Origin of the sequence: Mesorhizobium sp. WSM4308 (genome assembly GCF_002294905.1) — a bacterium.
Lineage (GTDB): Bacteria > Pseudomonadota > Alphaproteobacteria > Rhizobiales > Rhizobiaceae > Mesorhizobium.
In genome coordinates this window covers 112,604-169,287 of sequence record NZ_NSFW01000011.1, presented here as the reverse complement: position 1 = coordinate 169,287, position 56,684 = coordinate 112,604, and the positions used below count along the sequence as shown (strand labels likewise).

General features: G+C 63.2%; 52 protein-coding genes and 1 pseudogene (2 of these 53 running past the window's edge). 25 read left to right on the top strand and 28 right to left on the bottom strand.

The genetic code is table 11. The features are described 5' to 3' along the window. On the bottom strand, positions 1-206 hold the beginning of the coding sequence (locus CK227_RS21360; protein ID WP_095772945.1) for an NAD(P)-dependent oxidoreductase. 715 nt of this gene lie to the left of the window's left edge; the window shows 206 of its 921 coding nt (coding positions 1-206); its start codon is at positions 204-206; its stop codon lies off the left edge, out of view. Between the two features lie 153 nt (positions 207-359). On the opposite strand from CK227_RS21360, the gene CK227_RS21355 reads away from it, so the two are divergent. The 6 genes from CK227_RS21355 to CK227_RS21330 all read left to right on the top strand — a co-directional run bounded on the left by CK227_RS21355 (position 360) and on the right by CK227_RS21330 (position 5,059). Continuing rightward, positions 360-935, top strand: a complete 576-nt coding sequence (locus CK227_RS21355; protein WP_095772946.1) for a DUF4893 domain-containing protein — start codon at positions 360-362, stop codon at positions 933-935. Between the two features lie 86 nt (positions 936-1,021). Then, a complete protein-coding gene (locus tag CK227_RS21350) occupies positions 1,022-1,804 on the top strand; it encodes a formyl transferase (protein ID WP_095773113.1) in 783 nt (260 codons plus the stop codon). Between the two features lie 201 nt (positions 1,805-2,005). Next, a complete protein-coding gene (locus CK227_RS21345) occupies positions 2,006-2,308 on the top strand; it encodes a virulence factor (protein ID WP_095772947.1) in 303 nt (100 codons plus the stop codon). After that, the gene (locus CK227_RS21340) at positions 2,301-2,915 is read left to right on the top strand and encodes a methylenetetrahydrofolate reductase C-terminal domain-containing protein (protein ID WP_095772948.1); all 615 of its coding nucleotides are present in this window, start codon (positions 2,301-2,303) and stop codon (positions 2,913-2,915) included. The genes CK227_RS21345 and CK227_RS21340 overlap by 8 nt, the downstream gene beginning before the upstream one ends. After that, positions 2,912-4,003, top strand: coding sequence for a methylenetetrahydrofolate reductase (locus tag CK227_RS21335; RefSeq protein ID WP_095772949.1), 1,092 nt, complete (start codon positions 2,912-2,914; stop codon positions 4,001-4,003). The genes CK227_RS21340 and CK227_RS21335 overlap by 4 nt, the downstream gene beginning before the upstream one ends. A gap of 81 nt (positions 4,004-4,084) precedes the next feature. Beyond that, the gene (locus tag CK227_RS21330) at positions 4,085-5,059 is read left to right on the top strand and encodes a methyltetrahydrofolate cobalamin methyltransferase (RefSeq protein ID WP_095772950.1); all 975 of its coding nucleotides are present in this window, start codon (positions 4,085-4,087) and stop codon (positions 5,057-5,059) included. A 79-nt stretch (positions 5,060-5,138) separates the two neighbouring features. Here CK227_RS21330 and CK227_RS21325 read toward each other — a convergent pair whose 3' ends face one another. After that, the gene (locus CK227_RS21325) at positions 5,139-5,399 is read right to left on the bottom strand and encodes a hypothetical protein (protein ID WP_095772951.1); all 261 of its coding nucleotides are present in this window, start codon (positions 5,397-5,399) and stop codon (positions 5,139-5,141) included. A 71-nt stretch (positions 5,400-5,470) separates the two neighbouring features. Between CK227_RS21325 and CK227_RS21320 the strand changes: the two genes are divergently transcribed. The 3 genes from CK227_RS21320 to CK227_RS21310 all read left to right on the top strand — a co-directional run bounded on the left by CK227_RS21320 (position 5,471) and on the right by CK227_RS21310 (position 9,102). Further along, positions 5,471-7,540 (top strand): ASKHA domain-containing protein, encoded by a 2,070-nt coding sequence (locus CK227_RS21320; protein WP_095772952.1) that lies wholly within the window; start codon positions 5,471-5,473, stop codon positions 7,538-7,540. Positions 7,541-7,728: 188 nt separating this feature from the next. Further along, positions 7,729-7,914, top strand: a complete 186-nt coding sequence (locus CK227_RS21315) for a hypothetical protein (protein ID WP_027046953.1) — start codon at positions 7,729-7,731, stop codon at positions 7,912-7,914. A 231-nt stretch (positions 7,915-8,145) separates the two neighbouring features. Next, a complete protein-coding gene (locus CK227_RS21310) occupies positions 8,146-9,102 on the top strand; it encodes an alpha/beta hydrolase (RefSeq protein WP_095772953.1) in 957 nt (318 codons plus the stop codon). A gap of 21 nt (positions 9,103-9,123) precedes the next feature. On the opposite strand, the gene CK227_RS21305 is transcribed toward CK227_RS21310, so the two are convergent. Continuing rightward, positions 9,124-10,023, bottom strand: coding sequence for a LysR substrate-binding domain-containing protein (locus tag CK227_RS21305; RefSeq protein WP_010910020.1), 900 nt, complete (start codon positions 10,021-10,023; stop codon positions 9,124-9,126). Positions 10,024-10,253: 230 nt separating this feature from the next. On the opposite strand from CK227_RS21305, the gene CK227_RS21300 reads away from it, so the two are divergent. The 3 genes from CK227_RS21300 to CK227_RS21285 all read left to right on the top strand — a co-directional run bounded on the left by CK227_RS21300 (position 10,254) and on the right by CK227_RS21285 (position 12,196). Beyond that, a complete protein-coding gene (locus CK227_RS21300; protein WP_095772954.1) occupies positions 10,254-10,439 on the top strand; it encodes a hypothetical protein in 186 nt (61 codons plus the stop codon). A gap of 337 nt (positions 10,440-10,776) precedes the next feature. Continuing rightward, positions 10,777-10,911 (top strand): hypothetical protein, encoded by a 135-nt coding sequence (locus tag CK227_RS37840; RefSeq protein ID WP_080512035.1) that lies wholly within the window; start codon positions 10,777-10,779, stop codon positions 10,909-10,911. Positions 10,912-11,194: 283 nt separating this feature from the next. Further along, positions 11,195-12,196 (top strand): GlxA family transcriptional regulator, encoded by a 1,002-nt coding sequence (locus CK227_RS21285; protein ID WP_095772955.1) that lies wholly within the window; start codon positions 11,195-11,197, stop codon positions 12,194-12,196. Between the two features lie 8 nt (positions 12,197-12,204). Here CK227_RS21285 and CK227_RS21280 read toward each other — a convergent pair whose 3' ends face one another. The 15 genes from CK227_RS21280 to CK227_RS21210 form a co-directional block, all read right to left on the bottom strand. Next, positions 12,205-13,002 (bottom strand): ABC transporter ATP-binding protein, encoded by a 798-nt coding sequence (locus CK227_RS21280; protein WP_095773114.1) that lies wholly within the window; start codon positions 13,000-13,002, stop codon positions 12,205-12,207. Continuing rightward, positions 12,999-13,772 carry an ABC transporter permease gene (locus CK227_RS21275; RefSeq protein ID WP_095772956.1) on the bottom strand — a complete coding sequence of 258 codons (774 nt, stop codon included), beginning with the start codon at positions 13,770-13,772 and terminating at the stop codon, positions 12,999-13,001. The genes CK227_RS21280 and CK227_RS21275 overlap by 4 nt, the downstream gene beginning before the upstream one ends. Positions 13,773-13,859: 87 nt before the next feature. Next, positions 13,860-14,810, bottom strand: coding sequence for an ABC transporter substrate-binding protein (locus CK227_RS21270; RefSeq protein ID WP_095772957.1), 951 nt, complete (start codon positions 14,808-14,810; stop codon positions 13,860-13,862). Positions 14,811-15,021: 211 nt separating this feature from the next. After that, positions 15,022-15,870 (bottom strand): DUF1194 domain-containing protein, encoded by an 849-nt coding sequence (locus CK227_RS21265; RefSeq protein ID WP_095772958.1) that lies wholly within the window; start codon positions 15,868-15,870, stop codon positions 15,022-15,024. 94 nt (positions 15,871-15,964) lie between these two features. After that, positions 15,965-18,526, bottom strand: a complete 2,562-nt coding sequence (locus tag CK227_RS21260; protein ID WP_095772959.1) for an FAD-dependent oxidoreductase — start codon at positions 18,524-18,526, stop codon at positions 15,965-15,967. A 163-nt stretch (positions 18,527-18,689) separates the two neighbouring features. After that, the gene (locus CK227_RS21255; RefSeq protein WP_095772960.1) at positions 18,690-19,760 is read right to left on the bottom strand and encodes a glycoside hydrolase family 19 protein; all 1,071 of its coding nucleotides are present in this window, start codon (positions 19,758-19,760) and stop codon (positions 18,690-18,692) included. Positions 19,761-19,972: 212 nt separating this feature from the next. Further along, positions 19,973-20,731: an FkbM family methyltransferase gene (locus CK227_RS21250; RefSeq protein ID WP_095772961.1), complete on the bottom strand. Its 759-nt coding sequence runs from the start codon at positions 20,729-20,731 to the stop codon at positions 19,973-19,975. Continuing rightward, positions 20,728-21,960, bottom strand: a complete 1,233-nt coding sequence (locus CK227_RS21245) for a glycosyltransferase 87 family protein (RefSeq protein ID WP_095772962.1) — start codon at positions 21,958-21,960, stop codon at positions 20,728-20,730. The genes CK227_RS21250 and CK227_RS21245 overlap by 4 nt, the downstream gene beginning before the upstream one ends. A gap of 25 nt (positions 21,961-21,985) precedes the next feature. After that, a complete protein-coding gene (locus CK227_RS21240) occupies positions 21,986-23,416 on the bottom strand; it encodes an aspartate aminotransferase family protein (protein WP_179296437.1) in 1,431 nt (476 codons plus the stop codon). A 100-nt stretch (positions 23,417-23,516) separates the two neighbouring features. Then, positions 23,517-24,524 carry an NAD(P)-dependent oxidoreductase gene (locus CK227_RS21235; protein WP_095772964.1) on the bottom strand — a complete coding sequence of 336 codons (1,008 nt, stop codon included), beginning with the start codon at positions 24,522-24,524 and terminating at the stop codon, positions 23,517-23,519. Continuing rightward, positions 24,521-24,955, bottom strand: coding sequence for an EamA family transporter (locus tag CK227_RS21230; protein ID WP_095772965.1), 435 nt, complete (start codon positions 24,953-24,955; stop codon positions 24,521-24,523). The genes CK227_RS21235 and CK227_RS21230 overlap by 4 nt, the downstream gene beginning before the upstream one ends. Before the next feature lie 124 nt (positions 24,956-25,079). Further along, the gene (locus CK227_RS21225) at positions 25,080-26,429 is read right to left on the bottom strand and encodes an FAD-binding oxidoreductase (protein WP_095772966.1); all 1,350 of its coding nucleotides are present in this window, start codon (positions 26,427-26,429) and stop codon (positions 25,080-25,082) included. Positions 26,430-26,431: 2 nt separating this feature from the next. Then, positions 26,432-27,865: a UbiA family prenyltransferase gene (locus CK227_RS21220; protein WP_095772967.1), complete on the bottom strand. Its 1,434-nt coding sequence runs from the start codon at positions 27,863-27,865 to the stop codon at positions 26,432-26,434. Positions 27,866-28,091: 226 nt separating this feature from the next. Beyond that, positions 28,092-28,355: a hypothetical protein gene (locus CK227_RS21215; protein WP_027145877.1), complete on the bottom strand. Its 264-nt coding sequence runs from the start codon at positions 28,353-28,355 to the stop codon at positions 28,092-28,094. Between the two features lie 218 nt (positions 28,356-28,573). After that, positions 28,574-31,063: a mechanosensitive ion channel family protein gene (locus CK227_RS21210; RefSeq protein WP_095772969.1), complete on the bottom strand. Its 2,490-nt coding sequence runs from the start codon at positions 31,061-31,063 to the stop codon at positions 28,574-28,576. A 204-nt stretch (positions 31,064-31,267) separates the two neighbouring features. On the opposite strand from CK227_RS21210, the gene CK227_RS21205 reads away from it, so the two are divergent. The 4 genes from CK227_RS21205 to CK227_RS21190 are packed head-to-tail and all read left to right on the top strand — an operon-like array spanning position 31,268 to position 36,418. After that, positions 31,268-32,527, top strand: a complete 1,260-nt coding sequence (locus tag CK227_RS21205) for a sarcosine oxidase subunit beta (RefSeq protein WP_095773115.1) — start codon at positions 31,268-31,270, stop codon at positions 32,525-32,527. Between the two features lie 24 nt (positions 32,528-32,551). Continuing rightward, complete coding sequence (locus CK227_RS21200) at positions 32,552-32,848, top strand: sarcosine oxidase subunit delta (RefSeq protein WP_095772970.1); 297 nt, start codon at positions 32,552-32,554, stop codon at positions 32,846-32,848. Continuing rightward, entirely contained in the window at positions 32,845-35,838 is a 2,994-nt protein-coding gene (locus CK227_RS21195) for a sarcosine oxidase subunit alpha (RefSeq protein ID WP_095772971.1), read from the top strand. Before CK227_RS21200 ends, CK227_RS21195 begins: the two co-directional genes overlap by 4 nt. Next, the gene (locus tag CK227_RS21190; RefSeq protein ID WP_095772972.1) at positions 35,831-36,418 is read left to right on the top strand and encodes a sarcosine oxidase subunit gamma; all 588 of its coding nucleotides are present in this window, start codon (positions 35,831-35,833) and stop codon (positions 36,416-36,418) included. Before CK227_RS21195 ends, CK227_RS21190 begins: the two co-directional genes overlap by 8 nt. A 21-nt stretch (positions 36,419-36,439) precedes the next feature. On the opposite strand, the gene CK227_RS21185 is transcribed toward CK227_RS21190, so the two are convergent. After that, on the bottom strand, positions 36,440-36,850 hold the full coding sequence (locus tag CK227_RS21185; RefSeq protein WP_095772973.1) for a VOC family protein: 411 nt from the start codon (positions 36,848-36,850) through the stop codon (positions 36,440-36,442). Beyond that, positions 36,847-37,359 (bottom strand): annotated as a pseudogene (locus tag CK227_RS21180) (DMT family transporter). The gene CK227_RS21185 and the pseudogene CK227_RS21180 overlap by 4 nt, the downstream one beginning before the upstream one ends. An 86-nt stretch (positions 37,360-37,445) precedes the next feature. Here CK227_RS21180 and CK227_RS21175 point away from each other — a divergent pair. Then, positions 37,446-38,342: a LysR family transcriptional regulator gene (locus CK227_RS21175; RefSeq protein ID WP_095773116.1), complete on the top strand. Its 897-nt coding sequence runs from the start codon at positions 37,446-37,448 to the stop codon at positions 38,340-38,342. A gap of 165 nt (positions 38,343-38,507) precedes the next feature. Continuing rightward, on the top strand, positions 38,508-39,950 hold the full coding sequence (locus CK227_RS21170; RefSeq protein ID WP_095772974.1) for an MFS transporter: 1,443 nt from the start codon (positions 38,508-38,510) through the stop codon (positions 39,948-39,950). A gap of 35 nt (positions 39,951-39,985) precedes the next feature. Here the strand turns inward: CK227_RS21170 and CK227_RS21165 are convergent, their stop codons facing one another. Then, positions 39,986-40,690 (bottom strand): nitroreductase, encoded by a 705-nt coding sequence (locus tag CK227_RS21165; protein ID WP_179296433.1) that lies wholly within the window; start codon positions 40,688-40,690, stop codon positions 39,986-39,988. Positions 40,691-40,894: 204 nt separating this feature from the next. Between CK227_RS21165 and CK227_RS21160 the strand changes: the two genes are divergently transcribed. The 5 genes from CK227_RS21160 (at position 40,895) to CK227_RS21140 (ending at position 48,530) form a co-directional block, all read left to right on the top strand. Beyond that, positions 40,895-41,458 (top strand): XRE family transcriptional regulator, encoded by a 564-nt coding sequence (locus CK227_RS21160; RefSeq protein ID WP_095772976.1) that lies wholly within the window; start codon positions 40,895-40,897, stop codon positions 41,456-41,458. A 97-nt stretch (positions 41,459-41,555) separates the two neighbouring features. After that, complete coding sequence (locus CK227_RS21155) at positions 41,556-44,009, top strand: FAD-dependent oxidoreductase (protein ID WP_095772977.1); 2,454 nt, start codon at positions 41,556-41,558, stop codon at positions 44,007-44,009. Further along, complete coding sequence (locus CK227_RS21150; protein WP_095772978.1) at positions 44,006-44,905, top strand: homocysteine S-methyltransferase family protein; 900 nt, start codon at positions 44,006-44,008, stop codon at positions 44,903-44,905. The genes CK227_RS21155 and CK227_RS21150 overlap by 4 nt, the downstream gene beginning before the upstream one ends. Continuing rightward, positions 44,905-46,086 (top strand): pyridoxal phosphate-dependent aminotransferase, encoded by a 1,182-nt coding sequence (locus tag CK227_RS21145; RefSeq protein WP_095772979.1) that lies wholly within the window; start codon positions 44,905-44,907, stop codon positions 46,084-46,086. The genes CK227_RS21150 and CK227_RS21145 overlap by 1 nt, the downstream gene beginning before the upstream one ends. After that, positions 46,083-48,530, top strand: coding sequence for an FAD-dependent oxidoreductase (locus CK227_RS21140; protein ID WP_095772980.1), 2,448 nt, complete (start codon positions 46,083-46,085; stop codon positions 48,528-48,530). The genes CK227_RS21145 and CK227_RS21140 overlap by 4 nt, the downstream gene beginning before the upstream one ends. A gap of 213 nt (positions 48,531-48,743) precedes the next feature. Here the strand turns inward: CK227_RS21140 and CK227_RS21135 are convergent, their stop codons facing one another. Genes CK227_RS21135 through CK227_RS21105 form a run of 7 tightly spaced genes read right to left on the bottom strand, consistent with a single transcriptional unit; the run spans position 48,744 to position 55,346 of the window. Further along, positions 48,744-49,331 carry an NAD(P)H-dependent oxidoreductase gene (locus tag CK227_RS21135; protein WP_095772981.1) on the bottom strand — a complete coding sequence of 196 codons (588 nt, stop codon included), beginning with the start codon at positions 49,329-49,331 and terminating at the stop codon, positions 48,744-48,746. After that, positions 49,331-49,912, bottom strand: coding sequence for an NAD(P)H-dependent oxidoreductase (locus tag CK227_RS21130; RefSeq protein WP_095772982.1), 582 nt, complete (start codon positions 49,910-49,912; stop codon positions 49,331-49,333). Before CK227_RS21130 ends, CK227_RS21135 begins: the two co-directional genes overlap by 1 nt. A gap of 48 nt (positions 49,913-49,960) precedes the next feature. Further along, the gene (locus tag CK227_RS21125) at positions 49,961-51,364 is read right to left on the bottom strand and encodes an FAD-binding oxidoreductase (protein ID WP_095772983.1); all 1,404 of its coding nucleotides are present in this window, start codon (positions 51,362-51,364) and stop codon (positions 49,961-49,963) included. Next, complete coding sequence (locus CK227_RS21120) at positions 51,364-52,665, bottom strand: cytosine deaminase (protein WP_095772984.1); 1,302 nt, start codon at positions 52,663-52,665, stop codon at positions 51,364-51,366. Before CK227_RS21120 ends, CK227_RS21125 begins: the two co-directional genes overlap by 1 nt. A 4-nt stretch (positions 52,666-52,669) precedes the next feature. Continuing rightward, complete coding sequence (locus CK227_RS21115; protein WP_095772985.1) at positions 52,670-53,518, bottom strand: ABC transporter permease; 849 nt, start codon at positions 53,516-53,518, stop codon at positions 52,670-52,672. After that, the gene (locus tag CK227_RS21110; RefSeq protein ID WP_095772986.1) at positions 53,505-54,329 is read right to left on the bottom strand and encodes an ABC transporter ATP-binding protein; all 825 of its coding nucleotides are present in this window, start codon (positions 54,327-54,329) and stop codon (positions 53,505-53,507) included. The genes CK227_RS21115 and CK227_RS21110 overlap by 14 nt, the downstream gene beginning before the upstream one ends. 12 nt (positions 54,330-54,341) lie before the next feature. After that, positions 54,342-55,346 carry an ABC transporter substrate-binding protein gene (locus tag CK227_RS21105; protein WP_095773117.1) on the bottom strand — a complete coding sequence of 335 codons (1,005 nt, stop codon included), beginning with the start codon at positions 55,344-55,346 and terminating at the stop codon, positions 54,342-54,344. Positions 55,347-55,611: 265 nt separating this feature from the next. Here CK227_RS21105 and CK227_RS21100 point away from each other — a divergent pair, with 265 nt between their 5' ends. Further along, positions 55,612-55,995 carry a RidA family protein gene (locus tag CK227_RS21100; RefSeq protein WP_095772987.1) on the top strand — a complete coding sequence of 128 codons (384 nt, stop codon included), beginning with the start codon at positions 55,612-55,614 and terminating at the stop codon, positions 55,993-55,995. A 54-nt stretch (positions 55,996-56,049) separates the two neighbouring features. Beyond that, positions 56,050-56,684, top strand: the 5' portion of a protein-coding gene (locus tag CK227_RS21095) for a creatininase family protein (RefSeq protein WP_095772988.1). It continues 169 nt past the right edge of the window; the window shows 635 of its 804 coding nt (coding positions 1-635); the start codon lies at positions 56,050-56,052; its stop codon lies off the right edge, out of view.

Here is a 56,684-nt window from a genome sequence, read left to right as displayed (position 1 = left end):
TGCAGCGCGCCGCTGTGAATGATGGCTTCGATTCGGTTGTCCCCGACCGCCCGCATGACCAGATTGCGGTTGGCGATCGAGCCGATCATCTGCGTTTCCACCGAAGGAACAGGGTCGAGGCCAATCACCTCATGGCCAAGCGCGCGCAGGCGCGGCGCCAGCGCGCTGCCCAGCCAACCCGACGATCCCGTGAGCAAGATTCGCATGCGTCACACCATGATTTCTGACGGCGACGCTGTTAAGCACGGATGACAGGCGCGGGCGACCCGATAAAATCAGCCATCGACCGGCAACGGCGCCGCTCCAGACATTAACTGCCATTTTTGTCGACTGCATTTTAGAGACTCAGGGAGTTCCAGATGATCGTTCGTCCCCTTTTTGCCGCCATCGGCCTGCTCTGCTGCACCCTGCCCGCTCTTGCCGACGGCCAGGTGCAGAAGCTGATCACGCCTGCCGACAAGGTCCGCCTCGACGAATATGGCGAGACGCGCAAGGCGGCGCTCGCCGAGGCGAAAGCGGGCGGCCCGGCCGAGGTCAAACAACTCGATGCCTTGCTGGCCAAGCCGCTGGTGTCGTTCTCCGACAAGGACCTGACCGGCAACTGGAAGTGCCGCACCATCAAGGCAGGCGGTTTGAGCCCGCTCGTCATCTATGGCTGGTTCAAGTGCAAGGTGACCGACGATGGTTCCGGCTGGCGGCTTGAAAAGATCAGCGGCTCGCAGCGAACCCAGGGCCGCTTTTTCGACGATGGCGAGCAGCGCGCCATCTATCTCGGCTCCGGCTCCGTCAACAATGATCGGGCAAAACCTTATGGCAGCGGTCCGCAAACCGACCAGGTCGGCTATGCCTTCCGCACCGGTGCCAGCGAATGGCGCGTCGAACTTCCCGCGCCCTACTACGAATCGAAACTCGACATCATCGAGTTCAAGCGCTGAGCGTGGTCATCAAGATTTAACCCCATTCCGGCACAAATCCGGCCAGCATGCGGCAGCCGGCCGCGTGCAAGGCAGGAAAGCGGGCCATGTCTTCACCGGTTGGAGCCAGCGCGTCGATCGTCGTCGTGACCGGCGGCGGCCAGCATGTCTGGGCCATGATCAACGCAATTGCCGATCGCGTTGGTCCTGTCAGCGTCATCCTCGAAACCCCTGAATCCAAAAAGCAATTGCTGCGTGGTCGGGCTCGCCGCCAGGGCTGGGTCTCGGCCATGGGCCAGCTTGGCACGATGGTGCTGAGTAGGTTGGGCAAGCGGCTGCGGGCCGGCCATAGCGCGCGATTGATTGCCGAGGAGAGACTGGAGGTTGAGCCGCGACCAGGCCAGGAGATCATCCAGGTGGCCTCGGCCAATGGGCCTGAGTGCCTGCAGGCGATCCAGAAGATCCAGCCAGGCGTCGTGCTGCTTAACGGTTGCCGGCTGATCTCGGCTGAGATGCTGCGCAAAATGCCCTGCCCGGTGCTCAACTACCATGCGGGCATCACGCCGAAATATCGCGGCATGAATGGCGGCTATTGGGCCCTGGCATCAGGTGATGTGCAGAATTTCGGCACGACCGTCCACCTCGTCGACGCCGGCGTCGACACTGGCGGCGTGCTGAAGCAGGCACGCGGCAGACCGGAAAAAGGCGACACCATCTCAAGCCACGCGCTGCGCCAAACGGCGTTCTCGCGCGATATCTGCATCGAGGCGGTCAGCGATGCCCTGGCCGGAAAACTTACGACTTTCGATCCCGGCCTGCCTTCCAAACTATGGTATCATCCGACGATCTGGTTCTACCTCTGGACCGGCCTCAGAACCGGAATCTGGTAGGGTCTCATCAGCACGGAGCCGCACAGGGCTAGACGGCTTTTCGGCACGCCGACGCTCCGCCGCTGCGCCCCGCGAACGAATTAACACGCCTTTCATTTTACGACATTGCAATGCGTCGCTTTTGAATGCGCGCGCGTCGTCCCATAACAAGCGGGTCCATTGCGCATCCGGCAATGCTCTGAGATCGAGGAGCGAGAATTCATGGCCGATCTTATCGTCGTCTACTGGCGCGACATCCCTGCCCAGGTCATCGTCAAGAAGGGCCGGCAGAATGCCAAGCGCGAGCTGCCGCTGCGCTTCACCGAAGCCATCGACATGTGCGCCATGCGCACCGGCGCCGGCGGCACCGACGACTATCTGGCCGAATGGCGCAAGGCCGATCCGGTTCCTGTCGGCGACGATCTCGAAACCGAGGTCGAAAAGGCTTTCCAGGACCTCGATACGAAATATGACCGAGAGAGATTGGTCGCTCTGGTCAAAGCGGGCGGCAAAGAAAATGTCTGAGACCACTCCTGTCAAAAACGATGGGCCGACGGTTACCCAGGCCACCCTGGTCAAGAAGGCAGCGCCGAAATCCGACTACAAGCCGGCCGACGTGTCGCCGCAGCGGCGCGTGCAGCGCTCCTTCGCGGTGAGACTATGGTCGATCCGGCATTCGCGCCTGCTCGAATGGTTCTATTCCCGTTTCGCCGACATGTTTCTGCTCCTCCACCCTCTGTGGAAAGGCATCGGCTACGGTCGCGTCGAGGCCCCGATCAAATTCGTCGAGAAGCGCGTCAAGGGTTTCATGTTCGACTGCCGCATGTGCGGCCAGTGCATCCTGTCTTCGACCGGCATGTCATGCCCGATGAATTGCCCCAAGCAACTGCGCAACGGCCCCTGCGGCGGCGTGCGCGCCAACGGCAATTGCGAGGTCGAGCCCGATATGCCCTGCGTCTGGGTCAAGGCCTGGGAAGGCTCGCAGAACATGGTCAACTCCGACAAGATCCTGGCCGTGCAGAAGCCTGTCGACCAGTCGTTGCGCGAGACCTCCGCCTGGCTGCGGGTCACCGCGCAGGCGGCCGCCGCCCGTGAGACCGCGGCCGCGCCAAAGACCGGAGCCGCCACATGAGTGCCCGTCAGCGCGACGAGAACCCGGCCGGCATTCACCTGCCGCTCGACCCCCTGCCCGGCCATTCGTCCCGCGGCCGCCTCGAGCGCGTGTTGCGGCGCGGTGAATTCGCCGTGACGACCGAGCTCAATCCTCCCGACAGCGCCGATCCCGAGGACGTCTACAACAGGGCCAAGATCTTCGACGGCTGGGTCGACGCCATCAACGCCGTCGATGCCTCCGGCGCCAACTGCCACATGTCCTCGGTCGGCATCTGCGCGCTTTTGACCCGCATGGGCTATGCCCCGATCATGCAGATCGCCTGCCGCGACAAGAACCGCATCGCCATCCAGGGCGACGTGCTGGGCGGTGCTGCCATGGGGGTCGCCAACATGCTGTGCCTGACCGGCGACGGCGTGCAGGCTGGCGACCAGCCCGGCGCCAAGCCGGTGTTCGACCTCGATTCCATGTCGCTGCTCGAAACCATCCGCATCATGCGCGACAACGGCAAGTTCCTGTCCGGCCGCAAGCTGACGACGCCGCCGCAGGTCTTCCTCGGCGCTGCCGTCAACCCGTTCGCGCCGCCCTTCGACTTCCGCCCGATCCATCTCGGCAAGAAGATCGCCGCCGGCGCGCAGTTCGTGCAGACGCAGTATTGCTTCGACGTGCCGATGTTCAAGACCTTCATGCAGAAGGCGCGCGATCTCGGCCACACCGAAAAAGTGTTCGTCCTGTGCGGCGTAGGCCCGCTCGCCTCGGCCAAGACCGCCAAGTGGATCCGCTCCAACGTGCCGGGCATCCACATCCCGGATGCCGTCATCAAGCGGCTGGAAGGCGCGCAGGACCAGAAGAAGGAAGGCAAGCAGCTCTGCATCGACATCATCAACGAGGTGAAGGAAATCCCTGGGATCTCGGGCGTCCATGTGATGGCCTACCGCCAGGAGGAATATGTCGCCGAGATCGTCGATGAATCGGGCGTGCTCAAGGGCCGCCAGCCCTGGAAGCGCGAAATCCGTCGCGACGACCAGATGGTTGCCGACCGGCTCGACCACATCCTGCACGACGAGATTACCGAAACCCAGGTGGATATGGTCAAGACCGCGCATTGATCCGCGCGGAGGACCACCATTCGCTTGATCGAGAAGAGATAACGATATAAAGAACTCTTTATATCACGACGGAGAGATTTCATGACCCGGACCATCGTTGCCTCGGCGACACGAGAAATCATCATCGGCTTCGACCAGCCCTTCTGCGTGATTGGCGAGCGCATCAACCCGACCGGCCGCAAAAAGCTCGCCGCCGAGATGGTGGCCGGCAATTTCGAGACCGTCATCAAGGACGCGCTGGAACAGGCCGCCTGCGGCGCCACCATGCTCGACGTCAATGCCGGCGTCACCGCCGTCGACCCCAACGCGACCGAACCGGCGCTGCTGGTGCAGACGCTCGAGATCGTCCAAGGGCTCGTCGACCTGCCGCTGTCGATCGATAGCTCGGTCACCGCGGCGATCGAGGCGGCGCTCAAGGTCGCCAAGGGCCGCCCGCTGGTCAATTCCGTCACCGGCGAGGAAGAAAAACTCGAAGCCATCCTGCCACTGATCAAGAAATACAACGTCCCGGTCGTCGCCATCTCCAATGACGAGACCGGCATTTCGATGGATCCGGACGTGCGCTTCGCCGTCGCCAAGAAGATCGTCCAGCGCTGCGCCGATTTCGGTATTCCCGCGCACGACGTCGTCGTCGACCCGCTGGTCATGCCGATCGGTGCGCTGGGTGACGCCGGCCGCCAGGTATTCGCGCTGCTGCGCCGCCTGCGCGAAGAGCTCAAGGTCAACACCACCTGCGGCCTGTCCAACATCTCCTTCGGCCTGCCGCACCGCCATGGTATCAACGCCGCCTTCATCCCGATGGTGATCGGCGCAGGCATGACGAGCGCCATCATGAACCCGGTGCGTCCGCAGGAAATGGAAGCCGTGCGCGGCGCCAATGTGCTCAACGGCACCGACGAGAACTGCACCAACTGGATCAGGACCTACAAGGACTACAAGCCGGCCGAAGGCGGCCATGCGGTCGCGGCGCCGACGCAGGTCAATGCGCCGGGCGACGGCGCTGCCAACGGTGGCCGCCGCCGCGGCGGCCGTGAAGCCCGCATGGCTCGGGGGTAAGCGCGCAATCGTGAACCGGACTGCAAACCACGCTGGACCGATCGCATCATCGATGCGGTCGGACGCGCCTGCGTTGCGGTCAGGCGACGCCCAATATGGCGTCGAACAACGCCATTCCCGCCCACGATCCGAATATGCCTGTCACGCCGCCTATGACGAAGTCATCGTCATAGGCGGGCCACAGCCCGTGCAGCAGCAGCACCGCGACGATCGCGCCGAGAATTCCGGTGGCCAGATATTGCGGATTGCGCAGCCACGGCCCCTTCAGCACCCGCACCATGGTAAAGGCGGTAAATATGCTGGACAGCAGGAGATCGGACATGATTGGCCTCTGGACCATCAGACACTCCGCCCAATAATGAAACGATCCGTTAAACGGTATCGACAATCCCTTCCGAGACACGTGTACGCATGAACTCGCCTGCCAACATTACCGATCCACTCGTGCTGTTCATGCCGTCGGGCAAGCGCGGGCGGTTTCCTGTCGGCACGCCGGTGCTTGATGCCGCGCGCCAGCTCGGCGTCTATGTCGAGAGCGTGTGCGGCGGCCGCGCCACATGCGGGCGCTGCCAGATCGAGGTGCAGGAAGGCAATTTCGCCAAGCACAAGATCGTCTCCTCCAACGACCACATCTCGCCCAAGGGACCGAAGGAAGAGCGCTACGAGCGCGTGCGCGGCCTGCCTGAGCGGCGCCGCCTCTCCTGCTCGGCGCAGATCCTCGGCGACCTCGTCATCGACGTCCCGCAGGACACCGTCATCAACGCGCAGACCATCCGCAAGGATGCCGACACCAGGGTGATCGCCCGCGATACGGCGATACGCATGTGCTATGTCGAGATCGAAGAGCCCGACATGCACAAACCGCTCGGCGACCTCGACCGGCTGAAGATCGCGCTGATGAAGGATTGGGGCTTCAAAAACCTCGAATTCGATTTCTACCTGCTGCCGCAGGTGCAAGGCATATTGCGCAAGGGCAACTGGACCGCGACCGCCGCCATCCACAAGGATGCCGACAGCGACATCGCGCGCGTCATCGCCTTGTGGCCTGGCCTCAAGAACGAGGCCTACGGGCTGGCCTGCGACATCGGCTCGACCACCATCGCCATGCATCTGGTGTCGCTCCTGTCGGGCCGAGTCGCCGCCTCGTCCGGCACCTCGAACCCGCAGATCCGCTTCGGCGAGGATCTGATGAGCCGCGTCTCCTATGTGATGATGAACCCGGACGGCCGCGAAGGCATGACGGTGGCCGTGCGCGAGGCGATCTCCAGCCTCATCGACAAGGTGTGCGCGGAGGGCAATGTCCAGCGCAACGACATTCTGGATTCCGTATTCGTCGGCAATCCGATCATGCACCATCTGTTCCTCGGCATCGATCCGACCGAACTCGGCGGCGCCCCCTTCGCGCTCGCCGTCTCGGGCGCGGTGCGGATCAAGGCCTCCGACATCGGCCTCAAGCTCAACCAGGGTGCGCGCCTCTATATGCTGCCCTGCATCGCCGGCCATGTCGGCGCCGACGCGGCGGCGGTGACGCTGTCGGAAGGCCCGCATCGCCAGGACGAGATGATGCTGATCGTCGACGTCGGCACCAATGCCGAGATCGTGCTCGGCAACCGTGCGCGGGTCGTGGCGGCCTCCTCTCCGACCGGTCCGGCTTTCGAAGGCGCCGAAATCTCCGGCGGCCAGCGTGCCGCGCCCGGCGCCATCGAACGCGTGCGCATCGATCCCGACACGCTGGAGCCCAAATACCGCGTCATCGGCTCGGAACTGTGGTCCGACGAACCGGGCTTCCTGGAAAGCGTGCAGGCGACCGGCGTCACCGGCATCTGCGGCTCCGGCATCATCGAGGTGGTGGCGGAAATGTATCTTGCCGGCATCATTTCCGAGGACGGCGTGGTCGACGGATCGCTGAGTGCACGCTCGCCGCGCGTCACCGCCAATGGCCGCACCTTCTCCTATGTGCTCAAGGAAGGCGAGCCGAAGATCACCATCACCCAGACCGACGTGCGCGCCATCCAGCTCGCCAAGGCCGCACTCTATGCCGGCACCAAGCTGTTGATGGAAAAGCAGAATACCGACCATGTCGACCGCATCCACTTCGCCGGCGCCTTCGGCTCCTTCATCGATCCGAAATACGCCATGGTGCTGGGCCTGATCCCCGATTGCGAGCTCGACAAGGTTTCCGCCGTCGGCAACGCCGCAGGTGCTGGTGCGCGCATGGCGCTCTTGAACCGCGGCTATCGCCGCGAGATCGAGGAGACGGTGAGCCAGATCGAGAAGATCGAGACCGCGCTGGAGCCGAAATTCCAGGAGCATTTCGTCTACGCCATGGCGCTGCCCAACAAGATCGACCCGTTCCCGAAACTGTCGGCGGCCGTGAAACTGCCGCCGCGCAAGACGGTGAGCGAGGACGGCATCGCCGGCGACGCCACGCCGCGCCGGCGCTCGCGCGAAGGCCACGCGGCGAGGCGTGGCCGCGAATAGACGCGACCTTCACAGGCCGTCTCCAACCTCAAACTCATTTGCATGCAAATGTTTCCGGATCGACCGATCCGGAAACCGAAACACTGTTTTCGCGAAATCCATCCGATACATGGCAGGCGCATTTACCCCGCATCGAACGGCGGCCGAAGATATTCCTCGGTCGTCGCCGTTCTTCAAGGGAGATGAAAATGTCGATGTTCGAAAATCTCGGCCGCTTCGGCGTGACCATCAGGCAGAACCACGCCAGGAACAAGGCGATCCGCGCGCTGAACAGCCTGCCGGCGCATGTGCAGAAGGACATTGGCTGGCCGGCATCGCCGCCCAGCGATCCGCAGGCCGCGCTCACGTCGCTGCTTCTGGGCACGGCGCGCTGATGACCTTTGCCGACAAATGCGAATTGCTCGGCAGGCGCCGGGGATCTCGGAAATCCCCCGTCGCCACCAGCAACCGGCTGCGCGCGGCCCTTTTGCCGCGCCGCTGACGGCGGCGCGGATCACACCGCCGTGTGGACAGAGCGCAAATCTTGACATTTCGGGCGAGCGTACGATCTTCGGAAATAGTGGAGGTTTCTCTTAGTCGGCTGCAGCCGAAGTTCGTGTATCCGCATGCCAAGTTTCAAAAGCCACATCGTGTCCTTCGTGCTCAGGTACAGCCGCAAGAAGGCGTTTGCCAGCCCGGAAAACCTGAAGCGCTGGATCGCGGCCGCACGCAAGACCGAGGATCACCATCCGCCGGCCTCGCTGCATCAGCGTTTCGACATCCAGACGCGCACCGTCGACGGCTTTCCCGTCTACGAAATCGCCCCAAGAGGTGACGAGCAGAAGCGGATTCTCTACCTGCATGGCGGGGCCTATGTCTTTGAAATCACGCCCTATCACTGGCACCTGATTGCCGACATGGCCGACCGGCTCGGCCATGGCATCACGGTGCCGATCTATCCCATCGCCCCGGAGCACGATTTCCACGCCATGTTCGGCATGGTCGGCGACGTCTATCGCCAGATGCTCGACGAGACCGAGGCGGAAGACATCGTCTTCATGGGCGATTCCGCCGGTGGCAACATGGCGGTGGTGCTGACCATGATGGCCGCGGAAGAAGGCTTGCCCCTGCCCTCGCACCACGTGCTTATCTCGCCCGGCCTCGACATGTCGCTTTCCAACCCCGATCTGTTCGAGGCCGAGCGCAACGATCCCTGGCTCGGTATTCCCGGCGGTCTCGAAGCGATCCGGATGTACAGCGCCGGCATCGATCGCAGCGACTGGCACATCAGCCCGATTTACGGCGACCTGTCGGTGCTGCCGAAAACGCTGCTCTTGACCGGCTCGCGCGATCTCTTGACGCCCGACAATCTGATCTTCGCGCAAAAGGCGCGGGAAGCGGGTGTCGAGGTTGATGTCGTCCACGAGGAAGGCATGTTCCACGCCTGGCCGTTGATCGACATGCCGGAATCGCGACGTGCGCGACAGCGCATCGTCACGTTCCTCGGCGAGAGCCGCTCACCGGTCAGGCAAGACAGGAAAACGAGGTCTCAAGCGCCCTCCGCCGAGGCGGCGGCGGAGTAGCGCTTTCGATCCGGCGACAGATCAGAACTTGCCGGTTTCCCGGAACACTTCGAAGGTCGCGCGGATGTGGTCGGCGACGGCCTTGACCGGCGCGCTGGCGTCCGGCGCCACCACCATGGCGAGGTTGTAGGTGCCGATATCGGGCATGCCGTCCTTCGGGCAGAGTTCGACCATATCGTTGCCGAGGAATGATCGCGGCAGCGGCGCGACCGCGAGGTCGGCCATGATCGCGGCACGCTGGCCTGCCGTATGCGCGCTCATATAGGCGACGCGGTAGTTGCGGCCCTCGCGTCCCAGCGCTTCGAGCGCGCCGGCACGCCAGGCGCAGCCCTCTTCCCACAGCGAAACCGGCAAGGGCTCGCGCAGATGCGCGCAGCCGCCCTTGGCGCCTGCCCACACGATCGGCTCGGTCAAAAGCACTTCGGCGCCGAGTGCGCTGGTCTTGTAGGAGTTGGTCAGAAGCGTGATGTCGAGCGCGCGGTCGTCCATGCGCCGGCGCAGATTGCTGCTCTGGTCTATGGTGACGTCGACGGCGATCGAGGGATGCGACTGCGCGAAACGCTTCAGCACATGCGGCAGCACGCGCTCGCCGTAATCATCCGGCGAGCCGAGCCGCACCACCCCGACAATCTCGGGAATGATGAACTTCGACACCACCTCGCGGTTGATCGACAGCAGCCGGCGGGCATAGCCGAGCAGCATCTCGCCGTCCGTGGTCAGCGATACGGAACGCGCATCGCGCGCGAACACCGAACGGCCGAGAATGTCCTCCAGCTTCTTGATCTGCATGGAGACGGCGGACGGTGTGCGGAAGACGGCATTGGCGGCGGTGGTGAAGCTGCCGGTCTCGGCAATCGCCACGAAAGTGCGCAAAACGTCGAGATCGAGGAGCGGCAGCGGATGATTGAGCGGGGCGTTCATGGGAAGCGACCTTCAATTTTTCTGATACAAAGCATCATTCCATTTCGTTTGATTGAACACCGGATCAGGAGGATAGTCAACTCCATCGATTGAGGTTGCTGCCACAAGCAGCCATGAAACGACCATGTCACAGGCCTGCAATCGACATGAAATGGGGTTGAAACACGCCGCGTGTAAGCCCCCACATCAAAGGCCGGAATGTCTCCGGCCCGGCACCTAAGGAGAATGAAATGTCTATCCTCTCGTCCCTCGGTCGCATCGCGACTGAATTCAGCGCGGCACGCGCCCGCTACCAGACCGAACGCGCCATCCATTCCCTGCCGATCGAATTGCAGAAGGATATCGGCTGGCCAGAAGCCGCCGACACCAAGACCGGCATTCGCAACGGCGTCGGATCCTGGGCTGGAGCAAAGTAAATCGTGTGTACCCTGTGCTGAAGGCCTGCCGCGCAGCCCGCCGGCAGGCCTTTTCTATTTTATTTGCGTTCAAATGATTTCCTAAGCCATGCCGCCGCTGCATGGCGCATATGAACAAGCCGCATAGCGGCCTGTTTTCGAACTAACTTCCTGTAAACAATCGCAAATCCTAGGCACCTTGCCCAAATTTGTCGCAATCCGTGTCGCATTTCATATCAAGCGCTTCGTTTTTGCGATTTAGTTTTACACAACACAAGCCTATATCACCGCCAGCAAACGAGCTGCCCCACTCCATCAAGCGAAGGCGACCCGTCTGAGCAACCGATAGGAGATGATGATGAAGCTTTTTGCCCGCCTCTTTACCCGCCGCGAAATGAACCTGACCACCGCTCTCGAGCGCCAGCGCCTTGCCAACACCATGCCCGGCCAGACCGGTGCGATGGCTGCGGCGCGGCTCGGCTTCGTCGCCTGACTATTTTCCAGGCAGCGTCTCCCTGCCGCTGCTTCAAGAACTGTAACGCCGCCTGGCTCCAGCCACGGCGGCGTTTTTTGTCTTGCCTTTGTACATTTTGCCTGTCGCGTGAACAGTTGATGCAGCTCCCCTGAGCACTGCCGCACACTGATTGCCCATTTGCGACCCATGTCGCAAATTTTGTCTCACTGAGGCAGCGCAGACGATTGACAGCCAAGGTTTTTCCTGATGTCGCTATGCTATTCGCGACATCCTGTTCGCGCCATGGCCAGGTGAGGTTCCCGTGAACGCCATCAAGCATCCGATCAAGCGATCGTTTGTCTTTTTCCTTGTCCCCGATTTCACCATGATCGCTTTTGCGACCGCACTCGACCCGCTGCGCTCCGCCAACCGCATGCTCGGCTACGAGGCCTATCGCTGGCGGCTGGCCAGCATCGACGGCAAGCCGGTGCGCGCCTCGAACGGCGTCGAATGCGCGGTCAACACCTCGCTGGAGGAAGAGCGCAAGAAGATGGCGGGCCCCGACCGGCCCAACATGGCCATCGTCTGCAGCGGCATCGATGTCGAGCGCTACCATAACAAATCGGCCTTCGCCTGGCTGCGCGAGGAGTATAATCGTGGGGTCGCCGTTGGCGGCCTGTGCACCGGCGCGCACATCCTTGCCGCCGCCGGCCTCCTGTCCAACAAGCGCTGCGCCATCCATTGGGAAAACCTGCCGGGCTTTTCCGAGGCGTTCCCGAAGGCCAATGTCTTTGCCGACCTCTTCGAAGTCGACCAGAACATCTATACCTGCGCCGGCGGCACCGCCGCGCTCGACATGATGCTGAAGCTGATCGGCGACGATTTCGACGAGAGCCTCGTCAACCGGGTCTGCGAACAGGTGCTGACCGATCGCGTGCGCAGCCCGACCGACCGCCAGCGCCTGCCGCTGCGAGCCCGTCTCGGCGTGCAGAACTCGAAAGTGCTGACCATTATCGAGCTGATGGAAGGCAATCTCTCCGAGCCGCTGTCGCTGATCGAGATCGCCGACCATGTCGACCTTTCGCGTCGCCAGATCGAGCGCCTGTTCCGCACAGAGATGGGTCGTTCCCCTGCCCGCTACTATCTGGAGATCCGCCTCGACCGCGCCCGGCATCTGCTGATCCAGTCCTCAATGCCGGTGGTCGAGGTGGCGGTCGCCTGCGGCTTCGTCTCGGCCTCGCATTTCTCGAAGTGCTACCGCGAGCTCTACGCCCGCTCGCCGCAGCAGGAGCGTGTCGACCGCAAGCAGTTGCTGGCGGCCTGATCGCCGGATCAGGCCTCGGCCGGCTGCGTCTGTGCCGTGCGCATCGCCTCGACCCGGATGTCCTCGGTCAGCCGCGCTTTCAGCGCCGAGAATTCCGGGCTGGTCTTCAGCGTGTAGTGGCGCGGATGCGGCAGGTCGATGGCGACATCCGATTTGATGCTGCCGGGCCGCGCCGTCATCACGATGACGCGCGAGGCCATGAAGATCGCCTCCTCGATATCGTGGGTGACGAACAGCACCGTCTTCTTGCGCCGCTCCCAGATGCCGAGAAGCAGCTCCTGCATCAGCCCGCGCGTCTGGTTGTCGAGCGCGCCAAACGGCTCGTCCAGCAACAGGATCTCGGGATCGTTGGCGAGCGCACGGGCGATCGCCGTGCGCTGCTGCATGCCGCCGGAGAGTTGCTTCGGCCAATGATTTTCAAATCCCCTCAGCCCGACCAGATCGACATAGGAGGCGACGATGTCGTCCCGCTCCTTCGGCGCCATGCCGCGTTCGCGCAGGCCAAAGGCGATGTTCTCAGTCACCGTCAGCCACGGGAACAGCGTGTAGGACTGGAAGACCATGCCGCGATCGGGTCCCGGCCGCGTCACGGCCTTGTCGTCGAGCAGCACGCGGCCTTCACTGGGCGCCTCCAGGCCGGCGACAATTCTAAGCAGTGTCGACTTTCCGCAGCCGGACGGCCCCAGAATGGTGATGAAGTCGTTGGCGGCGACCGCCAGATCGATCGGCATCAGTGCCTTGACCGGCGGTCCGCCACGCACGCCGGCAAAGGTGCGCGAGACGCCCTCGATGAGAAGCTTGCTCACGCCAGGCTCCATGGAAAGAGCCAGCGGTTGAACGCCTTGAAGGCGAAGTCGGACAACAGCCCGATCAGCCCGATGACGATGATGCCGAAAATGATCTGTCCGGTCGCCAGCCGCGACTGGCTGTTGATGATCATGTAGCCGATGCCGGAGGACGAACCGATCAGCTCGGCGACGATGACATAAGTCCAGGCCCAGCCGAGCACCAGCCGCAGCGTCTCGGCGATTTCGGGCGCGTTGGCCGGCATGATCACCCGTTTGACGATGCCGTTGCTCGTCGAGCCCAGCGTATAGGCGGCCTCGACCAGATCGCGCCGCGTCGAGCCGACCTTGACGGCGATGATCAGGATGATCTGGAACACCGAGCCGACGAAGATGACCAGCAGCTTTTCCAGTTCGCCTATGCCGGCCCACAGGATCAGCAGCGGAATGAAGGCCGAGGCCGGCAAATAGCGGGCGAAGGAGACGAAGGGTTCCAGGAACGCTTCCACCGGCTTCCAGGCGCCCATGGCGATGCCGATCGGCACGGCGACGACCGAGGCCAGCACGAAGCCGCCGAAGACGCGCCAGATGGTGATCAATATGTCGAGCCAGAAGCGGTCCTCGACCAGCAGCCGCCAGCCATCCCTGAGCATTGATAGCGGATCGGCGAGGAAGATGCGGTTGACGTGGCCGCCAAGCGTGATCCAGGCCCAGAAGGCAATAAACAGCACGAAAAAGGAAATGCCGAGCACGGTTCGCAGGCTCGGCGAGACTGGATGCAAGGGGCGCATCTTCACATCGTCCCCATCAAATGGTCACGTGTCGAGGAAAGAGCGGCGGCGCCGGACGCCGCCGCACGATGGGCAAAGGCCTGACGATCAGTTCGCCACCGCGCTGGTGTCGGCCAGCGTGGCGACGTCGGGCGCTTCCTTGATCAGCCCCATCTGCAGCAGCAACTCGCCCGCGGTCTTGGAAAAATCCTGGAATTCCTTGGTGAAGAACTGCTGGTTCTCGGCCTTGTCGGCCCATTTCAGGTACTTCGCCGAATCCTCGAATTCCTTGGCCGACTGCTTCACGTCGGCGCCCATGATCTCATAGGATTTCTGCGGGTCCTTCTTGATCAGGTCGAGCGCCTCGAAATAGCTGTCGGCCAGCGCCCTGGCGGCGTCGGGATTGGCCTTGAGGAATTCGGGCGTGCAGCCGACCGTGTCGAGCACCATCGGATAGTCGAGCGTGGTCGCCAGTATGTGGCCCTGGTCGGCCTTGTCGCGCACGGCCGAGATGAACGGCTCATAGGTGACCGCCGCATCGTTCTGGCCGGCGAGGAAGGCTTGCGCCGCCGCGTCCGGCTCCAGATTGACTACCGTCACGTCCTTGGTCGACATGCCGTTCTTGTTCAGCACCCAGGCGAGCAGGAAATAGGGCGACGTGCCCGGAGCCGAGGAGGCGACGTTCTTGCCCTTGAGATCGGCGACCGTCTTGATGTCGTTGCGCACGACGATGCCGTCGGCGCCATAGGATTTGTCGAGCTGGAAGATCTGCTTGGTGGTCACCCCGCTGGCGTTCCACACCAGCCACGTCTCGACGGTAGTGGCGGCGCATTGCAGGTCGCCGCTGGCGATGGCCAGCGGACGGCTGGCCTGCGGCACCTTCTTCAAGGTCACGTCGAGGCCGTGCTTCTCGAAGAGGCCCGCCTGCTTGGCGAGCGTCAGCGGTGCGAAGCCGGTCCAGCCGCTGATGCCGATGGTGACCGATGTGGCGGCCATCACCGGCGCGGACAGACCGGCGGCAAGCGTCAAAGTCGCGGCGAAAACGGCGATTCTGTTCATGTCGGTTCCCCTTTTGTTTCTCTGGGCGAAATTGTTCACAGACGCCCGTCGGCTTGTCAATCAACAGGAACGTGTCGGCTGCTGCCAGCAGGCTCGCCTCACCACTTGCGTTGGACAGAATTGAAGCCCTGCCCGTGGACAGTCGCCGCAACGGCGCTCGGCCGAAGAGCTGCGATCGGGTCGGTCGTCACCGTTGGTTGGCTCGCTCGGCTCAGCGGCTGTCGAGCATCCAGTTGCGGTTTCGCCACATTTTCTCGCCGATCTGGCAGTCGGCGGCGGGCTTGTCCTGCGCCAGCACCACCGGCGGATGATCGGCCTCCTCCGCCGCCCATTGCGGTGAGGTCGGGCCGGCAAGCTCCAGCACCAGTTTGCGGCGAATGGCTTCGGGAAATTGCGTCCAGTCGTTGACCGGGATCATGAAGGCGCCCGGGCCGCCGATGACGCAGTCGCTGTAGTAGCGGTCAAGATCGTTGACGTCGTAAGCGCCGGAAAGGCCACCCCGGGTCATCAGCGGCAGGCCGTTGATGACGATGCCTTGTCTGACCACGCCGTCGCGGGTGAGATTGACCGGAGCGCCCTGGTTGTTGGGCCCGTCGCCGGAAATGTCGATGACCCGCTTGGTCCCCTGGTAGCCGCTTTCGGCGAACAGATCGCTGCCGAATTCCAGCGCGCCGGAGATCGAGGTGCGCCGCGCGCTGTTCGGCGGCTGCGCCGACAATTGCGCGACCACCCGCTCCGCGTCGGCTCGGGTTGCGATGACAGTCCATGGCACGATGACGCGTTGCCATGTGGTGCCGGCCCATTCGACATAGGTGACGGCGATCTTGCCATGGGCGCCATCGGCGATCGCCTGCAGCACATTGTCATGCGTCAGCGCCGCCGCGTAGCCATGGCGCTGGATCTCGAGCTCGTCCGCCGACATCGACAGCGAAACGTCGACCGCCAGCACCAGCTCGACATCGACCGGCTCATCCGCGCGGGACCCCGGCGTCAGCGAAAGCATCAGAGCCAGCGCGGCGCAGCCGGAAAGCAGATGTCTCGCGCGCGATAAAGCAGACATGCCGCAAGGGTAAGCGAAAACCGCCCGCTTAAAAAGACAAAAGCCCGGCTCGCAGCCAGGCTTTTGCAATAAGTCCCGTGGTCCGCCCGACCGATCAGCTGCGCGGCTTGAGGTTCTCCGGGTCATAGAGCGGCTTGTAGCCGACGCCGGCGACCTCGACCGGATAGGTCTCGCCGAAATATTCGACCTCAAGCTTGCGGCCTTCCTGCGCATATGAATGCGGCAGATAGGCGAGCGCGATGTTCTTGCCGATCGTCGGCCCATAGGCGACCGAGGTGGTGAAGGAGCGGCGGCCGAGCTCGTCGACCAGCGTCTCACCGGTAGCCGGATCCAGCACCGGCATCGTGCCAACGGGATAACGCGCCACGCCCTTGGAATCGGTGTTTTCGGTCATCACCAGCGTGCACAAAGTCGCCGGCTGGTACTCGCGGGCGCGGTATTCAACATGCTTGGCCTTGCCGCAGAAATCGTTCTCCTTGACCTTCGGACGCGCGAGGTCGGCTTCCAACAGATTGTACTCGGTCAGAAGGTCGGCATTCTGCAGGCGCAGGCTCTTTTCCATGCGGCGCGTGTTGGCATAGGTCTCGACGCCGAACGGCATGACGCCGGTCGAGCGCAGTGCATCCCAGACGGCGAGGCCATCCTCGTAGCGCATATGCAGTTCCCAGCCCTGCTCGCCGACATAGGAGATGCGGAAGGCGGTGACATCCTTGCCGCCGATCCTGACCGGCTTGATCGCCGCGAAGGGGAAATTCTCCAGCGAAAGGCCCTCGGGATTCTCGACCACCTTCTGCAAGGTGGTGCGGGCATTCGGACCCCAAATGCCGATGGTGACGTATTTCTCCGTCACATCGGTGACGGTGACGTCAAAGCCTTTGTCCTGCGCTGTGCGCTGCATGTAGCGGAAGTCGCGCGGGCCGGCATCGGCGCCGTCGATCACGCGGCAGCGGTCGGCCATGCGGATCACGGTGAAGTCGGCGCGCACCATGCCTTCCTCGTCGAGGAAGTGGGTGTAGATGCCCTTGCCGATGTTGTTGTCGCCGCCGATCTTGGCCGCGCACAGCCATTCCAGCAGCGCGACGTGGTCTGGCCCTTCGACGTCATACATCGAGAAATGCGACAGGTTGACGATGCCGCAATCCTCGCTCATCGCCAGATGCTCGGCATTGGAGACGCGCCAGAAATGGCGGTTGTCCCACTCGTTCTCGCGTACGGGAACGCGATTGCCATACTTCTCCAGCAGGTGCTCGTTGGCGGCGTAACCATGAGCACGCTCCCAGCCGCCCAGTTCCATGAAATAACCGCCGAGTTCCTTCTCGCGTTCCCAGAATGGCGAGCGCCTGATGTTGCGGCCCTTGGAGAACGGTTCGCGCGGATGCACAGCCGGATTGTAGACCTTCATCGCCGTCTCGGTGCAGCGATCCCAGATGAACTGTTCCTTCGTCTGGTGCGGATAGAAGCGCGCATAGTCGATGGCGTGATGGTCGATCGCGGTGCGGCCGTCCGTCATCCAGTCGGCTATCAGCTTGCCCATGCCGGGGCCATCCTTGACCCAGATGGCGACGGCATACCACAGCCCTCTCACCTTCTGGCTTTCGCCCATGGACGGGCCGCCATCGGCGGTCACCTGCAGCAGGCCGTTGAAGGAATGGCTTTCGTTGTAGCCGAGTTCGCCCAGGATCGGCGTCAGCTCCATGGCGCGTTCGAGCGGCGCCAGGATCTGCTCCATGTCGAGGTCGCGCTGCGACGGCGACAGCCGCGCCTCATGCTTTTCGAGGAGGTCGCGCGGATGGCAAAGGCGCGGGTTGTTTTCTTCGTAATAGCCCCACTCGATCTGGCCGCCCTCGGCTGTCTTGGGGTCGCCGGTGTCGCGCATATAGGCCGAATTGCCCTGGTCGCGCAGCAGCGGCCAGCCGATCTCCTTGCCGGTGCCGGCGAATTCGTTGTAGGGGCCGAAGAAAGTCAGGGGATGGTCGATCGGCATGACCGGCAGGTCCTCGCCAACCATTTCGGCGATCAGCCGGCCCCAGATGCCGGCGCACACGATGACATAGTCGGCCTCGATCGTGCCGCGATCGGTCACCACGGCGCTGATGCGGCCGTCCTTGACCACGAGCGACTTGGCCGGCGTGTTGGCGAAGGATTTGAGCTTACCCGACGCTTCCGCCTGGTCGACCAGCTTGCCGGCGACGGTCTGCGAGCGCGGGATGACCAGACCTGCGTCCGGATCCCAAAGGCCGCCCTGCACCATCCCCTCTTCGATCAGCGGGAACTTCTCCTTGATCTCGGCCGGCTCGATCAGGCGCGCGCGCGTGCCAAAGGCCTTTGCCGAGGCGATCTTGCGCTTGATCTCGTCCATGCGGCCATCGTCGCCGAGGCGAGCCACTTCGAGGCCGCCGATGCGGGCGTAATGACCCATCTTCTCGTAGAAATCGATGGAATAAAGTGTCGTCCAGCAGGACAGGAAATCGTGGCTGGTGGTGTAGCAGAAATCGGAAGCGTGCGCGGTCGAGCCGATATCGGTCGGGATGCCCGATTTGTCGATGCCGACAATATCGGTCCAGCCACGTTCGATCAGGTGATGGGCGATCGACGCGCCGACAATACCGCCAAGGCCAATGATAACGACCTTCGCCTTTTTCGGAAACTCTGCCATTGCCCGCGACTCCAAAGTGATAAAGCGGGCGGACTATAGGGCGGAGCGATAGCGCTGATGAAGCCTGTTTGCGACATTGGCAAAAAGCCGAGCGACCAGACAGCTGCGGACAAGGCGATTTGTCGCCAGTGGCAACTCAAACGCATTGGGTCGTTCGAAGGCGCTACGGCTGCGAAGCCTGCGCGGATTGATCTCCCACGGTTTCGCGCAGGATTGCCTCAAGCTTGACTGCAGCATCCGCGATATCTGACGCGTGGCCCAATCCACCCACAACATGCCGGGCGTTATAATAGTCTGCTTTGTCGGCGGTGATGTAATCCGCAAGCTTCTTGCCGGTAAAGCGGCCATCGAACATCGCCAGGGAAGTGATGCGATAGGCTATTTGCGGATCGACCGCGAGTTCAGGATGGTCGACCAGATCGATGTTCAATGCCGAGCCCATGAATTGATAATTGTTTCGGCCGGTTATTTGAAGATAGCCGCGCCCCCTGTATCGGGCACCATCGCCAGGTGAAGTGTTGCCGAGGGCGGAACCAAAAGGCGAATCCGGTCCATACTTCCCTTCCAGCGAAGCATCCGTCCCCATCTCGGTAACCGTCGAAAAAGAATTGGCTGTTTCAAACCTGATGGTTGCCAGAACGTATGCCACCTGGCGGATGTCTTGGGCTGACACGTCCTTTGAAATGTCCTGGAAAAGCTGGGTCAGATTGTCAACGGTGCGTTGCGTGATGGTTCCGAATGCCTGTTTGTAACGCTCAAAGAAAACCTTCATGTCGCTCGCGCTTACTGGAACAACGGGACCGCCAGGACGTGGCAGAAAAGGCGCATCTTCAGACGTGAGTTTGCCGATCACGCCTGTCGGATCATCGATGAGCTGAATTTTCGCCAGAAACTGCAAATTCCTGAGCGAAACCGCTGGATCGCCTGTTTCCCACGCTTTGAGAATAAGGGACCCTTTGCTCTTCTCGCGCTCCAACGCCAGATTTGCGCTCGCCTGCATGGAATTCGTCACCTGCGTGACCACAAATCCTGCAATGGCAGTTATCAGAACTGGCGTCAGCGGTGCTGATAGGAATCTATACCATGCCCTTTTCTCAATGAGTTCTGCTTCTTTCAGCTTTATGTCGGCGCTCTTCAGGCCAAGATCCGCCTCCTTCAACCGGTCATCAATCGCGGGCTGGAGTCCTAGGCCAAGGGGATTGCTGGCAGGCTTCTTCGCCGCGGCTTTGACCATCTTTGCTCACGTCCAGTATTTCGTGTGCCAAGTTTCGCTAGAAATCCGAGAAACAACCGAACCAAGAGAGCCACAGAACAGCCTAAACAATATCCGCGCGGAAAGCAGCTGTCCACGCCCCATTGGCGGCTCTTCACCCCAAGATAACGCCAAATAAAGAAATATCGGCGGCATTGCCCGGGCCGATTCATTTCCATCCGGTCGCCGATGTCTTACGCGAAGGCCCAGATATCCTCGGCCTGGAAACCAACCTGGTAGCCCGCCGTCTTCAGCTTGACCACGACCTGGCCGATCTCCGCCGCCGGCAGCGCGCCGACTTCGACCTTGATCATGCCGGGACGATAGCGTTTCAGATCAAGCTGTTCGAAGACGATCCAGTCCGCACCCTCGCAATCGACGAGGAAGGCGTCGATATGGCTGATGCCGTTGCGGTCGAGCAGCGTCTGCAGCGTTTCCGACGGCACCTCGATATCCCTGAGGTGCGGTGCGAACTTGTTGAAATTGGCGTCGGCCTCGCCCCAGGCGTTCTTGCCCGACATCAGATTGGTGTCGGTGAACGAGGAGCAGCCGATAAACTCGATCGGCAGCGTGCCGGCCTCGAGCGCCGCGGCATCGAACGTGTGGACGGTGATCGTGCCCCTGGTCCTTGTCACCGCCACCGGCTCGATGATGAAGCGCTCCGTATCGGGATAGTTGGCGCGCAGGCGTTTCTGGTTGTACGGGATCGGCTCGACCAGCATGGCGCGGGCGCCGGCAATCCTGTGCAGCCACGGCGTCACATCGTCGAACAGCGCGCCGTCGCAGGCGCCGACATTGACCATCTGGAACGGCTGCCCTGCCCCGCCGAAGCGCGCTTTCAGCGCCGCCTTCGCCAGGAATTTCGTGCCACGCAGCGACGGCCCGCGATCGAGCAGGCCCGAGGGAAGGCCGAGCGACAAGGCGATGCGCGCCAGGCTGGATAGCGAACTCATGGCTTGTCTCCCGGAATGACGTGCAAGGCCGCGCGATGCTGGCCGCGGGCCGATGCTGCCCACAGCGCCATGAACGGCGTTGCCAGCAGCAGGAAGGGCGGCATCAGATGCGGGAAATAGATACGCGTGTCATGGATCGGAAAGACCGTGAACTTCGCCAGCGCACCCAGCACCAGCGCCGCGAACAGGATGCCTGCACGCCGGTCGAGCCTAAAACCGGCGCGGCTGGTGGCAAACCAGCCGGCCAGCGCCAGCACCGAAACGCCGACCCAGCTGTTCAAATTGACGGCGCGCAGCAGCGATGTGGCAAACGCCCTGAGATAGGCGGTGACCGAGAACGCCGGCTCGAACCCGTCCATATTGTAGTGCTGCTCGATGCTCGAGAACCACAGATGCGGCCACCAGCCAGGATGCTGGGCCCAGTGCGAAATGGCGAAATAGGCGATGAAGGACGCGGCAAAGCCGGCCAGCGCGCCCCACGCCTTCTGCCGGAACGCGACCAACAGCACCGAGAATATGGCAAGGAAAACAATATTGTCCGGCCGCACCATGAAGGCGAGGAAGAGCAGGATCGCCGTCGCCGGCTCGCGGCCTCTGACATAGGCGTAGAGCCCGCCGAGCAGCAGCGCCGACGTCAGCAGGTCCGGCGTCGAAGCGCGCGCCGCATCGCCGAAATCAGCCATGATCAACACCGCGCCGATCACCGGCGCCAAGGCCAGGGCCTTTTCCCTGTGCAGCCAAAGCAGCGCGATCGCACCGAACAAAAGCACCGAAAACACCTGTACCAGCCGCATCGCCTCGACCGGCGACATCACCGCGCTCAGCGTCGACAGGATCTCGGCATAGAGGAATTTTATCCGGTACATGCCGAGCAGCGAATGAAAGTCGCCGGCATTCTCCGTCATGTGGCTGCGGAAGCCGCCGCCATCATCGGTCAGCGCCTTGTAGTCACCCGCCGACACGCCTGCCTTGACGGTGCTGTAGGCATAATCATGCAGCGCCCGCGCGTCGGGGTAGGTGCCCTCTTCGGCGATGGCAAGGTAGGGCAGCATGTCCCAATTGGCATCGGGCATCACCCACGCCGTGAATGCCGTCTGAAGGATGTAGAGCGCGAAGGCTACCGCGCCGATGGGTGCGGCCAAGCGCGCATAGGTCCCCTCGCCCCACGCCAGACCGGTCTCGGTGAGCCGGTCGAGCGGGTTTTTCGCAGCGGGAGACTTGGTCAGCATCTTTTTGTGCTCAACGGACTCTCTTCTAACGGACCTGGCTTTTGACGAAGTCCTTCACGATAGACACGATCCCGCGCGACAGCAGGCTGTCGAAGGCATCGGCGAAGTGGTCGACATGCTCGCGCTGGCAGATCAGCGGTGGCTCGAGTCGGATGACGTTGCGGTTGTATTCGGTAAAGGCGACGAGCACGTCGTAGTCGCGCAGCAGCAGCGCGCCGACAAAGCCTGACAGCGAGCCCTTCAGCTTGTCGTCGAGCATGCTGACCACCGGGCGCAGCACCATCGGCAAGGTCTGCGAGAAATCGTGGAACTCCAGGCCGACCATAAGGCCTTTGCCGCGCACGTCCTTGATGATCTTCGGGTACTTTTCCTTGAGCGCCTGCAGTCGCTGCAGCAGATAGTCGCCGGTGACCGCGGCGTTGTCGATCAGCCCCTCGTCATAAAGCACGTTGAGCGCCTCGATCGAGGTGACGCAGGCCTCGCCCATGCCGCCAAAGGTTGCCATGGCATGGATCATCGCCGTTTTCGGCGTGCCATAGGCCTTCATGTAAACGTCGCGCCTGGCGATCATCGCGCCGACAGCCGCCTTGCCGCCGCCGAGCGACTTGGCCAGCGCCGTCACGTCAGGCACGACGCCGTAATGTTCGAAGGCATAGAAGCGGCCCGAGCGGCCATAGCCGCACTGCACTTCGTCTGCGACCCACAGCACCCCATACTGATCGCAGAGCGCGCGCAGCTTCTGCCAGTATTGCGCCTCTGCCTGGATGATGCCGCCGCCGCCCTGGATGGTTTCGAGCACGATGACGCCAACCTCCGGATCCGAACGAAACAGGCTCTCGACCGCCTCGATGTCGCCGAAGGGAATGCGCACTGTATTGTCGGCCACCTTGAAATCGGCGCGGTAGAGCTGGCCGTCGGTGATGCCGAGCACGCCCTTGGTCTTGCCGTGGAAGGAATTCTCGGCATAGACGATCTTCGGCCGCTTCGGGCCGGCGGCGCGTTCGGCGAGCTTCACCGCCGCTTCCATCGCCTCCGAGCCGGACGAACCCAAGAACACCATGTCGAGATCGCCGGGCGAGCATTTGGCGAGGTTGTGCGCGAGCGCTGCCGCATATTGCGACATGAAGGCGATGGCGATTTCCTGGCGCTTCTCCTCCTGGAATTTTTTGCGTGCATCCAGGATACGCGGATGGTTGTGGCCGAAGGCCAGCGAACCGAAGCCGCCGAAGAAGTCGAGGATCTTGCGGCCGTTCTGATCGATGTAGAACATGCCTTCGGCGCGCTCGATCTTGATCTTGTGGAAGCCGAGCAGCTTCATGAAGTGCAGCTGGCCGGGATTGAGATGCGCCTTGAACAGGTCGGTCATGCGGGCGACATCCATCGCTTTGGCCTGCTCGACACTGATCAGGTCGGGCTTGGCTATTGCTGCGGGCGACAGTGCCGGCGCGCTCACCATGGTGCCCGCATTCGTCTGTTCGGGCTTGGCCATGACGGTCATTTCAATCTCCTGTCCGCGCTACGACCAGCGTCGCGCCATGAATTGCTTGGCGGGACCGCTATTCGGCGGGCACATGTTTGGTGGCGACAGCAGGCCCGCCCTTCTTGGCGCGGTATTCGCTGTAGGCGGCGATCAGCATGTCCTCGTCGCGATATTGCGGCACCCAGCCGAGCTGACGCTCGGCCTTGGACACGTCGAGCACGCATTCCTCGTCGGCGATCAGATATTGTTCGGGATCCATGATCGGCATGTTTACGAGATCGAGCAGGTCGAGCGTGCGCTTGACCGCCCAGCCGGGCGTCGGCAGCAGCATCGACTTCGAGCCGGCATGGCGGATGAGATCGCCGAGCAATTTCTTCACCGGCGGCGGGTTGAGCGAGCCGAGATTATAGGCCTCATTGGGCACACCGGCCTTCCAGGCCGCGCGGGCAGCTTCCGCGCAATCGAAAACAGAAATGAACTGATAGGGGTTCCTGCCGGAGCCGATCATTGGCACTGGAAGGTTCCAGTCGATCAGCTTGAACAGTTTTTCGAGGATGCCGAGCCGGCCTGGGCCGATGATCAGGCGCGGCCGGAACAGCGAGATCGACATGCCGCGCTTGCGCCATTCGGCGGCGAGTTCCTCGGTCTTCTGCTTCGACCAGCCATATTCGCCGAGCGGCGTGACGGGGTGCTCCTCGGTCATCGGCTGGGTGACCGTGTGGCCGTAGATCATGTCCGTCGTGTAGTGGACGAGCCTGGGCGCACCAGCCTTGTCCATGGCCTGTATGATGTGCTCGGTGCCGTGGAAATTCACCGGGAAGAAGAAGTCGTGCCGTTTGGCGCGCACCTGGATCGGCGACAGCATCTTGGCCGACAGATTGTAGACCATGTCGTCGGCCTTCAGCCCGACGGCGGCGACCGACGCCGGATCGGTGACGTCGCATTGGACGAACCGGACGTTGCGGTAGTGCGCAAGGTCGCTCCTGGCGATGTCGGCGACGATGACCTCTTCGCCATCCGCCACGAACTTGGGCGCAAGGTGGCGGCCGACAAAGCCGTCACCGCCGAAAATCACATGTCTCATCGAACGGTCTCGTTTGCAGGGATCTTGTCGGGCGTGATGGAAGCGGTCTGGTCCTCATGCCCTCGCCCGCTTTGCGCGATCAGCACCGTGCCGACGCAGATGAAGGCGATGCCGGCGATGCGCCAGCCATTGAGGTCCTCGCGAAAGACGAAATAGGCGAAGATGGCGACGGCGACATAGGCGAGGCTGAGGAAGGGATAGGCAAAGGAAAGCTCGACCTTGGACAGCACATAGAGGTGCGAAGCCATGGAAATCACGAAGGTGCAGAGCCCGAGGAACACCCAGGGGCTAAAGACGATCTGCAGCAGCTTGACGAGCGGATTGACGGCCTCGAACGAGATCGGCCCAAGCGACATCATGCCTTGCTTCAGCATAAGCTGCGCAGCGGCATTGGTCATGACCGTAAAGAGAATAAAGACGATATATTTCATGCTCGCGCGCCAACCCCGTGATTTCCACTAATACAAAGCCCAAAAGATTTCGTGAACTCACAAGACTGTTTTGAGTAAATCTTGCGATTAACCGTTCGATAACCACGATTCATTCCATTTTTATCTATTCGGCAGCCTCCACGCCGCGCCGCCGCAGGTCGATGTCGCCGGCCGTGCGCGCCCAGAAATCGGACATGAAGGCAGGATCGCGCAGCGCTTCCAGCCTCGGCCAGTCCGCGAAGGAAGCAGCAAAGATTGCCGCGCCCATGCGCGCATCCTTGTAGGGATTGACCGCCCCGCCGGCCGCAACCGTGATGCGGTCGAGGTCGCCAAGCAAAGCAAGCGTCGCCGCTCCCTTGTTGGGGAAATCCAGCGTCAGCGTGTAGCCGGGCCGCGGGAACGACAGCAGCGCCGGCGAGCGGATCGAACCGAAGCGCTTCAGCACGGTGAGGAAAGATCCTTGCCCGGCTCGCCGGGCCGCCGCGAGCAATTCCGGCACGACGCTGCGCGCCACCTCCTCCGGCACCACGCTCTGGTGCTGGAACAGCCCATTGGGACCATAGAGCCGGTTCCAGTCGCGCACGCCGTCGAGCGGAAAGAAAAAACCGTGGTAGCCGGTCTGACGCGGCGCGGTCGCATGACTTTTATTCCACCGGTAGGCGGCGTTGAAAGCGGTCAGGAACGGCCGGTTGAGCACATTGAAGGGCGGCTGGAACGGCACGGAAAGATTGCCGCCGGCGCGCGCGGCCGCGTGCGGGCCGTGCTCGGCATGGTTGCCGGTGAACAGCAGCCCACGCCCGCTGTTGCGGCCGCCGGCGAGCTGGTCGATCCAGGCCACCGCATATTCATTGGCCTGGTCGGCCGCCTCGGCCAGATCGAAGAATTCGCCGAGATCACGAAACGGCGTCGTCTTCTCGACGATGTCGAGCGAAGGCACCCGCATCAGCCGGATCGAGGCCGAGAGCATCAGGCCGGTCAGACCCATGCCACCGATGGTGGCCCGGAACAGGCGCGGATTGTCGGTGGCCGAGCAGCGATAGGTCTTTCGATCGGACCGCAGCAGCGTGAAGCTTTCGACATGGCAGCCGAACGTGCCGCGCCGATGGTGGTTCTTGCCGTGCACGTCATTGGCAATGGCGCCGCCGAGCGTGACGAACTGCGTGCCCGGAACCACCGCCGGGAAGAAACCGTAAGGTGCGGCGTGCGCGATAATATCGGACAGCAGCACACCGGCATCCGCTTCGAGCACGCCCGTCTCGGCGTTGAAGGCGCGGATGTGGTTCAGCGTCCGCATATCGACGACCGTGCCGGCCTGGTTCTGGCAGGAATCGCCGTAGGAACGCCCGTTGCCATAGGCAAGCAGCGAGGCTTCCTTCGCCTGGCCACCCCTCAGCAGCGCGATGGCATCGTCGGCGTGGATCGCACGCGGCGCCGGCGGCGTGGCAAGGCCAAAGCTCCGAAAGCGTTCGGCCATGCCTACCAACCCCCGATGACCAGCAGCACAGCGCCGATCAGCACCACGATCTGGCTGCGCCAGTCACGGATGATGAAGACGACCGGGTCGTCATTCATCTCGTCGCGGCGCGCCAGGATCCAGACGCGCATGGTGAGGTAAAGCACGATGGGCGGCAGCGGCCAGATCAGCCACGGATGCGGGTAAAGCTCGCGCACCGCGACACTGTCCATGTAGAGCGCCAGAACCAGCGCCGAGGAGAAGGCGGAGGCCATGCCGGCCTGGGCGACGATCTCCTGGTCTTCCGTGCGATAACCGCGCCCGGCAATGCGTTCGCCGGGCGGAATGGCGGTTGTGCGCAGTTCGACGAAGCGTTTCACCAGCGCCAGCGACAGGAAGAAGAAGATCGAAAAGGCGAGCAGCCAGAACGAGACGGCGACGCCGGTCGCGGCCGCACCGGCGATCACTCGGATCGTGTAGAGGCCGGCAAGCGTCAGCACATCGACCAGCAGCATGCGCTTGAACGATAGCGAATAGGCCGTGGTGACGACCATGTAACCGCCAAGCACGGCCAGGAATTCAGGCGACAGGAACAGCCCGGTACCGACGCCGATCGTCAGCAGCACCGCGATGGCGCCCAGACCGAACGGGATCGACAGCGCACCGCTGGCGAACGGCCTGTTGCACTTGGTGACATGCTTGCGGTCGAGCGCCAGATCGAAGAAATCGTTGAGGATATAGATCGCCGACGCCACCGCGCTGAACGAGACGAACGCCAGCAGGCATTCCCAGATCATGTTGGTGTTGAAATATTCGTGCGACAGCACCATCGGCACGGCGATCAGCGAATTCTTCAGCCACTGATGCACGCGCAGCATCTTGATGATGGTCCGCAAGGTCGGCCTTGGCGCCGGCATGGTTTCGGCGCCATGCGCTGCCTGCCAGCGCGCCGCATGACGGTCGGGCGCGACGACGATTGCATTGCGCGCGGCGTCGAAGACCTGGAGATCATGGCGGCTGTTGCCGGCATAGTCGAAGCCGCCATCGCCATAGGCTGATATCAGCGAGGCGCGCTTCTTGCCGGAGGTGAGATTGTCGAGGCCGTCGGTCGCCAGCACACGGTCGAAAATGCCGAGATGGGCCGATATGGCGTCGGCGAATTTGCGCGGCGTACCGGTCGCCAGCACGATCTTGCGGCCTTCGCCGTGCTCGGCGCGCAGCCGGTCGAGCAGCGGCGCGCGATAGGGCAGCGTCGCGGGGTCGATATCGATGCGCTGTGCGATCGCCTGCTTCAGCCGCGCCAGCCCGGCGGCGGCCCAGAACGGCACCAGGAAGATATAGAGCGGGTTCTTCTTGAGGAGGAGGAACATGCCTTCCCACAACAGGTCGGTCGCGATCAGCGTGCCGTCGAGATCGACCGCAAGCGGTATTGCGTTCCTGTCCGACCGCGCATCCATGCCCGTCCTGCCCTGCCAGCCTATGATCCGGAACGCCGGAATCCCGTTGAGCGCCGCTTTTCGGCGTCTTGACGCTGGTATAGCGGGGTATGGCGCAGCGAACGTTAAAACGCCTGGTTGCAGGCGGCTGCCGCGGCGGTATTTCCGGCGTCATTGTTAAACAACAGCTACCGGAAACGATAAAAGGCCGAGCAAATGCCCGGCCTTTCCAATCATGGCGCATGGGTTACTTGATGCGGGCGACGCCGCCCGAGATTTCGACGGTTTCCGAGCCGGTCAGGGCTTCAAGGTCACCGTTCGGCAAGGTGACGAAGCAGCCGTTCTGGCAGAATTCGACGGTTTCACCACCGGCCAGCGCAAGCTCGGTCTTGCTGCCGCCTTCCGTCACGACCAGCGTGCGGGTCTCGGCGTCCTTGTTGACCGCGCTGGCGGCATGGGCCGAGCCGCTCACGGCAAGCAAGGCCACGGCAGCGACGAGAGACTTCCACATGTTGCAATATCGGTGTTCCCACCGCCTCTGTTGCATTTCGCAAGGCATTTTCGCCCTTTGCATGGGAGCTTATATGAGATGGAAGCTGAACCGCAACTGAATGCCGCATTCATGCCGCAATTGGTTTTGGCCTGTTTGCAATCATACGCCCGACCCTGTCATTTTCGCTGGCCGGCACGATATGATGCGGGGCGGCAATGCGCTGACGGGAACCGACCCTAGCTGGGATCGGGCTTGCGCGCCTTGCGTCCGGATTTGGCGAGCCTTTTCGCTTCGGCCGCGGCTTCCACCTTCGCCTGTTCCTGTTCGGCGAAGTCGGCCTCGATCTTGTCGTCGTCGGTTGGCCAGGCCTTGGGCTTGTTCACCTCGACGACAGCGCGCGGCGTCGACGGGATCTCGATATGCTGGTCGTTGAATGTCTCCAGCACGGCAAAACGAATGTCGTTCTGCACGACGCTGCCGTTCATGATATCGGCCAGGAACACGCGGATTTCGAACTCCAGCGCGGCCGCGCCGAAATTGGAAAACAGCACGAAGGGCTCCGGGTTCTTAAGCACCATCGCATGGCTGCGCGCGATTTCCAGCAGCATGGCATGCACCTGCTTGACGTCGCTGCCATAGGCGACGCCGACCTTGATCTCGACACGGCCGAGCTTGTTGCGGTGCGTCCAATTGCCGACGGCGTTGTTGATCAGGTTTGAATTGGGCAGGATCACCGACTGCCGTTGGAAAGTCTCGATCTCGGTGGCGCGCACGCTGATCTTCTTGACCGTGCCGCTGACGTCGCCGGCGACGATCCAGTCGCCAACCTTGAACGGCCGCTCGGCCAAAAGGATCAGGCCGGAGACGAAGTTGGAGACGACATTCTGCAGGCCGAAACCGATACCCAGGGAAAGGGCACCGGCGACCAGAGCGAGGCTGGAAAGATCAATGCCCGCCGCCGATATGCCGACCAGCCCCGCCAGCGCCACGCCGGCATAGCCGACGGCCAGCCGGATCGAGTTGCGCACGCCGGTATCGACCTTGCCGCGCGCCATCACCGAGCCGTCGAGCCAGCCCTGGAACCATCGCGTCAGGAAATAGCCGATGATGAAGACGACGATGCCCGAAAGGATGCCGGTGACCGAAATCGTCACGGAACCGATATTGATCCCGGTCGCCAGCTTGTAGGCCCAGGCCTGGATGTCGCCGGGCTGGAACCCCCACATCAGCAGGATAAGCGGCAGGAAAACCAGCACTATCAACAGGTTGATGGCAACACTGACGACGAGGCCGAGCTGATCGAGTGCCGTGTCCTCGTAGCTGGAATGGGTCGACAGCCAGCGCCCGACCGTGGTGTTGGCGAACGCCCCTTCCTCGCCGATCGCCCGCGCCGACAGGAAGCCGATATAGGCGGTGATCAGCGCCGTGCTGGTGACCACGACCTGCAGCGAGACGAACAGGGCAAGGCCGATATAGCCAAGCAGCGCGGCGATGATGGTGAACAGTCCAAGCGCCAGCGCCAGATAGCGCAGCCATGCCGGCCATGGCCGCCAGCTTCCGTCGCGTGCCCTGAACGGCCGCAGCATGGCCATCAGGATCAGGATGATGCCGACGACGATGGTGGCGACGAAACTGCGCGCGATGGTCAGCGACAGCGGCGAGCCCATCTTGTCGTTGACGACAGACAGGAAGGTGTTGACGCTGATGACGACCGCCATGGCGGTCGACAGGCGCACCAGCCAGCGCGCCGCCCCGGTTTCGACCGGGATGAGGCGCCAGTTCGGCAGCTGCGGCTCAAGCGCGGCATTGGTCAGCCGGTTGACGCAGAAGATCACCCCGATAGCGGTTGCCAGTGCATTCAGAAAGACTCCGATGTCGCCGCGCAACACATTGTAATAATTGAAAAAGAACACCGTGGAGGCGAGGAATACGCCGACCGCCAGGGTCGGCAGCATGGTAGACCAGAAGGCCACCGACAGACGGCTGAGATAGGACGGGTCCTGGTTGGCGGGATCGGCCTCGAACACCCGCCCGAACAGCCGCCGGCCACCGACCAGCAGCACCAGCGCCAGGCCGAGCGCCACGAAGGTTGCCGCCAGGATGGCCTGGAACTTGAACTTGAACGCGAAGCTCAGCCAGGACGACACCGCCTTGTAAAAGTTGGCGTATTCCTCCTGGGCGTCGGAGAAGACCTGCGGGCTCAGCGCGTCCGACAGCACGTAGCGCTTGGTCAAAAGGTTGCGGAACAGCGCGCTGCGCATGTTGCCGATCTTGTCGACCAGCCCGCTGATGCGGATCGACAGGTTCTGCGCGCTGGCGACGACCGAGTTGATCTCGGCCTTTTCCGACGCCAGCGCCTGGCGCTCGCCGGTCACGATGTCGGGCTCCTGCGGCTGGCCCGCTGCCGGCGGCGGGCCGAGCACCTCGATGCGATTGTTGATGTCGGTGAGGCGCGAGCGAAACGCCAGCGCACTGGTCAGTGCCGCTCGCGACAGATCCTCAAGTTGCAGACGGATATCCACGAGCGAGGCATCGTCCTCAGCGTCCTGTTGGATTTTCTTCTCGAGATCGTCGGTCTTGGCCGTCAGGCCCTGGATGACTTTCTGCTGATCAGTGACCAGGCCGACGGAGCCCTGGCCAAGCGCCTGCGCCATCACCTCGAACGAAGGCGACGCCGAAATGACCAGCGTGAAAACCAAAATGAGGCGAAGCAATCTCAAAAGCATGACTATAGGCGACTCACGGCGGCAAAGGCATTTAAAAAGCCTGTCCTTGATAAAGACGGCCATATCGTGGGGCAAGCCGTCGCATCCGATGGCGATCCGATCGCGATCCGAGCGTCGGCCAGTCGAAAGGCCATGGCGCAATATTGGCTTTGCGGATGCAGCCTGCTCTATAGTCTGCCGCATCGCCCGAACCGGATGACAATGATGGCAGAGTACTCGGCCTTTTCGCTGCTCGCGAACGCGCTCAAGGGAAACAAGGACTGGAAGCCGGCCTGGCGCAAGCCGGACCCGAAGGCTTCCTATGACGTCATCATCATTGGTGGCGGCGGTCACGGGCTGGCGACCGCCTATTATCTGGCCAAGGAGCACGGAATCACCAACGTCGCCGTGCTGGAAAAGGGCTGGCTCGGCTCCGGCAATGTCGGCCGCAACACCACGGCGGTGCGCTCGAACTATCTGCTGCCCGCCAACACCCGCTTTTACGAACATTCGATGAAGCTGTGGGAAGGCCTGTCGCACGAACTCAATTACAACGTCATGTTCTCGCAGCGCGGCTGCCTGAACCTGGCGCACACGCCGGCGCAGTTCGACGACTATGCCAGGCGCGGCAATGCCATGCGCCATCTCGGCGTCGATGCCGAACTGATGACGCCGGCGCAGATCAAACGCCTGATCCCGGCGCTCGATATCTCCAGCGATGCACGTTTTCCGGTGGTCGGCGGCCTGATGCAGCGGCGCGCCGGCACCGCCCGTCACGATGCGGTGGCCTGGGGTTATGCGCGCGGCGCCGACCGGCGCGGCGTCGACATCATCGAGAATTGCGAGGTCACCGGCTTCCTGCGCGATGGCGATCGCGTCATCGGCGTCACCACGTCGCGCGGCGACATCAGGGCCAGGAAGGTGGCGGTCGCCGTGGCCGGCAGCACCGGACGCGTCATGCAGTTGGCCGGCGTCGAAACGATGCCGATCGAGAGCCATGTGCTGCAGGCTTTCGTGACGGAATCGCTAAAGCCCTTCATCGACACGGTCGTGACCTTCGGCATGGGCCATTTCTATATGTCGCAGTCCGACAAGGGCGGCCTTGTCTATGGCGGCGATATCGACGGCTACAACAGCTACGCGCAGCGCGGCAACTTGCCCATCGTCGACGAGGTGATGAGCGAGATGCTGGCACTGTTTCCGGGCCTTGCGCGTGTGCGCATGCTGCGTTCGTGGGGCGGTGTCTGCGACATGTCGATGGACGGTTCGCCGATCATCACAACCGGTCCCCTGCCCGGCATGTATCTCAACTGCGGCTGGTGCTATGGCGGCTTCAAGGCGACGCCGGCCTCCGGCTGGACCTTTGCCTGGACCATCGCCAAGGATGAGCCACACGATTTCAACGCGCCGTTCACCCTCGATCGCTTCCACCGCGGCCTCGTCATCGACGACAAGGGCCAGGGCGCGAACCCCAGACTTCACTAAGCAAGGCTGCATTAGGAAAATCCGATGTTGATCACCTGTCCCTATTGCGGCCCGCGCGACGTCATCGAATTCACCTATCAGGGTGACGGCAACCGTGAACGTCCCGACCCGGCCTCGCAGAATTTCGAGGCGTGGAACGCCTATGTCTACGACCGGCTGAATCCGGCCGGCGACCACAATGAGATCTGGCAGCATTCCGGCGGTTGCCGCGCGCATCTGCGCGTCGTGCGCAACACGCTGACGCATGAGATTTCGAGCGTCGCCTTCGTGCGCGGTGATCATGCCTCGGCCGCGCGCCGCAAGGCGGAGGACAAGGCATGAGCCCGCGCCGCACCGACACTGGCGGCCGCATCGACCGGCTGAAGACGATTCGCTTCAGCTTCGACGGCGTTGCCTATACCGGCCATGCCGGCGACACGCTGGCCTCCGCCCTCCTGGCCAAGGGCGTCACGCTTTTCGGCCGCTCGTTCAAATACCACCGTCCGCGCGGCCTGCTGACCGCGGGCGTGGAGGAGCCCAATGCGCTGGTGACGGTGCTGAAGGGCGAGGTGCGCGAGCCTAACATTCCAGCGACCATGGTCGAGATCCATGACGGGCTGGTGGCGATCAGCCAGAACCGCTTCCCTTCGCTGGCCTGGGACATCCATGCCGTCAACCAGCTCGGCGGCAAGATCCTGTCGGCCGGCTTCTACTACAAGACCTTCATGGGGCCGGTGATCGGTCCGCTGAAAGGCACGCGCTTCTGGATGTTCTGCGAGCACTTCATCCGCCGCGCCGCTGGTCTCGGCAGTGCCGGATCAGCGAAGGATCCCGCCCACTACGAACGCATGAACGCCTTTTGCGACGTGCTGGTGGTCGGCTCTGGGCCGGCCGGCCTGATGGCCGCCAAGGCGGCCGCCGATCAGGGCGCGCGCGTCATGCTGGCCGATCTCGAGCCGCGTTTTGGCGGCTCGACCAACTGGTCGAACGAAACCATCGATGGCGCGCCGGCCGCCGATTGGGCGCGGCGCACCGTCACCCAGCTCGAAGGCCGCGACAACGTCCGGCTTTTGCCGCGCACCACGGTATGGGGCTACTACGACAACAACACGCTTGCCGCGCTCGAACGCGTCAGCGACCACAAGGAACAACCCGCCAAGGGCGAACCGCGCCATCGCTATTGGGCGATCCGTGCCAGATCCGTGGTGCTGGCCACCGGCGCCTTCGAACGGCCATTGGTCTTCCCGGGCAATGACAGACCGGGCGTGATGCTGGCGCATGCGGCGGAGCGCTATGCCAACGAGTTCGGCGTGCTGCCGGGCGAGCGGATCGCGCTGTTCACCAACAATGACAGCGCCTATCGCGCGGCCATCGCCCTGAAGAAGGCCGGTGCGGCGATCGTCGCCATCGCCGACGTCAGGTCCGAGCTTTCGCCAGAGATGCGCAAGCTGGCCACGGAGGCCGAGGCCGAGATCTTTGCCGGCCACGCCGTCGTCGCCACCGAGGGCGGCAAGGCGCTCTCCGGCGTCAAGGTGCAGCGTTTCGACATGGTCACTGGCGCGCTCACCGGCGATGAGCGCAGCATCCATGCCGACTGCCTGCTGATGTCGGGCGGCTGGTCGCCGACCATCCATCTGGCCAGCCAGGCCGGCGCCAAAGCGGAATGGAATGCCGCACGCCAGGCCTTCCTGCCGCCGAAGCCGGCGCAGCAATGGATCGGGGCCGGCGCTTTTACCGGCAGTTTTTCCACGGCCGAGGCGATCGCAGAAGGCCGCGCCGCCGGCCTTGCAGCAGCCGGCGGAACGAGCACGCCGGCGGCATTGCCCACGGTCGAAGCCGTCCACGGAGATCCCGATCCGGCGCCTGTCTTCGAGATCAGGGCCAAGGGCAAGAGCTTTGTCGACTTCCAGCATGACGTGACGGCTGAGGATGTCCGGCTGGCGCACCGCGAAGGCTTCGTCTCGGTAGAGCATCTCAAGCGCTACACCACGCTCGGCATGGCCACCGACCAGGGCAAGAGCTCCAATGTTCCCGGCCTGGCCATCATGGCCGAGGCGCTGGGCAAGCCGATCCCGGAAGTCGGCACGACGCGTTTCCGGCCGCCCTTTGCGCCGGTGTCGATCGGCTCGCTGGCGGCGGAGCGCTTTGGCGACCTGAAGCCCGAACGGCTGACGCCGATGCATGACTGGCACCTCGCCAATGGCGCGACCATGTATTCCGCCGGCCTCTGGTACCGGCCGATGATCTACGGGCTTTCAGGCGAAACGATCGAGCAGGCCTATGTGCGCGAAGCCAAGGCGACGCGCGAAAGTGCTGGCATCGTCGATGTCTCGACACTGGGCAAGATCGCCGTGCAGGGCCCCGATGCCGCAGCGTTTCTCGACCGCGTCTATACCAACATGTTTTCGACGCTCGCCGTCGGCAAGGCGCGCTACGGGCTGATGCTGCGTGAGGACGGCTTCGCCTTCGACGACGGCACCACCTGGCGACTGGGCGAACAGGATTTTCTGATGACCACCACCACGGCCAATGCCGGCAAGGTGATGCAGCATCTTGAATACTTCCTCGACGTGATCTGGCCCGACCTCAAGGTCCACGTCACCTCGGTGACCGACGAATGGGCGGGTGCGGCGATCGGCGGCCCGAAAGCCAGGCAGATCCTCGCCGCCTGCGTCACCGGCACCGCGGTCGACAATGCGACACTGCCCTTCATGGGCATCGTCCATGGCCAGATAGCGGGCGTGCCGGTGATGATCTGCCGGCTTTCCTTCTCCGGCGAAATGGCCTTCGAGGTCTATTCCGGCGCCGGCCACGGCATCCATGTCTGGGAAGCGCTGATCGAGGCCGGCAAGCCGTTCGGGCTGGTCACCTACGGGCTCGAGGCGCTGGGCACGATGCGCATCGAAAAGGGCCATGTCACCGGTGCCGAGATCGACGGCCGCACCACGGCGCGTGACCTGCATCTCGATTGGATGCTGTCGAAGAAGAAGCCGTTCATCGGCTCGGCGATGATGGACCGCGAAGGCCTGATCGCGTCCGACCGGTTGGAACTGGTCGGCCTGATCGCGCTCGACAACCGGCCGCTAAATGGCGGCGCGCACATTGTCGAGGCGTTGGACGAGACCAATCCGCACGGCTCGATTGGTCACATCACCGCCTGCTGCTATTCGCCGGCACTCGGCAAGCACATCGCGTTGGCGCTGGTCCAGGCCGGCAAGGCCAGGCACGGCACGCGTGCCCATGTCTCCGATCCGTTGCGCAATAGGTTCGGACCGGTCGAGATCGTCTCCAACCATTTCTACGATCCGGAAGGGACCCGCATGCATGGTTGAGCGCCAATCCCCCCTCGAGCCGGAGTTCCATGTCGGCTCGCATGGCAATTTCGAGCATGGCGTCGAGATCCTGCTGACCGAGACCAGGCCGGGCTCGATCGTGCAGCTCGCCGCCTGGCCGGGCGAGGAGAAGAAACTGATCGCTGCCATCCGCACTGTCACCGGGTTGGCGCTGCCCGACGGCGCCGGCGGCGGCTCGAGCGACGGCGTGAAATCGGTGTTCGGCTTCGCGCCGGGAAAATTCACCGTGGCCGACGAGGCCGAAGGGCTGGCCGCTGCCTTCGCCAAGGCGGTGACACCGGCCATCGGCACGGTGACTGATCTGTCGCATGGCCGCACCGCCATCCGCATCGCCGGGCCGAAGGCCGAATGGGTGCTGGCGAAATTCTTCGCCATCGACTTCGCGCTGCCGGCCTTCCCGGTCGGCGCCGGCCGCTCGACGGCTCACCACGACGTCTTCGCCCAGATCCAGCGCACCGGCGCCGACCAGTTCGACATCTACGTCTTCCGCTCCTTCGCGCGTTCGTTCTGGAAGGCGCTTTGCCATGCCAGCGAGGAAGTCGGCTACGAGGTGCAGTAGGGCCACCTCCTCCGGTGCCGGCTAGGATTGCTGCGCGACGGCGTGCCAGTCGGTGTTCTGCAGGACAACACGATAGCCGTCGCAATCCTCGAAGGTGATGCCTTGCCTGTCCCAAAAGGGATTGAAGGACGGCACCGCAGCGTAGCCATGGTCCTTCATGCGCTGGATGGCCGCCTCCCAGGCGTCACGATCCGGCATATAGAAGACAACCAGATTGTCTGCTGTGGGCGCCCTGCCCGCTTCATGACCATGGGCGTGGGTAAATTCGAAATGATAGGCGTCGCCGGGCTGCCCGAGCATGACGCCGTCGAAGCCATCGTGATCGCTGAAGCGAAACAGCTCCTGAAGGCCGAGACCATCCCGGTAGAAACGGATGACCGCCGCCAGATCGTTGGTCGGCCGCGCCACTCGCAGGACGAGCTGAGGTTTCATTTGCTATCTCCTTTTTGGTCCGGATTGAAGTCGAGTTGGCTTGCCCGTGGCGCAATCGTGCTTGCCCATTGCGTCACCACGAGCCCGCCAATGATCAGCGCAAGTCCGGCGAAACGAGCGACGGTCACTGGCCGATGGGCAAAGCTCATCAAGGCGAAATGATCGATGACCAATGACGCGGCCATCTGGCCTGCAATCACGGCAACGATGAAGCTCGCGGCACCGAGCTTCGGTGCCAGAAGCAATGCGGCAGTGATGTAGGCCACGCCTGCCGCACCGCCGATCCAGATCTACCACGGACCTTTGACTGCCATCCCGACGGCGGGAACGGGCAGCTTGAAGCCTATCATGACCGGGACGATCAACACGGCGCTCACACCCAGAGAAACGAAGGTTGCCCAGAGCGGGTGACCGAGCAGGCGGCCAAGCATGGCGTTCGCCCCAGCCTGGAAGGGAACGGCGGTCCCTGCCAGCAGGGCGGCGATCAGAAAGGAAAAGGTGCTGGCCATGAGATTGTCTCCATATCGATCATGGCCGACTACATCATCAGGTTCACATATGGAAATTCGATTGTCGTACACATAGTATGCATGAAATGAATAATCTGGCCGCTATCGATCTGAACCTGCTCGTCGTACTGGAGGCCTTGCTGGCCGAACGCCACGTTTCGCGGGCGGCAATCCGCTTGAACAAGAGTCAGCCCGCTGTCAGCCATGCGCTCGCCAGGCTGCGTCACCTTCTCGATGACCCGCTGCTGGTGAGGCGGCAAGGGGGTCTCGAGCCGACGGCGCGCGCCATGGAAATCAGCCCGGCGCTCACCGAGGCACTCGATCGCATGCGGCACCTTCTGGCGCCGGCTGGCTTCGACCCGGCAACGGAGCGCCGAACGTTTCGGCTCGCCATGTCGGACTATGGCGCGGCGGTCATCCTGCCGGCCCTGCTGCCGCTCATGCGGGCGCAGGCACCGCAGGTCGATCTCATGGTCAGCCAGGCGAGCCGCGAGGTCATGGTTTCGCAAATCGTCGACGGCGAGATCGATCTGGCCTTTGGCGTCTTTCCCGACCTGGATCGATCCGTGCGCTCGCATCGCTTGTTCGACGAGCGTTTTGCCTGTCTCGCCGATGCGGCAAGTCTTGGCGGCAGAAAGACGATGGATCTAGCGACTTATCTTGAACGGCCGCACGCGCTGGTCGATTTGCGGCCCGAGCGCCAGAGCGAGGTCGACAAGGCCCTGGCCGGATTGGGCCGCAAGCGGCGGCTCTGCCTCATCATCCCGCATTGGGGCGTCGGGCCACACCTGATCGCCGGCACCGACCTGGTTCTTACCATCGCCAGCCGGATACTTCCGGCGCCGGACAATCGGATTTGCGTGTTCGCCCCGCCTTTCGAAATCCCGGCCTTTCAGTTCACGCAGATCTGGCACAAGCGACGCGACGGCGACCCGGCGCACCAATGGCTGCGGTCGCGGATTCAGCATCTGCTTGACGGTTGAGCAGGCTGAGCGGCGCGACATCGCTTCTGGCCTCAATGCCGGCCGGTTCTGCCGCTAGAGAATCGCACAGTGGGCGGCCATGGTGGAAAACGTGGCCGCCAGATCGGCCCAAGGGATAAAAATCCCGTCTCAGGCTCGGCACATTCGTTTGGTTCGAACATTCCCATGACCGCAGAACTATCCGCCGGCGCCACGGATCGCGCCGATGTGTCGGCCCGAGCCTTGCTCCTGCTGCCGCTGACGGTCGCTTGCGGTGTGTTCATGACCAGCCTCGACCAGAATGTCGTGGTGACGGCGCTGCCCGGTATCGGCGAAAGCCTCGCCCGCCCGCCGAGCCAGCTCGGTTTGCTGATCACCGTCTATGTCGCCAGCCTGATCATCTCGATGCCGCTCGGCGGCTGGGCGGCCGACCGCTTCGGCCTGCGCAACGTCTACTGCTTTGCCTTGCTGGTGTTCGCCACCTCCTCGGCGCTCTGCGGCCTGTCTGATAACATCTGGACACTGGTCGGCGCCCGCGCGCTGCAGGGATTTGGCGGGGCGCTGATGGGCACGCTCGGCCAGGTCGTCATCCTGTCGAGCTTTCCGCGCAACCGGACGCTGAAGATCAACATGTATATCTCGGTCGCCAGCCAGACGGGACCGCTGGTCGGGCCGCTCGTCGGCGGCGCGCTGACCACCTACATTTCGTGGCGCTGGATCTTCTTCATCAACGTCCCGTTCGCGCTGGCGGCGGCGGTCCTTGCCGCCTCGCTGTTCCCGACGGTGACCAAGCCCGTTCGCACGCGGTTCGATTTTCCAGGCTTCCTGCTGGTCGGCAGCGGCATGATCCTGCTGGTGTTCGGCATGGACTCGCTTGCTGCCAAGGACGCCGCCGGCGGCATGATTGCCGGCGAACTGGCGCTGGCGGTCATCATCTTGTCGGTTGCCTCGCTCTACTGCCTGCGCGTGCCAAATCCCTTGCTCGACCTCAAGCTCCTGCGCATCCGCACCTTCCGCATCTCCTTCCTCACCGGCGGCGGGCTGGACACGATCGGGCTGAGCTCCGTCGCCTTCCTGCTGCCGCTGATGTTCCAGCTCGGCTTCGGCATGAGCGCGGTGCAGGCGGGATCGCTGACCTTCGTTGCCGCGCTCGGCTCGGTGATCATGCGTTTCTTCATGCCGCGCGTCCTCAACCGGTTCGGCTTCCGCCTTGTCCTGGTCTTCAACACGCCTGTCGTTGCCGCCATGGTCGCCGGCTTTGCCTTGATGCAGGCGACGACGCCGGTGTGGATCGTGCTTGGCTATATCTTTGCTTTCGGCGTTTTTCGGTCCGTCCAATGGGCCTCGACCGGCAACCTCGCCTATTCCGACATAGCCCCCGACCAGCTCGCCCGCTTCAGCGCGCTCTACTACATCCTCTGGCAGCTCGCGGTGGCGGTCAGCGTCGGCCTGGCGGCGGCCATGCTATCGTTCCTGGCCGGCGGCGGGCCTGCCGTGACCAATGATTTCCGGATCCTGTTCGCGATCGAGGGCATCATCACGCTCTGCGCGCTGTTTGCCTATCTCAAGCTGACACCGCGGGACGGCGCCCATGTCAGCGGACATGGCATGCAGATGAATACGGAATAGCCACCATACGCCGCCGATTTCCTTCGGCGACCGCTCTATTCGCTGAACGACACCCACTCTTCCAGCGGCACGCGGTCGGTGCGGAAGGCGTTTTCCGGCTTGGAGGTGTCCTCATAGCCGAGCGCCATGCCGCAGACGACGATCTCCTCGTCGGGAATGTTGAGCACCGGCCGGATCTGCCGATGATAGGGCGCGAAGGCGGCCTGCGGGCAGGTGTGCAGGCCCCTGCCCCGCGCAGCGACCATGATGTTCTGCAGGAACATGCCGTAGTCGATCCACGAACCCTGGTTGAGCCGGCGGTCAATGGTGAAGATCATGCCCACCGGCGCGTCGAAGAAGACGAAGTTGCGGTCGTGCTGGGCACGCATCCTGTCGACCTCGCGGCGGCCGATGCCGAGCGCGCCGTAAAGGCCGAAACCGTTAGCGCGTCGCCGCGTCAGATAAGGTTCGAAGAACTGGGTGGGATAGTAGCGATACTCGTCCCAGTCGGCCTTTTCGGCGCGGATACCGGAATTCAGAACGGCGTCCGATATACGCTGCTTGGTCTCGCCCTTGGTGACGTAGACCCGCCATGGCTGCATGTTGGTGCCGGACGGCGCGCGTGCCGCAACCGCCAGAATGTCGCGAATGGTGTTGTCGTCGACCATGTCGGGCAGAAATGCGCGCACCGAACGGCGCGACACGATCGCCTCGTCGACGATCTCGGCCTCATCCGCTATTCGAGCCTTCTTTTCCAACATGGGCCGTCCCTTAGCCATTGCGTCGATCGGACGTCCCCACTCGCCGCTTGCGGCGGAGCCTTTGCATGAACCGTCAAAATCCTGCAAGCAAATCTTGAGCATTGGTGAAAATCTACTTGATTTTTTCATGAGCTTGATTTCTCATGAAATTCGGATTGAATTTTTCATGAAGTGAGCGTTTTGGCGTCTCCTACCGCACGAACATTGCAGGGACCTGACGAACGTGTGCTGGCCGGCGATATCAGGGCGCTGCGCCGGGCACGCGGGCTGACGCTCGCCGAAATCGCCCTGAAGCTTGGCCGTTCGGTCGGCTGGGTCAGCCAGGTCGAACGCGGCCTGTCGACGCCGTCGCTCAGCGACCTCAGGGCGTTCGCCGAACTGTTCGGTGTGCCGATCAGCCTGTTCTTCAGCCATGACGTGCCGGTCGAAAGCGAGCGCGGCGTGGTGGTGCGCGCCGGCAGGCGCCGCACGCTTGGCACCAGCGAATCCGGCCTGGTGGAAGAACTCCTGTCGCCCGATCTCGGTGGTAGCTTCGAGATGGTGCGCTCGATCTTCGCGCCGGGCGCGGAGATGAAGACCGAGCAGCTGCGGCCGACCGAGGAAGCCGGATATCTCGCCTCGGGTATTTTCGAGATCGAGATTGCGGGCGTCTGGCACCGGCTCGGCGAAGGCGATTCCTTCCGCTTCGAAGGCAAGCCCTATCGCTGGCGCAATCCAGGCACCGAGCCGGCGGTTGTCATCTGGGTGGTTTCGCCGCCGGTTTATTGACATGCATGTCGCCCAAAACTGTGCAGCGGTTTTGGGATAACGACATGCATCACAACAAAAAAGGAAGCGCAACGCGCTTCATTTCTGGGAGAAGAAGATGGCGGGTTTGCCGAGCACGGCGCGCGTGGTGATCATCGGAGGTGGCGTCGTCGGTACCTCCTCGCTCTATCATCTCGCCAAGGCGGGCTGGACCGACTGCGTGCTCCTGGAAAAGAACGAGCTGACATCGGGCTCGACCTGGCATGCAGCCGGTAATGTGCCGACCTTCTCCTCGTCCTGGTCGCTGATGAACATGCAGCGCTATTCGACCGAGCTTTACCGCGGGCTGGCCGACGCGGTCGACTATCCCATGAATTACCACGTCACCGGCTCGCTGCGCCTTGCCCATACGAAAGAGCGCATGCAGGAATTCCAGCGCGCCAAGGGCATGGGCCGCTACCAAGGCATGGATATCGACGTGGTCGGCGTCGACGAGATCAAGGGCCGTTACCCCTTCATCGAGACGCACGACCTGGAGGGCGCGCTCTATGACCCGAGCGACGGCGACATCGACCCGGCGCAATTGACCCAGGCGCTGGCCAAGGGCGCGCGCGACCTGGGTGCGAAAATCATCCGCTTCTGTCCCGTCACCGGCGTGCGCCGCGAGAAGGACGAATGGGTGGTGGCCACACCGCAGGGCGAGATCCGCTGCGAGATCGTTGTCAACGCCGCCGGTTACCGTGCCGCCGAAGTCGGCAGGATGGTCGGTCGCGAAGTGCCGATGATGGTGATGAGCCATCAGTACATATTGTTCGAGGAAATCCCCGAACTCGCCGCATGGTCGAAGGAACAGGGCAAGAAACTGCCGCTGCTGCGCGATGTCGATACGTCCTACTATCTGCGCCAGGAAAAGGCCGGCATGAATCTCGGCCCCTATGAGCGCAATTGCCGTGCGCACTGGGCTGATCACAACGATCCGATGCCGGAGGATTTTTCCTTCCAGCTCTTCCCCGACGATCTCGACCGGCTGGAACATTATCTGGCAGACGCCGTCGCCCGCGTGCCGATCCTGGGCACGGCCGGCTTGTCCAAGGTCATCAACGGACCGATCCCCTATGCGCCGGACGGCAATCCGTTGATCGGCCCCATGCCCGGTGTGCCCAACGCCTTCGAGGCCTGCGTCTTCACCTTCGGCATCGCCCAGGGCGGCGGCGCCGGCAAGGTGCTGGCCGAATGGGTCACCCAGGGCCAGACCGAATGGGATATGTGGTCCTGCGATCCGCGCCGCTTTACATCCTTTGCCTCGGCGCCGGACTATTGCATCGCCAAGGGCATGGAAATCTACGGCAATGAATACGCCATCCAGTTCCCGCGCCATGCCTGGCCGGAAGGGCGAGACCGCAAGCTGTCGCCGATCCACGACCGCACCAAGGCACTTGGCGGTCGCTTCGACGCCTATAATGGCTGGGAACGCGCCACCTGGTACGCGCAACCCGGCGACGACATTTCCGAGGAGGCAACACTGACCTTCCGTCGCGACGGACCCTGGCAACAGCGCGTGCGCGAAGAATGCCTGGCAGTGCGCGACGCCGCCGGCATCCTCGATCTGCCCGGCTTCTCGCGCTTCAACCTCGAGGGCCCCGGCGCCGCCGAATGGCTGAGCCTGCAGGTCACCGGCCTGGTGCCGAGGCCCGGCCGCATCGGCCTCGTCTATTTCGCCGACGACAAGGGCCGCATCGTCACCGAAATGTCGGTCGTTCGCCACGGCGAGGACCAGATGACGCTGATCACAGCGGCGGTCGCGCAATGGCATGATTTCGAATGGCTGAAATCCCGCATGCCGGGGGATGCGGCCTTCGCCCTGACCGACCGGACCGAGGACTATTCCACCCAGATCCTGGCCGGTCCCAATTCGCGGAAAATCCTGGCCGATGTCTGCGACGCCGATCTCACTCTGCCGTGGCTGACGCATCAGGAAACTGAGATAACAGGCCGCTGGGCCAAGCTCGTTCGCGTCTCCTTCGGAGGCGAACTCGGCTGGGAAATCCACACCAAGACCGGCGACACCGCCACCATCTTCGACGCCATCTGGGCGGCCGGGCAGAAGCACGGGCTGAAACCCTTCGGCATGTACGCGCTGGATTCGCTCAGGCTTGAAAAAGGCTACCGCACCTGGAAGGGTGATCTGTCGACCGACTATTCCATCCTGCAGGGCGGGCTCGAGCGCTTCGTCAAATGGGAGAAGCCCGATTTCCGGGGCAAGGCCGCGCTGCAGAACGAGAAGCAGCAAGGCGTGAAGAAGCGCTTCGTCACGCTGGTCGTCGAAAACCCCGGCGATTGCGACGCGCCCTACATGTCGACGCTGTGGCATGGCGGCCAGATCGTCGGCGAGACCACGTCAGGCGGCTGGGGCCACCGCATCGACAAGTCGATCGCGCTCGGCATGCTGCGGATGGATTTGACCGAGCCCGGCACCTCCGTCGAGGTCGAAATCTTCGGCGATCGTTTCCAGGCGGTCGTGCAGAAGGACGAGCCGCTCTGGGATCCCAGAAACGAGAGGCTGCGCGCATGAAGAATGTCATCCTCACCGATGGTGGCATGGGCCAGGAGCTGGTCCGGCGCAGCAAATCCGAGCCGACGCCGCTGTGGTCGGCCAGGGTCCTGATCGACGAGCCCGATCTGGTGCGCGACCTGCATGCCGAATTCATCCGCGCCGGCGCGCGCGTCATCACCATCAACACCTATTCGGCGACACCTGAACGCCTGGCGCGCGAGGGGGCCGAGGACCTGTTCAAGCCGTTGCAGAAGCGCGGCATCGAATTGGCCAGGCAGGCCTGTGATGAAGCCGGCGAGGCAGCGATCGCCGGCTGTCTGTCGCCGCTTTTCGGCAGCTACGCCCCGGCGCTGACCATTTCCTACCAGGAGACGCTCGACATCTACCGCCGCATCGTCGCGGAGCAGGCCGACGGCGTCGATCTGTTCCTCTGCGAAACCATGGCCTCTGCCGATGAGGCGCGCGCGGCCGTCACCGCGGCATCGGAAAGCGGCAAGCCGGTCTGGGTGTCGTGGACGCTCGCCGATCACGGCGCGCCGCGACTGCGCAGCGGTGAAACAATAGCCGCCGCGGCAAACGCGCTCGATGGCATGCCGATAGCGGCGCGGCTGCTCAACTGCTGCCGGCCGGAAGCGATCGCCGCCGCCTTGCCTGAACTGATCGACCTCGGCGGCCCGGTCGGCGCCTATGCCAATGGCTTCACCTCCACCGAGGCGCTGAAGCATGGCGGTACCGTCGATGTGCTGCACGCCCGCCACGACCTCGGCCCAGACGCCTATGCCGAGCAAGCGATCGGCTGGGTGCAGGCAGGCGCCGACATCGTCGGCGGCTGCTGCGAAGTCGGCCCCGCCCATATCGCCGCACTGCGCGGCCGGCTCGAACAGGCCGGCTACCAGATATCAGGAGTTCAGTGATGCCCAGACCATCGTCTCGCATTTCCGGCATCGTGCCTTCGGGCAAGGATGGCTGGGAGGTTCATTTCGCCGCCTGGACCCGCAAGGAAGCCGGCGAAGACATCATCATGCTGTCGGTCGGCGACCACGACTTCGACACGCCTTCGCAAACGATCGAGGCCTGCGTGACCGCGGTTCGCGGCAGCAACCACCACTATACCCCGCTTCCCGGCCTGCCGCGCCTGCGCCAGGCCATGGCGGCCGCCTCCAGCGCCTGCACCGGCGTCGAGACGACGCCTGATCAAGTCATCGCCACGCCGGGCGGCCAGGCCGCCCTTTATGCGGCCGTGCAGGCCGTTCTCGACCAGGGCGACCACGCCATCGTGGTGGCACCCTATTATGCCACCTATCCCAATACGTTCAGCGCCGCCGGCGCCAGTTTCACCGTCGTCGAGACGCCGGCCGAGGATGGGTTTCAACCCCGCGCCGACATGATCCGCGCGGCCCTCAAGCCCAACACGCGCGCCATCCTGATCAACACGCCGAACAATCCGACGGGTGCGGTCTATTCGCGCGAGCGGCTGGAACAGCTGGCGCAAATCTGCAGGGAGCACGATCTCTGGCTTTTGTCTGACGAGGTCTACTGGACGCTGGGCGGCGGCGAGCATGTCTCGCCACGCTCACTGCCCGGTATGGCCGAGCGCACGCTGGTCATCAATTCCATGTCCAAGAGCCATGGCATGACCGGCTGGCGCATGGGCTGGCTGACCGGTCCGCAGGATATGATCACGCTGCTCATCAACCTCAATCTAGTGACGACCTACGGCCTGCCGGCCTTCATCTCGATCGCCTGCGCCGAGGCGCTTGAGAACCGTTACGGCGTCAAGGAGATCGCCGAGCGCTACGCGGCGCGCCGGACCGTCCTGCTGGATGCCGTGCGCGGCATGAACAATGTCAGCGTGCACGGTTCCGAAGGCGGCATGTATGTCATGCTCGACATATCCGATGTCGAACCCGACGACGAAAAATTCGCCTGGGCCCTTCTCGACCAGGAGAAGGTCGGCGTGATGCCCGGCTCCAGCTTCGGCAAAGCCGCCGCCGGCCACATCCGCATCAGCCTCTGCCAGCCCGAGCCCGTACTGCAGGAAGCGGCCGCTCGGCTGCGCCGTTTTGCTTCCACCTATCGCCGCGAGGCCGCATGACCAAGACCGTCCCTGCCAAGGCCCGCGCGGTGATCATCGGCGGCGGGGTTTCCGGCTGTTCTGTCGCCTATCACCTGGCCAAGCTCGGCTGGACCGACATCGTGCTCCTGGAACGCAAGCAACTGACCTCGGGCACGACCTGGCACGCCGCCGGTCTGATCGGCCAGTTGCGCGGTTCGCAGAACATGACGCGGCTGGCGAAATATTCGGCCGACCTCTACGTCAAGCTGGAAGCCGAGACAGAGGTCGGCACCGGCATGCGCCAGGTCGGCTCGATCACCGTTGCGCTGACCGAGGAGCGCAAGCACGAGATCTACCGGCAGGCATCGCTGGCGCGCGCCTTCGACGTTGACGTGCGCGAGACTTCGCCGAATGAAGTCAAGCAGATGTATCCACATCTCAATGTTTCGGACGTCGTCGGCGCCGTGCATCTGCCGCTCGATGGCCAGTGCGACCCCGCCAACATCGCCATGGCCCTGGCCAAGGGCGCACGCCAGCGCGGCGCCACCATCGTCGAGAATGTGAAGGTCACCAAAGTCCACACCAGGAATGGCCGCGTTACCGGCGTGTCGTGGGCGCAGGGTGACGAACAAGGCATGATCGAAGCCGACATCGTCGTCAATTGCGCCGGCATGTGGGCCCGCGAACTCGGTGCCCAGAACGGCGTCACCATTCCGCTGCACGCCTGCGAGCATTTCTATCTCGTCACCGAGCCGATCCCCGGCCTCTCCCGCCTGCCGGTGCTGCGCGTTCCGGATGAGTGCGCCTACTACAAGGAAGACGCCGGCAAGATGATGCTCGGCGCCTTCGAGCCGGTGGCAAAACCCTGGGGCATGGACGGCATCCGCGAGGATTTCTGCTTCGACCAATTGCCCGATGATATGGACCATTTCGAGCCGATCCTCGAAATGGGTGTCAACCGCATGCCGATGCTGGCCACCGCCGGTATCCACACCTTCTTCAACGGCCCCGAAAGTTTCACGCCTGACGACCGCTATTATCTCGGCGAGGCGCCGGAATTGCGAGGCTACTGGATGGCGACCGGCTACAATTCGATCGGCATCGTCTCCTCCGGTGGCGCCGGCATGGCGCTGGCGCAGTGGATCAACGATGGCGAAGCGCCCTTCGACCTATGGGAGGTCGACATCCGCCGCGCCCAGCCGTTCCAGAAGAACCGCCGCTATCTCAGGCAGCGCGTCTCCGAAACGCTCGGCCTGCTCTACGCCGACCATTTCCCCTATCGGCAGATGGTGACATCGCGCGGTGTGCGCCGCTCGCCCCTGCATGAGCAACTGAAGGCGCGCGGCGCCGTGTTTGGCGAGGTCGCCGGCTGGGAGCGAGCCAACTGGTTCGCCCGCGAGGGACAGGAGCGCGAATACCGCTATTCCTGGAAGCGGCAGAACTGGTTCGACAACCAGCGCGACGAGCACCTGGCGGTCCGCAACAAGGTCGGCCTGTTCGACATGACCTCGTTCGGCAAGATCCGTATCGAGGGCCGCGATGCCTGTGCCTTCCTGCAGAGGCTGTGCGCCAACGATATGGATGTGGCGCCGGGCAAGATCGTCTACACCCAGATGCTCAACCAGCGCGGCGGCATCGAGAGCGACCTCACCGTGTCCAGGCTCTCGGATACGGCCTACTTCCTCGTCGTTCCAGGCGCCACGCTACAGCGCGATCTGGCCTGGCTGCGCCGGCATGTCGGCGAGGAGTTCGTGGTCATCACCGATGTCACGGCGGCCGAAAGCGTGCTCTGCCTGATGGGTCCGGGTGCGCGAAAGCTGATCCAGAAAGTCAGCCCCAACGATTTCTCCAACGAGAACAATCCGTTCGGCACGTTTCAGGAGATCGAGATCGGCATGGGACTGGCCCGCGCCCACCGCGTCACCTATGTCGGCGAACTCGGCTGGGAGCTCTATGTCTCGACCGACCAGGCCGCCCATGTCTTCGAGGCGATCGACGAGGCGGGTGCGGATGTCGGTCTGAAACTCTGCGGCCTGCACACGCTGGATTCCTGCCGCATCGAAAAGGCCTTTCGGCATTTCGGCCACGACATCACCGACGAGGACAATGTGCTGGAAGCCGGCCTCGGCTTCGCGGTGAAGACCGCAAAGGGCGATTTTCTCGGCCGCGATGCGGTGCTGAAGAAGAAGGAAGCCGGATTGAAGCGCCGGCTGGTGCAGTTCCGGCTGAAAGACCCGCAGCCGCTGCTCTTCCACAACGAAGCCATCCTGCGCGACGGCAAGATCGTCGGCCCGATCACCTCGGGCAATTACGGCCATTATCTCGGCGGTGCGATTGGGCTCGGCTATGTGCCGTGCCAGGGCGAGAGCGAGGCGGATGTGCTGGCCTCGACCTTTGAGATTGAGATCGCCGGCGAGCGGTTCGCAGCGGAGGCCTCGCTGAAGCCGATGTATGACCCAAAGGCGGAAAGGACGAGGATGTAGCGCAGTCCTGTCCTTCTCCCCTTGCGGGAGAAGGTGGATCGGCGCGCAGCGCCGACACGGATGAGGGGTGCGTGACGAAGCGCACCGTGAAAAGATCGAAGGATCACAAGCGCTTATTACTGCAAAGCAGAGTTCCTTCGCGCACCCCTCATCCGACCTCGCTTCGCGAGGCCACCTTCTCCCGCAAGGGGAGAAGGGAACGTCGCGCATCGCTCAAAACCGCTCCAGCTTCGTCCGCACCTTCGCCAAAAACGCCGCCCGCGTCTTTGGCGTCGAGGCGTCCATCAGATAATGCGCTAGGAAGAACGTCCTGCACCGTCTCGCGCACAGCGCCCGCATGCCGCGCAGCAACGTCTTGCGTCCAGGCTGGCCGACCACGACGCTCCACCAGGTCGGCGCGCCGCAGGTGGTGATGACACCGACCTTGCTGACATGCGTCATCAGCGATGTGATCCGCCCCTTGCCCGCCGGCAGTTTGAAGGCGACGTCCGTCGCCCAGACCCGGTCGAGCCAGCCCTTCAGCATCGCCGGCAGCCCGTACCACCAGGTCGGATAGACGAACAGGATCGCCTCGGCCCAGGCGAGCAGCTCGAAATGCAGCTTCAGCGCCGGGTCCTGCGGCGCCTGATTGTTGTAGCTGCGCCGCTCGTCGCAGCCCATCACCGGGTCGAATTTCTCGGCATAGACGTCGAGCAGCCGCACCTCCCAGCCCCTTGCCTTGAGCACATCCAGGGCGGTGTCGCGGATTGCGGCGCAAAAGCTTTCCGGCACCGGATGGCAATAGACCACGAGGACCCGCATCAGAATGCATCCATGCTCGCCGCCACCTTCGTCATGAAGGATTTTCGTGTTTGGTCGGTCGACAGGTTCATCGCGTAATGCGCGAGGTAAGTCACCGGCGCGCCGGGCTTTACGGTGGCGCGCAGCATGCGCTTGATCAGCTTGCGGGGCGGATCGCCCATCACAATGGCGCGGAACCGGCTGCCGCCATAGGTGGTGACGGTCGCGACCTTCCTTATGTTGTGCAGCGACGGCTGCACCTTGCCGTCGATCAGCCTGAACGACACGCCGGGCAGAAAGACGCGGTCGAAAAAACCTTTCAGGATAGCGGGGAAACCGTAATTCCAGACCGGATAGGAAAGCACCAGCGCCTCGGCCCGCAGTAGGCGCTCGACATAGGGCGCCGCCGGGTCCTTGGAGCCGCGCTGGTTGTGATAATCCAGCCTCTCCTGGCGCACTAGCCGCGGGTCGAAATCCTCGGCATAGAGGTCGCAGTCGTCGACATTATGGCCCGCTGCCGTCAGCCGCTCGACGATCAACCGGTGCAGGCCGGCATTGAAGCTGGTCTCGACCGGGTGGGCGTAGAGTACGAGGATGTTCACGGGACAACATCCCGCAGGTCAGGGCGAGGCCAGGCGTTCGTCATTGCATCATCCCACCCTCTGCAGCCCCTTGAACAGGAAGGTCCTTCCGGAGCGATAATCATAGTCCGGATTTTCCCAGGCGATCATCTTGCCGGGGTTGAGCAGGCCTTGCGGATCGGTCTCGCGCTTGAAGGCGAGCTGCACGGCATCCGTCTGCTTCATGCCGCCCTCCTCCAGCGTGTAGCGGTGCGGGTTGAAGATCGGGCAGCCATTGTCCTCGTGCAGGCGCACGATCTCGTTCAGCCGCGCCTCGGTGGTGAATTTTACCAGCGGCAGGCCGAAACAGGTGATGTTGCCGTCCAGCCGCACGAATTCGAGATGCGAGTACACTTCGCCCGGAAACATCGCATCCATCTTCTCGACCAGCGCCAGCTGGTTGGGAAACGGATAAAGCGACTGCAGATAGGTGATGTCGGGGTCGACGCGCAGTGCCCTCAGCGTGGTGTGGTTCCAGGCCAGCTCATAGGCCGGCGGCAGGCCCTTTTTCTCCTCCGGCGTCGCGGTCGCGGCGTTGAAGACCACCTCGCCGCCGGCGCGCCGGGTGAAAGCGAGGAATGCATCCAGCCCATGCTGCGCCACCATGACGACGCAGATGCTTTGGCCTTCCCTGAAAAATTTCTGGTGGCGCTTGAAATAGAGCCGCGGCACCGGGGCGGCGATCGGCGTGATCAGCTTGGTCAGGATGCCGTCCTGGCAGGCCAGCGCATTGCCGTAGCGCGCCGCGTCCATGAAGGCATCGAAGCCGACAATGACGTCGACCCACTCATAGGCCGCCGTCAGCGGCATCTCGACTTCCGTGATGATGCCGTTGGTGCCGTAAGCGTGGGTGACCTTGTGCAGGTCCTCGCCGGTGAGTTCGAGCACTTTCGGCTCGGCCTCCATCGTCACCACGCGCAGGCGCAGCACATTGCCGAAATCGCGCAACCCGCCGAAATTGATCGAACCGACGCCGCCCGAGCCGCCGGCGATAAAGCCGCCGATCGAGGCAGTGTTGTAGGTCGAAGGCGAGAGCCGCAGCTCCTGCCCGGAATGCGCGCGCGTGGCCTTGTCGATATCGGCCAGCACCGCGCCCGGCCCGGTTACCACGCGCCCCGGCGCGATCGACTTGATCTCGTTCATCTCGGCAAGATTGAGCACCACGCCGCCAGACAATGGCATCGCCTGGCCGTAATTGCCCGTGCCGCTGCCGCGCGGCGTCACCGGCACGCCATGCCGGTGGCAGGCGGCCAGCACACGGATCAGCTCGGCCTCGGTCTTCGGCGTCACGATCAGGTCACCGGTGACATGGTCGAGCTGCTGTTTCAGCACCGGGCTGTACCAGTAGAAGTCGCGGCTCTTCTGCTGGACGATGGCCGGATTGTCGTCGAGTTTTATCCCGTCGAGATCGCGTTTGAGCGCCGAAACGTCCATCATTCCACCATCAGTTCGTCGAGTTCGGCATAGTCGGGCAATTGCCGCTCGATCGCGCGGCCGCCGCGCACGACGATGCGATCCGATTCGGGCCGTGACAGCAATTCCGTCCAGCTTCGACCTTTGAACAGGATGAAATCGGCATCGCCGCCGGCGGCAAGCGTGCCAAGTCCATCGAGCCGCATCACCTTGGCCGGCGTCGCGGCGACCGCTTGCGGCCAGTCCGCGACCGGATGATCGAAATGCAGGATGCGCGTCGCCATGCGGTAGACCTCCAGCATGTCGAGATCGCCATAGGCATAGAAGGGATCGCGCGTGTTATCGGAAGCGACGGCGACAGGAATGCCCCTTGCCTTCATCTCATGCAGCAGCGTCACGCCTCGCCAGCGCGGCGTGGTCTGGTCCCCGCGCCGATCCTGCAGATAGAGATTGCACATCGGCAGCGACACCACCGCCAGTCCGGCCTTCGCCACCTTGTCCAGCGTGTCCAGCACCTCGAGGTCGGGTTGCCGCGCCAGCGAGCAGCAATGGCCGACAAGGATCTTGCCCTCGAAACCGTTCCAAAGTGCGGCCTCGGCGATCTTCTTCAGCGAGATCGCCGCGATGTCGTCGGTCTCATCGGCATGGAAATCAAGATCGAGCCCATGCTTGATCGCTTGCGCGAAGACATGGTCGAGCAGTTCCTCCAGATCCGGCACCATATAGGTGACGACACCCAGTACCCCCTTGGCCGCGGCGACCCGCTTCGCCAGCCTGTCGAACCATTTCTTGTCGCGCACGCCCTCTATGCCGAGCAGGCAGGCGCCCTGCAATTCGATGCGGCCGCGCCATGTCTCGCGCATCGTCTCGAACACCGGCCAGGAGATTTCCTCCTGAGGCGCGACGCTGTCGAGATGGGTGCGCAGCGCTTTGGTGCCATGTGCGTAGGCCGAGCGCAGCGAGAAATCCATGCGCTTCGCAAGGTCCTCGGCGCTCCAGCGCGCGACGCGGTCGGCGCCGGCGGCGTTGAGCGCCCCCATGAAGGTGCCGTCGGGATTGGGCTTTCGCGGCCAGATATGGCCCTTGTCGATATGCGTATGGCAGTCGACGAAGCACGGCAAGACGATGCGACCGGCAAGGTCGATAGCCTCCGTCGGCGCCTTCGCTTTGCCATGCACCGCAATGCTGGAGATCTTGCCGTCTGCAATAGCAACGTCGGCCAGCGTGAAACCGTCATTGTCGTAAGTTGCGGCAAGGCCCGACGTCAGCGATCGATGAAGGCGGGCGTTGGCGAGCTGGTATGAAGCTGAGTTCGGAATCAAGGTCCTACCGCTCCTGCTTCAGCGCGCTTTCATGCCAGCGCCGCAAAATGAGATGCGAAATCAGCGACAGCACGAGGAAGATCAGGATGCCGGTCAGCGAGATCAGGAACAGCGCCGCGAACAGCCTTGGCGCGTTGAGCCGGTAGCCGGCCTCGATGATGCGCGAGGCGAGCCCCGACGACTGGCCGGTGGCGCCGGCAACGAACTCGGCCACCACGGCGCCGATCAGCGACAGGCCGCCGGCGATCTTCAGCCCACCGAGAAAATACGGCATCGCCGCCGGCAGCCTGAGATAGCGCAACTGCTGCCAGCGCGTCGCGCCATTGAGCTTGAACAGGTCGCGCAGATTGCGGTCGACCGAATTCAGGCCGAGCGTGGTGTTGGACAGGATCGGAAAGAAGGCGACGATCCAGGCGCACAGCAGAAGCTTGGTCGTCTGGTTGTTCACATAGATGTTGATCAGCGGAAAGATCGCCACGATCGGCGTCACCTGCAGCACGATGGCGAACGGGAAGAACGACATCTCCACCCATTTCGATTGCGCGAACAGCACCGACAGGCCGACGCCGCCGATGACGGCCAAGGCCAGGCTGAGGAAGGTGATGCGCAAGGTGACCAGCAGCGAGGAGAACAGCAGGCCGGCATCGTTGTGGAGCGTCTGCAGCACCACGCCGGGGCGCGGCAGGATATATTGCGGGATCTCGTTCCACACGCAGGTGCGGTCCCACAGCCAGATCGCCAGGATCATGATCGCCAGCGGCAGCACCCAACGGCCGACCCGCTCGAGCCGCTCCTGGCGCACGCGGCGCGCTTCCTCGGGGTCGAGTTTCAACGTGCCGTCAATGACCGTCATGATGCGGGCCCGCTGTTGAATTGATGGCATTGACCAGCACGTCGGAAGCCTGACGGCAAAGGGCTGCATAGTCCGGCGAGGTGCGAAATGCCTCGTCGCGTGGATAGGCCGCCTCGATGGCAAGTTCGTCGAACACCCTGCCCGGCCGCGCCGCCATGACGACGACCCGGTTGGATAAAAACACACTTTCGAAGACGCTGTGGGTGACGAAGACGACGGTGAAGCGTTCGTCCTGCCAAAGCTCCAGCAGATCGTTGTTGAGCTTGAAACGGGTGATCTCATCCAGTGCTGCGAAAGGTTCGTCCATCAGCAGCACACGCGGCTTGGTCACCATGGCGCGCGCGATCGAGACACGCATCTTCATGCCGCCGGACAGTTCGCGCGGCACGGCGTCCTCGAAACCGGTCAGGTGCACCCGCGCCAGCATTTGCGTGATCGCCGGGGCGGCCTTGGCGCGGGAAATGCCTTTCAGCCTGAGCGGCAGCCAGACATTGTCGAAGACGCTGGCCCAGGGCAGCAGCGTCGGCTCCTGGAAGACGAAGCCGATATTGGCGCGGTCGAGCGAACCGCCGCCGCGCCAGTCAAGCACGCCGGAGGTCGGCGTCGACAGGCCGGCGATCAGTCGCAGCGCCGTCGACTTGCCGCAACCGGACGGCCCGAGCAGGCTGAGGAAATCGCCTTCCCGGATCGTCAGGTCGACGTCGCTCAGCGCCGTCACGCCGTTGGAAAACACCTTGCCGACGCCGCGCAGCGCCAGCAAGGTCGGAGCGACGTCCGATGCCGGCGCTCGCGCCACCTTTTCCCCTATCATGCTCAGGCTGGCCTATTTCTTCAGGTCGAGCCCGACGCCCTTGTTGACGAAGGCCAGCGTATAGGCCTTCGAAATGTCGATGCCTTCAGGCGTAACCTTGGCCTTGACCATCTTGTCATAGAAACTCTTGATGCGCGCGTCGGTCATGGCGCCGATGCCGAGCTTCTCGGTATCGCCGGAATCGGCAAGGCCGAACTTCTTCATCTGCTCGATCGAGAAAGCGATCTGCTCGTCGCTCATGTCGGGATTGTCTTTCTTGATCATGTCGTTGGCGGCCTTGTTGTCGCCGTAGAGGTACTTGTACCAGCCCTTGGCCGAGCCATCGACGAAGCACTGGACCACCTCCGGCTTCTTGTCGATCGTGTCCTGCATCACCTCGATCGTCGTCGAGTAGGTGTCCCAGCCATAGTCGGCGAGCAGGAACTGGTTCGGCACGAAGCCGCCTTCCTTCTTCACCGCGAACGGCTCCGAGGTGACGTAGCCCTGCTGGATCGACTTCTTGTTGGCGAGGAAGGGAGCGGTGTTGTAGGTGTAGGGCGCGCGCTTGGCGGCGTCGAAGCCGAGTGCGGTGACCATCCACTGGAAGAACGTCTGCACGCCTTCGTCACCCAGTATGTACTGGTCGGCATTCTTCAGATCTTCCCACTTGTCCAGCCCCTCGCCGGGGTGGGACATGATCACCTGTGGATCCTTCTGGAAGTCCGCCGCCACCACGCGCATCGGAATACCTTGCTGGACGGCATCGAAGGCCGACAGCAGATTGCCGCCCATGTAGAAATCGATCTTGCCAGCCAAAAGCATCGGCCGGCCGCTGACCTGCGGACCGCCCTGCATGATGGTGACGTCGAGGCCGCAGGCGGCGTAGGTGCCGTCGGCCACGGCCTGATAGTAACCACCATGTTCCGGCTCGGCCAGCCAGTTGGTGCCGAAGGTGACTTTTTCATTCGCCGCGGCACCCAGCGTGCTGGCGGCAAGCAAGGCCACCACCGCCACCGAGATCTTCTGTTTTGCGTACATCGACAACCACCCTTTGTTTGCTCCGGCGCCACGCGCCAGGCTCGACACCAAAGATTCAAGAAGCAAGACACATGCCACCGGCGTCACGCGCCGGAACCCGCCCGCCTGCACCACAGCCATCTGCGAAAGCCGGAAAGGTCGTGCTGCACCGAAGGCATCGTGCCTATTTTTTGAACGCCTGTCCACAATCGCACCGGCAAGATGCACCGCCATCTTGAAGCTGGGATGCGTCCCGCCTTAGGCTGACGGCATCCAGGAGATTGCGATGTTCAGATTCCTCACCCCGAAGTCGATCAAACCGCCCTTTGCCCGCTATAGCCACGGCGTCGAAGTGCCGGCGGGCAAGCGGCTGGTGCTGTGCTCGGGTCAGGTGGCGATCACGGCGGACGACCAGATTCCCGAGGACGCCGGCGCCCAGGCCGAACTCTGTTTCCGCAACATCGAGGCAATCCTCGGCGAGGCTGGGCTGGGGCTCGGGGACATCGTGCGCATCAACGCCTATGTCACCGACCGCGCCTATTTGCGCCCCTATATGGATGTCCGCGACAGGCTGTTTTCGAGCCCCGCGCCCGCCTCGACGCTGATGATCGTTTCCGGCTTCGCCCGCCCCGAATTCAAGGTCGAGGTCGAGGTCATCGCGGCCGGGTGATCGACAGCAGGCCTGTGCCGCGCTAGGTCTCACCGTTCATCGAAGAGGCATGACATGACCGCTGCAAAAAGACGCGTCTGGTGGGGCGACTACCGGACAACCGAATACGCCTCGATCGATCCGGAAGCGACGATCGCCGTTCTGCCGGTGGCGGCGATCGAGCAGCATGGACCGCATCTGCCCGTCTCGACCGACACTTCGATCATGAACGGCATGCTCGACACGGTGATCGCCCGCCTGCCCGACGATCTCGACATCCGCATCCTGCCGGTCCAGGCGGTGGGCAAGTCGAACGAGCACCTGCATGCGCCGGGCACGCTCACTTTGCCGGCAACGACGCTGGTCGAGGCATGGACCGAGCTTGGCGTGTCGATCGCGCGCGCCGGGCTGCGCAAACTCATCGTCGTCAATTCGCATGGCGGCAATGAAGAGATCATGGGCATCATCACGCGTGAATTGCGGGTGCGCGAAAAGATGCTGGCGGTGAAGACGAGCTGGCAGCGTTTTGGCCGCCCGGCCGGCATGTACACCGAACTCGAGGACCGCCACGGCATCCATGGCGGCGATGTCGAGACCTCTTTGATGCTGCATTTCCGGCCCGACCTCGTCGACATGGCCAAGGCCGATAATTTCGTTTCCAACGTCGCCAAGGCCGAGAAGGAATTTTCGCTGCTGCGCCACACCGGCAC

What these genes read in the sequence shown, in the direction of transcription:
- CK227_RS21355 (WP_095772946.1), top strand. Translation starts at nt 360, where the DNA reads ATGATCGTTCGTCCCCTTTTTGCCGCCATCGGCCTGCTCTGCTGCACC.
- CK227_RS21350 (WP_095773113.1), top strand. Translation starts at nt 1,022, where the DNA reads ATGTCTTCACCGGTTGGAGCCAGCGCGTCGATCGTCGTCGTGACCGGC.
- CK227_RS21345 (WP_095772947.1), top strand. Translation starts at nt 2,006, where the DNA reads ATGGCCGATCTTATCGTCGTCTACTGGCGCGACATCCCTGCCCAGGTC.
- CK227_RS21340 (WP_095772948.1), top strand. Translation starts at nt 2,301, where the DNA reads ATGTCTGAGACCACTCCTGTCAAAAACGATGGGCCGACGGTTACCCAG.
- CK227_RS21335 (WP_095772949.1), top strand. Translation starts at nt 2,912, where the DNA reads ATGAGTGCCCGTCAGCGCGACGAGAACCCGGCCGGCATTCACCTGCCG.
- CK227_RS21330 (WP_095772950.1), top strand. Translation starts at nt 4,085, where the DNA reads ATGACCCGGACCATCGTTGCCTCGGCGACACGAGAAATCATCATCGGC.
- CK227_RS21325 (WP_095772951.1), bottom strand. Translation starts at nt 5,399, where the DNA reads ATGGTCCAGAGGCCAATCATGTCCGATCTCCTGCTGTCCAGCATATTT.
- CK227_RS21320 (WP_095772952.1), top strand. Translation starts at nt 5,471, where the DNA reads ATGAACTCGCCTGCCAACATTACCGATCCACTCGTGCTGTTCATGCCG.
- CK227_RS21315 (WP_027046953.1), top strand. Translation starts at nt 7,729, where the DNA reads ATGTCGATGTTCGAAAATCTCGGCCGCTTCGGCGTGACCATCAGGCAG.
- CK227_RS21310 (WP_095772953.1), top strand. Translation starts at nt 8,146, where the DNA reads ATGCCAAGTTTCAAAAGCCACATCGTGTCCTTCGTGCTCAGGTACAGC.
- CK227_RS21305 (WP_010910020.1), bottom strand. Translation starts at nt 10,023, where the DNA reads ATGAACGCCCCGCTCAATCATCCGCTGCCGCTCCTCGATCTCGACGTT.
- CK227_RS21300 (WP_095772954.1), top strand. Translation starts at nt 10,254, where the DNA reads ATGTCTATCCTCTCGTCCCTCGGTCGCATCGCGACTGAATTCAGCGCG.
- CK227_RS37840 (WP_080512035.1), top strand. Translation starts at nt 10,777, where the DNA reads ATGAAGCTTTTTGCCCGCCTCTTTACCCGCCGCGAAATGAACCTGACC.
- CK227_RS21275 (WP_095772956.1), bottom strand. Translation starts at nt 13,772, where the DNA reads ATGCGCCCCTTGCATCCAGTCTCGCCGAGCCTGCGAACCGTGCTCGGC.
- CK227_RS21270 (WP_095772957.1), bottom strand. Translation starts at nt 14,810, where the DNA reads ATGAACAGAATCGCCGTTTTCGCCGCGACTTTGACGCTTGCCGCCGGT.
- CK227_RS21265 (WP_095772958.1), bottom strand. Translation starts at nt 15,870, where the DNA reads ATGTCTGCTTTATCGCGCGCGAGACATCTGCTTTCCGGCTGCGCCGCG.
- CK227_RS21260 (WP_095772959.1), bottom strand. Translation starts at nt 18,526, where the DNA reads ATGGCAGAGTTTCCGAAAAAGGCGAAGGTCGTTATCATTGGCCTTGGC.
- CK227_RS21255 (WP_095772960.1), bottom strand. Translation starts at nt 19,760, where the DNA reads ATGGTCAAAGCCGCGGCGAAGAAGCCTGCCAGCAATCCCCTTGGCCTA.
- CK227_RS21250 (WP_095772961.1), bottom strand. Translation starts at nt 20,731, where the DNA reads ATGAGTTCGCTATCCAGCCTGGCGCGCATCGCCTTGTCGCTCGGCCTT.
- CK227_RS21245 (WP_095772962.1), bottom strand. Translation starts at nt 21,960, where the DNA reads ATGCTGACCAAGTCTCCCGCTGCGAAAAACCCGCTCGACCGGCTCACC.
- CK227_RS21240 (WP_179296437.1), bottom strand. Translation starts at nt 23,416, where the DNA reads ATGGTGAGCGCGCCGGCACTGTCGCCCGCAGCAATAGCCAAGCCCGAC.
- CK227_RS21235 (WP_095772964.1), bottom strand. Translation starts at nt 24,524, where the DNA reads ATGAGACATGTGATTTTCGGCGGTGACGGCTTTGTCGGCCGCCACCTT.
- CK227_RS21230 (WP_095772965.1), bottom strand. Translation starts at nt 24,955, where the DNA reads ATGAAATATATCGTCTTTATTCTCTTTACGGTCATGACCAATGCCGCT.
- CK227_RS21225 (WP_095772966.1), bottom strand. Translation starts at nt 26,429, where the DNA reads ATGGCCGAACGCTTTCGGAGCTTTGGCCTTGCCACGCCGCCGGCGCCG.
- CK227_RS21220 (WP_095772967.1), bottom strand. Translation starts at nt 27,865, where the DNA reads ATGGATGCGCGGTCGGACAGGAACGCAATACCGCTTGCGGTCGATCTC.
- CK227_RS21215 (WP_027145877.1), bottom strand. Translation starts at nt 28,355, where the DNA reads ATGTGGAAGTCTCTCGTCGCTGCCGTGGCCTTGCTTGCCGTGAGCGGC.
- CK227_RS21210 (WP_095772969.1), bottom strand. Translation starts at nt 31,063, where the DNA reads ATGCTTTTGAGATTGCTTCGCCTCATTTTGGTTTTCACGCTGGTCATT.
- CK227_RS21205 (WP_095773115.1), top strand. Translation starts at nt 31,268, where the DNA reads ATGGCAGAGTACTCGGCCTTTTCGCTGCTCGCGAACGCGCTCAAGGGA.
- CK227_RS21200 (WP_095772970.1), top strand. Translation starts at nt 32,552, where the DNA reads ATGTTGATCACCTGTCCCTATTGCGGCCCGCGCGACGTCATCGAATTC.
- CK227_RS21195 (WP_095772971.1), top strand. Translation starts at nt 32,845, where the DNA reads ATGAGCCCGCGCCGCACCGACACTGGCGGCCGCATCGACCGGCTGAAG.
- CK227_RS21190 (WP_095772972.1), top strand. Translation starts at nt 35,831, where the DNA reads ATGGTTGAGCGCCAATCCCCCCTCGAGCCGGAGTTCCATGTCGGCTCG.
- CK227_RS21185 (WP_095772973.1), bottom strand. Translation starts at nt 36,850, where the DNA reads ATGAAACCTCAGCTCGTCCTGCGAGTGGCGCGGCCGACCAACGATCTG.
- CK227_RS21175 (WP_095773116.1), top strand. Translation starts at nt 37,446, where the DNA reads ATGAATAATCTGGCCGCTATCGATCTGAACCTGCTCGTCGTACTGGAG.
- CK227_RS21170 (WP_095772974.1), top strand. Translation starts at nt 38,508, where the DNA reads ATGACCGCAGAACTATCCGCCGGCGCCACGGATCGCGCCGATGTGTCG.
- CK227_RS21165 (WP_179296433.1), bottom strand. Translation starts at nt 40,690, where the DNA reads ATGTTGGAAAAGAAGGCTCGAATAGCGGATGAGGCCGAGATCGTCGAC.
- CK227_RS21155 (WP_095772977.1), top strand. Translation starts at nt 41,556, where the DNA reads ATGGCGGGTTTGCCGAGCACGGCGCGCGTGGTGATCATCGGAGGTGGC.
- CK227_RS21150 (WP_095772978.1), top strand. Translation starts at nt 44,006, where the DNA reads ATGAAGAATGTCATCCTCACCGATGGTGGCATGGGCCAGGAGCTGGTC.
- CK227_RS21145 (WP_095772979.1), top strand. Translation starts at nt 44,905, where the DNA reads ATGCCCAGACCATCGTCTCGCATTTCCGGCATCGTGCCTTCGGGCAAG.
- CK227_RS21140 (WP_095772980.1), top strand. Translation starts at nt 46,083, where the DNA reads ATGACCAAGACCGTCCCTGCCAAGGCCCGCGCGGTGATCATCGGCGGC.
- CK227_RS21135 (WP_095772981.1), bottom strand. Translation starts at nt 49,331, where the DNA reads ATGCGGGTCCTCGTGGTCTATTGCCATCCGGTGCCGGAAAGCTTTTGC.
- CK227_RS21125 (WP_095772983.1), bottom strand. Translation starts at nt 51,364, where the DNA reads ATGGACGTTTCGGCGCTCAAACGCGATCTCGACGGGATAAAACTCGAC.
- CK227_RS21115 (WP_095772985.1), bottom strand. Translation starts at nt 53,518, where the DNA reads ATGACGGTCATTGACGGCACGTTGAAACTCGACCCCGAGGAAGCGCGC.
- CK227_RS21110 (WP_095772986.1), bottom strand. Translation starts at nt 54,329, where the DNA reads ATGATAGGGGAAAAGGTGGCGCGAGCGCCGGCATCGGACGTCGCTCCG.
- CK227_RS21105 (WP_095773117.1), bottom strand. Translation starts at nt 55,346, where the DNA reads ATGTACGCAAAACAGAAGATCTCGGTGGCGGTGGTGGCCTTGCTTGCC.
- CK227_RS21100 (WP_095772987.1), top strand. Translation starts at nt 55,612, where the DNA reads ATGTTCAGATTCCTCACCCCGAAGTCGATCAAACCGCCCTTTGCCCGC.